Genomic DNA, 56,322 nt, shown 5'->3' on the forward strand with positions numbered 1-56,322 from the left:
GCGTGAGTTCGACGGCCAGTCCGTGCTGCTGAAATCCCCCGACTTCGTCGAGGGCGCAACCGCCTTCCAGCAACGGCGCACCGCCAATTTCACCGACCGCTGAAACCAGGTGCGCTCATCGGCGGCAACGCTTAAGCCGCCTTCGATGAGGTAATCCTCCCCGTCAGACCCGCTGACGAACGACGGAGGATCGATGCCCGAACAGGTGCGGTGCCTGGTTACCGGAGCGACCGGCTACATCGGCGGGCGCCTGGTGCCCCGGCTCCTCGACGAGGGCCATCGCGTCCGGGCCTTGGCGCGCAACCCCGACAAGCTGGCGCAGGTGCCGTGGCGACAACGGGCGGAGGTGGCGCGCGGGGACCTCGGCGACCTCGAGTCCCTGATCGCTGCGTTCGACGGCATAGACGTGGTGTACTACCTCGTCCATTCGATGGGCAGCTCGAAAGATTTCGTCGCCGAGGAAACGCGCGCCGTCGGCAACGTCGTGACGGCCGCGCGGCGCGCCGGGGTCCGGCGGGTGGTGTATCTGAGCGGGCTGCATCCCGAAGACAGCGATCTCTCACCGCATCTCGCGTCACGCAAGGCGGTCGGGGACGCGCTGATCGACTCCGGCATCGAGACCGTGGTGTTGCAGGCCGGGGTGGTCATCGGCTCTGGGTCGGCGTCGTTCGAAATGATCCGGCACCTCACCGACCGGTTACCCGTGATGACCACCCCGAAGTGGGTGCACAACAAGATCCAGCCGATCGCGGTCCGCGACGTGCTGTACTACCTGGCCGCGGCGGCAACGGCCCCAGTCCCGGAGTCGCGCGCCTGGGACATCGGCGGCTCCGACGTGCTGGAATACGGCGACATGATGCGGGTCTACGCCGAGGTCGCGGGGTTGGGCAAGCGCTACCTGTTCGTGCTGCCGTTCCTGACCCCGGCGATCGCCAGCCTCTGGGTGGGGACGGTGACCCCGATTCCGTCCGGGCTGGCGCGGCCGCTGGTCGAATCGCTGGAATGCGATGCGGTGATGCGCAATTCGGACATCGACGGCATCATCGCTCCACCGCCGGGCGGGCTGACCGGCTACCGTCGCGCCGTCGAGCTGGCGCTGCACCGCGCCAGCCGCGGCCTGCCCGACGCGTCCTGGTCGTCGCTGCGGTCCGAGCCGGCCGAGCCACTGCCTACGGACCCGGACTGGGCGGGCGAGATCATCTACACCGAGGTGCGCACCGCCGCCACCGCCGCGGAGCCCGGCGATGTCTGGACGGCGGTGGAGGACGTCGTGAACTCGCGGGCGGCCGACTGGAAAGTCGACGAGCGCACGCCGGGAAACCTGTTGCGGCTGCGCTCCACCAAGCGAGCCCCGGGACGCGAGTGGCTCGAGATTGCGGTCACCGGCCAAGACGGCAGCGGCGCCCGCTATACCCAGCGGTCTACCTTTCTGCCGAGGGGCATACCCGGGCAGGTGTACTGGTTCTTCGTTCGGCCCGTCCACTCGGCCGCGACGCGCGCTGTGGCCCGCGACGTCATCGCGTCCGCGGATAGTGAGGTCAGACGCCGAACATCGGGGGCAGCACGAGAACCATGATCAGCCCCCACACCAGATGAGTGAGCACCGGCGCCAGGACGCCGCCGGTGGCCCGGCGCTCGAACGCGCACACCATCCCCAGGATGATCGCGGCGAAACCGAGCATTAGGTTGCCGCTGGCCAGCGTCGCGCACGTATACAGGAAGGTCGAGATGACGATCGGATGGTGGCGGCCCAGGGCGGTGTAGAGCGCGCCGCGAAAGAACACTTCCTCGGCGATGCCGTTGATCAGCGTGATTCCCACGATCACCGGATACCACCCGTGGTGCGCGTAGAGCAGCACCCGGGTGATCAGCTCCGCCACGGGCGTGATCTGGCGGACGATCAGTCCTCCCACGATGAACGCGCCACCCACCAGGAGGCCGACCCCGGTGCCGGTGATGACCGGCCGCTGGTTGCGCCCTCGCCAACAGATGCCGCCCAGGTGCAGTGGGCCGGATACCAGCGCTCCGGCGGTCCACACCGCCGCCAGCACCAGCGTCAGCCAGTAAAAGCTCGCATCCCCCGGATGCCGCCGCAACGAGAACCCAAGCACGCCGGCGCCCACCGCCAATGTGATGGCCACCATGATCCGCCGACGCCGTACCACGCCGGGCGGCTCATTATGGGGCACAGCAACATTGGTGATTGCACGGCGTAGCTCGGTGACGACGCCGGTGTGAGATTGAGATTGACTCGTCGACTGGGTCATGCAGGGCGCACCTTCGGGGTTAGGGCGATCAGGATGTCAAGGCCGGTGCGCACGGCTCCGGCCACCGGACCGGGAACCCTGTTCACCAGCCCCAGGGTCGGCCGCACGACCGACGGGGTGACCCGACGGGCGAGCCGGCGGATGCGCAGCGCGTCGCCGCCGGCCCAGTCGGGATCGGTGTTGGCGAGGTGGTGCGGGTCGGCCAGGGCATTGACCGGACGCGGCCGGTGCGTGGAGTGGCCGGCCAGGGCCAGGGCGATGGACTCGTCGATGCCGAGCAGGCCGCCGGGCGGGTCGGGAACGCGATCGCGCAGCCCGCTGGCGGAAGCCACCATCGGGTGGTCTAGCGATTCGACCAAATCGCCCGCCAACCCCGGCGGCACCGGCAGAGCGACGCCCGTGATCAGCGACGCCAGCGTGGTGTCGATCCTGCCGACCGGCAGTCCGGTGTGCCAGCGGCCGGACACGCGTGCATACGCCCTGAGCAGGTCCCGGTAGGACGTGGTGTTCGGGCCGGCTATGTCGTACGCCCCGGCGGGCACCACGTCGCGATCGGCCGCGGCGACGAGGTAGTGCAGGACGTCGCGGATAGATATCGGGTCGATCGGGTTGTCCATCCAGCTCGGGATCGGGATCAGCGGAAAACGGTCGCCGACGTAGCGCATCATCTCGAACGACGTCGAGCCGGCGCCGATGATGATCGCCGCCCCCAGCCACACCAGCTCCGGACCGTCCGGGATGGTGAGCGCGTCGGCCACCTCGGCCCGGCTGGTCAAGTGCTCGGATAGGTCTTCGTCCGCGGGGACGAAGCCGCCCAGGTAGACGATGCGTTGCACCCCGGCGTCGCGAGCCGCCGCCGCGAAGTTCGCCGCCGCGGTCTTGTCGGCGTCGCGAAATCCCGGCTGCCCGATCGCATGCACCAGGTAATACGCCACGTCGACGGGACCGCATTGGGCGAACGCGGAGGCAAGTGTCTCGGGGTCGGCGGCGTCCAACCTCACCGGCGTGACGTCGTCGAACCAGCCGAATTGCTTGAGGCGCGACGGGTTTCGCGTCGCGGCCACGACCTGGTGCTGATCGTCCAGCAGCGCGGTGACCAGGCGTGATCCCACATAACCGGTGGCACCGGTGACCAGAGCCCGCATACCGGAGACCCTAGCGGCCCGGCAGCGCGGCCGGCGGATGAACCGGCGGCGCGGCGTCGCCGTCACCCCGACATGAAGGCAGGCGGAGATTTCGGCGGGTCGATGGGCGTTGCGGTGAAAAGTCCGTCCGTCGCCGGCCGTGCGATGCAGTTTCCATCCATCCGCTATACCCAAACTGAAGCCACCCGTGCGCTGACCGTCGCCGATCCGCCGACGATGGAGCTGGTGCTGCGGGGCCGGTATGGCTGGTAAAGACTGTAGCCATGTATTACCTGCTGGTGCTGGCGGTCGGACTCGAACGCGTCGCGGAACTGGTGGTCTCCACCCGCAACGCGCGCTGGTCGTTCACCCAGGGCGCCACAGAGTTTGGCCGATCCCACTATCCGGTCATGGTGATCGTTCACTCCGGGTTGCTGGTCGGCTGCCTCATCGAGCCGTGGGCGCTGCACCGGCCGTTCATCGCCTGGCTGGGCTGGCCGATGCTTGCGGTGGTGATGGCCAGCCAAGCGTTGCGCTGGTGGTGCATCGCAACGCTGGGCCGGCGGTGGAACACCCGGGTGATCGTTCTGCCGCGGGCCCCATTGGTGCGTCAGGGCCCCTACCGGTGGCTGCACCATCCGAACTACGTTGCAGTGGTGGCTGAGGGGTTTGCGTTGCCATTGGTGCATACGGCCTGGCTGACAGCCGCCGTCTTCACGCTGGCCAACGCCGCGCTGCTCAGGGTGCGGGTGCAGGTGGAGAACTCCGCGTTGGGTTACACGTGACCGACTACGACGCGGACCTGCTGATCGTCGGCGGTGGCCCCGGCGGCCTGGCCACGGCTTTACACGCTCGCCGGCACGGACTTTCGGTGATCGTGGCCGAGCCGCGGGACAGCCCCATCGACAAAGCGTGTGGCGAGGGGCTGATGCCCGGGGGCCTGGCCGAACTGACCTCGCTGGGTGTGGATCCCGTCGGCATGCCGTTTCACGGGATCGCCTACGTCAGCGAACGACGGCGGGCCCAGGCGCGCTTTCGGGGTGGGCCGGGCCGCGGCGTGCGTCGCACCACTCTGCATGCGGCGCTGGCCTCGCGCGCGAAAGAACAAGACACCGATTGGATCCGCACGCGGGTGACGAGTGTGGCGCAAGACGCCCACGGCGTCTCGGCCGCCGGTGTGCGCGCGAGATGGATGGTCGGAGCCGACGGCCTGCATTCACAGGTCCGGCGCGCCGCCGGGATCACGGTGACGGCGGGGACGCCGCGCCGCTACGGGGTGCGATGGCACTACCGGGTGCCGGCCTGGTCGAAATTCGTCGAGGTGTATTGGTCGCGCTGGGGTGAGGCCTACGTGACGCCGGTCGAACCCGACCTGGTGGGTGTGGCGATCCTGTCGCGCGGTCGGCCCGACCTGGCCTGGTTCCCGCGGCTGGCCCGCCGGCTGCGCGGCGCCGACTCGGGACACCCCCGCGGCTGCGGCCCCTTGCGACAGGTGGTTTCCCGCCGGGTCGCGGGGCGGGTCCTGCTGGTCGGGGACGCGGCCGGCTACGAGGACGCCCTTACCGGCGAGGGCATCAGCCTGGCGCTCAAGCAGGCCGCCGCGGCCGTCGACGCCATCGTCAACGAGACGCCGGCGTCCTACGAGCAGGCGTGGCACCGGATCACCCGCGATTACCGGCTGCTCACCCGCGCGCTGGTGCTGGCCAGCTCGCCGCGGGCCATGCGGCGCGCCGTCGTGCCGACGTGCACGCTGCTACCCGCGGCGTTCGGCCGCGGCGTCAACATCCTGGCGAGCTAGTCCTGATGGGGGCGACCCGCTTCGCCCGGCCGCGCCGCGCTCGCGATCGCCACTAGCGCGCCTTCCAGACCGGCTGGCGCTTCTCGGCGAACGCCCGCGGTCCCTCTTTGGCGTCCTCGGACTTCAGCAGGGTCTTCATCTCGCGCATGGTGCGCTCCCAGCCCGGTTCGTCGTCCACCACGACGCCGTCATCGACGCCATAGGCGACCCGCTTGCTGGCCTGCACCGACAGCGGCGCGTTCACCGTGATCCGCGCGGCCAGCTCCAGCGCGGCGTCCAGCACCGAGCCTTGCGCGACGACCTCGTTGATCAGGCCCCATTCGCAGGCGGCGGCCGCGCTGAGCGGCTCGCCGGTCAACAGCAGCCGCATCGCCACCTTGCGCGGCAACTGCTCGGCGATGCGAAATACGCCCCCGGCGGCAGCGATCAATCCCCGCTTGACCTCGGGCAGGCCGAACTGCGCGCGTTCGTCGGCCACCACCAGATCGCTGGCCAGCGCAAGCTCGGTGCCACCGCCGAAGGCGGTGCCGTTGACCGCGGCGATGGTGGGCTTGTCGATGAAGTGATGGACATATCCGGCGAAGCCCCACTCGGGATGATCCGGGTGATAGAGGTTCTCCCGCCGCGCGATCGCCTTGAGGTCGGCCCCGGCGCAGAACGACTTATCCCCCGCGCCGGTGACCACCACCGCCCGCACCTCGGCGTCGTGCTGCGCCTCTTCGAGCGCATCCCCGAGGCCGATGCTGACGGCAGCGTTCACCGCGTTGCGGGCTTCCGGCCGGTTGATGGTTATCACCATCACGTTGCCCCGGCGCTCGGCCAGGGCCCCCGGCGCCTCCGTCACAACAGTTCCACGATGGTGGCGTTGGCCTGGCCGCCACCCTCGCACATGGTCTGCAGACCGTACTGAATTCCCTTGTCCCGCATGTGGTACAGCAGGGTGGTCATGATCCGGGCACCGGATCCGCCCAGCGGGTGGCCCAACGCGATGGCACCGCCGTTGGGGTTGAGCTTCTTCTCGTCGGCGCCGATGTCCTTGAGCCAGGCCAGCGGAACCGGCGCGAACGCCTCATTGACCTCGTAGGCGCCGATGTCGCCGATGGACAGCCCGGAGCGCTTGAGCACCTTCTGGGTCGCCGGGATCGGCGCCGTCAGCATGATCACCGGGTCCGCGCCGGCCAGGGATGCGGTGTGCACCTTGGCAATCGGCTTGAGCCCCAGCTCCTTGGCCTTCTCGGCGGACATGAACAGGATCGCCGCCGAACCGTCGGAGATCTGCGACGAGTTGCCGGCGTGAATCACGCCGTCCTCCTTGAACGCCGGCTTCAGCGAGGCCATCTTCTCCATCGGCGTGCCTCGGCGGATGCCCTCGTCCTTGAGCACCACGTTGCCGTCCTGATCCTTGATGCCCACGATCTGGTCGTCGAAGGCGCCGGAATCCTGTGCGGCAGCAGCCTTTTCGTGAGAATCGAGGGAGAACTGGTCGAGCGCGGTGCGATCGAATCCCCACTGCTCGGCGATCATCTCCGCGCCGATGCCCTGGTTGGGGATCTGGCCTTCGAAGCGGTCCAGGAAGGCCTCGGGGTACGGGCGCCCGCCGTTGGCCAGCGATGCCCCCATCGGGGTCCGCGACATCGACTCGACACCACCGGCGACGACGACGTCGTAGTGCCCGGCGATGACGCCGGCGGCCGCGAAGTGGATGGACTGCTGGCTCGAGCCGCACTGGCGGTCCACGGTCACACCCGGGACGGTTTCGGGCCAGCCGGCCGTCAGCAGTGCGGTGCGGCCGATGTCGAGGGCCTGCTCACCGGCCTGCATGACGCAACCCCAGATGACGTCGTCGACCAGGCCCGGGTCGACGCCGGCCTTGTCGACCAGGCCGTTGAGCACCTGTGCGGACAGATCCGCCGCGTGTACCCCGGACAATCCGCCGTTGCGCTTGCCGATCGGGGAACGCACTGCCTCGACGATGACGGCTTCAGCCATGGTCTTGTCTCCTTTGACATGTGGACTTCGAAAGAGTGGAGTCTTGCGTCGATTGTCAACCAAGGGGTTGGGCGGGCGAAGCCCGGGGTGGTTTTGCGTCCAGCTGCAGGCATCGGAGCTGGGCTGCGAACCAGAATTTTGTTCTCATCGCCCGCGGCGCAGGGCAATAATGGTCGAGTGAAGCGGCTCAACGGTATGGACGCGATGCTGTTGTACAGCGAGACGCCGAACCTGCATACCCACACGCTGAAGGTGGCGATCGTCGACGCCGCCGACTTTGACGGCGACCTGAGCTTCGACCTATTTCGGCACACGCTACGCCGGCGACTGCACCGGCTGGATCCGTTGCGCTACAAGCTAATCGACATCCCATGGCGGTTGCATCATCCGATGTGGTTGCAGAATTGCGAAGTCGATATGGACTATCATGCGCGGCGCGTTCAGGTGCCCGCCCCGGGTGGGCGCCGGGAGCTCGACGAGGTGATCGGGCAGATCGCTAGCATTCCACTGGATCGCGACCGTCCGTTGTGGGAGTTCCACTTCGCCGAAGGCATGGCCGATCACAAAGTCGCAATCATCGGCAAGATTCACCATGCCCTGGCCGACGGCGTTGCCTCCGCCAATCTGCTGACCAGGATCATGGACCTGCCCGGCCCGGTGCAGGACGACCGCGACAATGACACAACCTGCGCTTCGCCCTCGACGGTGGAACTGCTGCGCGCCGCCGCGGAGGATCACGTCCGGCAGGCCAGCGCATTACCTGGAGTGATGGCCGAGGCGCTAGCCGGGGCGCGACGGCTGCGGCAGCGCACCAGGCAGCGCGGTAGGCAGCCAGACCTTGCCCGCATGTTGCACGCGCCACCGACGTTCATCAACCACAAGGTCTCTTCGGCAAGGACTTTCGCCACCACGACCCTGTCGCTGGCTCAGGTCAAAGAGACGGGTAAACATCTGCAGATAACCATCAACGACATGGTGATGGCAATCGCCGCGGGTGCCTTGCGCGAACTGCTCTTCCGCTATGACGGCAGCGCGGCCCAACCGCTGGTCGCTTCGGTCCCGGCCACGACGGATAGGTCGCCACAACGGATCAGCGGCAACGAGCTCGGTGGCATGGCAGTGTCGCTGCCGACGCACATCGGCGATCCGCTGGAGCGGGTGCGGCTGACGGCGATGAGCACCGCAATCGCCAAGGAGAACAACGAGCTGTTCGGCCCCGCGCTGTATGGCAGACTGATCAGCTACCTACCGGGCGCCGCGGCCCCTCTTGCGTTCAGATGGCTGGCCCGACGGAACACCGGAAACAGGCTGTTCAACATCCCGATCTCCAACGTCATGGGGCCGCGTGAACGCGGCAGGTTCGTCGGTGCCCCGGTCAGCGAGATCTATTCGGCCGGTCCGCTGATCACCGCCTGCGCCATCAATATCACCGTATGGAGCTATGTCGATCAGCTCAACATATCGGTGATCGCCGACGACCGCACCCTCGGCGACACCCATGAACTCACTGACGCCATGGTCAGCGCATTCTGCGAGATCCGGACTGCTGCAGGCTTTCCCGATGAGGTGGCCGTTGTGCAGAGCGCCATGCCACCCGCCGCTGTCAAGCCAATGGGCTAGCACGGTTCCGTCCGATTGGCCCTACCCCAGCACAGGGAAGCGCCGCTCGCGGGCCAGCCGGTCCAGGGTCTTCTGCATCGCCGCGCGGACCTGCGCGTCGACATCGGCGGCGGCAGGCTTGTCGCCGAATTGGGTGACGACATCGATCGGTTCTAAGACCTCGCTGACGATTTTCGTCGGCAGCGGCAGATTGGGCGGCATGATCATGCTCAGCCCGAACGGAAAACCCACCGTGATGGGCAGGATGTCGGATCGCCAGCGCGACAGGCCAAGGCGCTTCGCCAGCCATGTGCCGCGCGTGAGGAACAACTGGCTTTCCTGCCCGCCGATCGAGACCAGCGGCACGATCGGTACATGCGCGTCGCTCGCGGCCTTGACGTATCCGGTCCGGCCGTTGAAATCGATGACGTTCTCCGCCAGCGTCGGTCGGTAGGCGTCGTAAATTCCGCCCGGAAACACCAGCACCACACCACCGGCCCGCAGAGCCCGCGCGGTGTTTTTCGAGGTGGCGCGAATGAGGCCAAGGCGGGCCAGCCATCCTGACATCGGCCCCACGAACATCCCGTCGTGGCCGAGGGTGTACAGCGGACGCTCGTAGCCAAATCTGCGGTAAAACGCCGCGGCGAAGATCAGCACGTCGGGCGTGAGCATGCCGCCCGAGTGGTTGCCGACGATCAGGGCACCGCCATCGGGCGGCATCGATTCCAGCCCACGCACTTCGAAGCGAAACCAGCGCCGTGCCAGTGGTTCTGCCGCGGTGATCAGGCGCTCGGTAAAGCCGGGATCCCACTCACCGAAATCGTCGGCGGTCACGGAATCGGGGTGAATTCGAGGTGCAACTCGGACAGGCCCCGCATCTGCCAGGTCGGGTCATAGGTGTAACGACGGGCGTCCGACGGCCCGTGCGCGGCCTCCGTAATGGCGATGTCCGCCATCCGGTCGAGTATGCGGTTCAGCGAGATCCGCCCCTCGGCGCGGGCCAGCGGAGCGCCCGGGCACGAATGATTGCCACGACCGAAGGCCACATGCTCGCGGACATTCGGCCGGTCGATGCGAAACTCATCCGGCCGCTCGAACTTTCGCGCATCCCGATTGCTCGCACCGGGCAGCAGCATCACCGTGCTCCCCGCCGGGATATCGATGTCGCCGATCGAGGTCGTCCGGCGCGCCATCCGGAAGTGGCACTTGACCGGGCTTTCCATGCGCAGTGTCTCTTCGATGAAATTCGATATCCGGCTACGGTCTTCGCGGAGCAGCTTTTGCAAGTCCGGGTTTTCGGCGAGCGTGCGCATCCCGAAGCTGAGCAGTTTGGTGGTGGTTTCCTGGCCGGCCGCGAACAGAAACGTCGCCAGCCGGACCACGTCGATAACTTCCGGCGTCGAGCCGTCGGGATACTTCGCCTGGGCCAACTCGGTCAGCACGTCTTCGCGTGGCTGTCGACGGCGTTCGGTGATGTGGGTGGTGAACTTCGCGTCGAGGTATTCCAGCGGATTGTGCGCGCGGGTCACCGAGTCGTCCTCGACACCACCGGAGAACTTGCCCGAGAACACGTCCCGAAACTCTTTGTGGTCCTCGACCGGGACTCCCAGGAGGTCGGCGATCACCAACCCGGAGAATGGTCGCGCGTACTCGTCGAGGAATTCACAACGGCCGCGGGACACGAACTCATCGAGCTGCTGGTCGGCGAGTCGCCACATGAAGTCTTCATTTTCCTTGAGCCGCTTAGGTGTTAGCAAGCGGCTGAGCAGACCCCGCGTCCGGGCGTGCTCCGGTGGGTCTTGAGTCACGATGTGTTCGCTCATCGGGATCTGCGAGCGGTGCTGTTCGATCAAGTGGCCGATGTCGTCGCCTTCGGGCTCAAACGGCAATCCCGAAAACGGGCCGGCGACTGAGACGCACGACGAGAACGCCGGATCTTTGTACACCGCGAGCGCTTCGGAGTGCCCCGTCACCGCCATGACGCCCTGGTCGGGTCGCGCCAGCACCGGGCAACGCGCGCGCAGATGGTCGAAGTAGGGGTACGGGTCCGGAATCAGGGACAGGTCAGTGAAGAAATCGACCGATTCGAATTCGCTCAACAGGACTCCTAGGCATCCAGGTAACCACCCCACCAACGTCAACCCGGGCGACGCAACTTCACCTGCCAATCTAAAGCCGAACAAATATTAGGTCAAGCCGGCAGTCGAGATCAATGCGGTCTACCCGGACAATCGCTGGACAAGCCGCGGCAGGCCCGGCCCGTCGAGCATGGGCACGAGCGCAGTGCGGCCGGCGACGGCCATCATCAGGGCGGCCACCGGTCCGCAAATTTCTGCACCCCTCCCCCATACCCGGCCAATATCAGCGGCGCGCAGGCTGATTCCACGCAATCGCCCAAGGGGGACGAAACCGAACGGCCACCAGCCGGTCAAGAAGTCCATGGCCAATGCTGCTCGCAGCAGATCGGGCTGGAATGGCAGTCCAAGCGGGATTCGGATGTCACCGCTGTGCACCAAGACATCCGCCAGTGGGTCCAGCGGTCCGAACAGTGGCGGATCGATCCGGCGATCCGCGCATTGGCGCAAACTGGCTACGATCTCAGCGGCCGGCAATTCGGCACGGCGGCGGGCCAATTCGTCGATCGCGCGAGCCATGCTCCTCCGACGCAGCGCGAGCCGCAGGAAGGTGGGGGTGCCATCAGTGGCGGTGCTGACCGCATGAGCCGCCACCGTCTTGACATCCCAGCCCGCACACAGGCTCGGCGTCGCCAATTGTTCGGCGTCCAATCCGTCCAGCAGACTTGCGATGCCACGTCGCTCGTCGGCGACGGCGGCGAAGACGAATTCGCGGTCCACGCGCATAGGGCATTACCGCAACGAGATTGCCGCCACGGCCGCGCCTAAGCCCGACACCGCGACCCGACGGCAATCTCGTCGAAAGGTGATTTAGCCGGCAGGGTATGCGACCGACTTGATCTCGGTGTACTGATCGAAGCCCGCAATACCGTTCTGACGTCCCACGCCGCTTTCCTTGTAGCCACCGAACGGTGTGTCGGCGCCGTACGGGGCGCCACCGTTGACGCCCATGAAGCCGGCCTTGATCCGGCGCGTCACGGACAGCGCCCGCTCGAGCGAACCCGCAAAGACGTTGCCGGCCAACCCGTACACGCTGTCGTTGGCGATCCGGATCGCGTCTTCCTCGTCGTCGAACGGGATGACCGACAGCACCGGGCCGAAGATCTCCTCCTGCGCGATGGTCATCTTGTTGTCGACGTTGGTGAAAAGCGTTGGGCGGACGTAATATCCCTTGTCGAAACCGGTCGGGGCGTCGGGACCGCCGACCAGCGCGGTCGCACCTTCCTCGACGCCCTTTTTGATGTAGCCGGTCACCCGGTCGTACTGCCGTTGCGAGATCACCGGGCCGCACAGCGTTCCGGGATCCTGCGGGTCGCCACACGTGACGTTCTCGTAGATGTTCTTGAGGATCTCCACGCCCTCGTCGTAACGCGACCGCGGCAGCAGCAACCGGGTCGGGTTGGCGCAACCCTGCCCGGCATGCATGCACGGCGCGATGCCGACCATGCACGCCGTCCCGAAGTCGGCGTCCTCCAGCACGATGGTGGCCGACTTGCCGCCGAGTTCGAGGAACAGCCGCTTCATGGTGGCCGCGCCCTTTTCCATGATGCGCTTGCCGACCACCGTGGAGCCGGTGAACGAAATCAGGTCGACCTTGGGCGACAGCGTGAGCTCCTCGCCGACGAAGTGATCCGAGGCGGTGACGACGTTGACGACGCCGGCGGGAATGTCGGTCTTCTCGGCGATGAGCCGGCCGAGCCGGTTCGCGTTGAACGGCGTGTTGGGAGCCGGCTTGAGTACCACGGTGTTGCCGGTGCCCAGCGCCTGGCCGAGCTTGTTGAGGGTGACCTCGAACGGGAAGTTCCACGGCACGATCGCACCGACCACGCCGACCGGTTCGCGCCACACCTTGCGGGTGGTGAGCGTGCCGGTGAGGCTGATGACCTTGTCGCCGAGGTCGGTCTCCCAGGCGTACTCGTCGATCAGGCGGGCGGGATACTTCAGCCCGTCTTCCAGCGGCGCGTCGAGCTGGGGGCCGAAGGTGATGGCCCGGGGCGAGCCGACCTCGAGGATGAGCTCCTCGCGCAGCTCGTCGATCTCGGACTCGATCGCCTCGTGCAGTTGCAGCAGGCAGCGCTTGCGCAGCTCCTTGTTGGTCGACCAGTCGGTCTCGTCGAAGGCGCGCCGGGCCGCGTCGATGGCCCGGTGCATGTCCTCTTTCGAGGCGTCCGAAACCTCGCCGAGGGACTCCTCGGTGGCGGGGTTGATGTTGGTGAAGGTGCCGGCCTGGCCTTCGACGAGCTTGCCGTCGATCATCATCTTCGGCTCGAAGCGGACCTTTACAGCCTCAGTCATATCTGTCACTCTCTTCTGACTCGGTAGAGGGGCGTCCCGTACAGCGCTGGTTACCCTACGGGGAGCCTTACTGGAAACTAGCCGATTGGCAAGTGGAGTGTCTTCCCGGGCGGGTTATTCGGGGTCGAACAGCACCGGAACCGCCGTCGGCGACCGGAACACCTGGCCGCGGATATGAGGGTCGTCCGCGTCGGGGTCAAGCCGCAGGTTCGGCAGCCGGTCGAGCAAAAGGTTGATGGCGGTGCGCATCTCGAGCCGCGCCAGGTGCATGCCGAGGCAGACGTGCACGCCATGACCCCAGGCTAGGTTCGCCCGGGCCTCCCGGTGGATGTTGAAGGTATTCGGATCGGGATAGCGATCGTCCTGCCGGTTCGCCGAACCCAGCATGGGCATCACCGTCGCGCCGGCCGGAATCGCCACACCGCCGAGTTCCGTGTCGCGGGTGGCCACCCGAGTGATCGTCAACAACGGTGCTTCCCACCGCACGCCCTCCTCGATGGCCTGGGGCAGCAGCGATCGATCCACGCGGATCGCGTCCAGCTGCTCAGGATCCGACAGGAGCGCCAACAGCAGGCTGCCCAGCGCCCGGTAGGTCGTCTCGACGCCGGCGGGCAGCAGCAGCCGCAGGAACGAGAAGATCTCCTCGTCCGCGAGCTTCTCCCCGTCGATCTCCGCCGCACCGAGGGCACTGATCAGGTCGTCCTTCGGCTCGGCCCGGCGGGCCTCGAGTATCGGCGCGAAGTATTCGCACAGGGCTGCTGAGGCCGCCAGCCCGCGTTCGGGGTTCATCAGCCAGCTCAGCAGCGAAATCGACCACCGCTGGAACTGCGGATAATCCTTTTCCGGCAAGCCCAACAATCCGGCGATGATCTGGCTCGGGTAGTCGAAGGTGAATTCCTTGACCAGGTCTGCCTTCCCGTTGGGTGCGAACTTGTCGATCAGGCCGTTGGCCACGCGACCGACCAGCTCATCCTGCCAGCGCGCCAATGACTTCTGCGAGAACGCCTTTGAGACCAGCGAGCGCAGCCGCCCGTGGATCGGCTCGTCCATGCCGAGCATCACGCCCTCGCCCAGCACCGGGCCGAACGCCGCGATCACCGCCGAGGACGAAAACGTCTCGTTGTCGCGCAGCATCTGCTGGATGTCCTCGTGGCGGTACACGATGAACATCGGCAGCGATTCCTCGTGCGGCAACGCTCCCGACGTCTCGAGTCGCTGCACCGGCTCTTCGTTGCGTATCCGCGCCAATTCGGTGTACGGGTCACGCACGTCACCGGAAATCGCGTCGTCGAAGGCGCCGAAATCCTCTAGGTCGTCGAAAAGTTGTTCCATGATTGTCCCTTCAATCCCCTTGCGGTGCCGCATTCTTTTGCGACGAGAACCGCCCCGCCAGCGCGGCCAACCGCTGCAGTACCGGCTGCGGAAGAGCACGGGCGGCGAAGACCATCGCCTTTTGACTTGTCGTCAACGGCCACGCGCCGTCGCGCATCGAGCCCTGCTTGGGAATGCCCAGCACGATCCGCGACAGGTGGTGCATGCCCGACGCCGGCAGAATCCTGTTGGCCACCAACAGCATCGAAGCGTCTGGGCCGATGCCTCGGCGGCGAAATGCGCCTTGATCGTCGATCGCCTTGAGCAGGCCGTCGGTGAACCGCTCGGGTGGCCGCGCCAATTTCATCGCGAAGCGCCCGCGGCTGTTCATGGTGGTGTGCAGCCGGGCGTACGGGCCGCCGAAGTTGCGGTTGTCCGTGGTCCCGGCGTCGGTGATGATCTCGGTGTCATACGTGCCGGCCACCAGGACCGTGACACCGAGACCGAACGGCGCGATCTCACACGCCATCGACTCTCCCCACCGCTCCAGCGCCCCCTTGGCCGCCGAGTACGGCGCGGTGGCGGGCTGGCCCCGCACACCGGCCGCGCTGGACACCAGGACGATGCGCCCCTGGCCCGCCGCCCGCATCGACGGCAGCAGAGCCTGGGTGAGGGTGACGGGTCCCAGGACGCTGGTGGCAAGCATTCGCTGCCACAGCGCCATGTCGGTCTCCTCGACCATGCCGGCGGCCGAGATCCCCGCGTTGTGCACCAGTGCGTACGGGGCGCCCACTGTTTCTTCGATTGTCTTCGCCGCCAGGGCGATTGACGCGCCGTCCGTCAGGTCGAGCTGGACGCCGATCAACCGTTCGTCGTCGGGGGCGCCCAGGCCCCGATCCTGAATAGCCTTGCGCAGCAGCGGCATTCTCTGGTCGGGCGTCCGCATGGCCGCGACCACGCGCCACCCCTCCCGGTACATCCGCACGGCCGAGGCGAAGCCCAGTCCGCGGGACGCACCGGTGATGACGACCGTGCGGGGCTCAGCCATCCTTGCCCTGGGCGGCACAGGCGCCTTGACCGGCCGGCGGTGGTTGGACGTGCGGCCGGCCGTTGGGTTCCCCGCTCGCCCATGTCGACCAGATGCCGACCGAGTAGGGGCCCTGAGCGCCCGCCTTCTCGTAATAGCCTTGCGGATCATACACTTTCGCCTCTGGATATGGCCACGGGCAGGCCACCGAGGTGGCGGCATGGCTGACCTTGATGACCCAGAACCAGCCGCCGTAGGCGAAGTAGGACACGTTGATGATGACGAACATCACCAGGAACGTTCCCAGCACCGGGCGCGTCGGGAACAACTTCGCTTTCGCGGCAAGCTTTTCGGCCACCGACTTGCCGGTGTCATCGCGATAGCACAGGATCGCGGCCGGCACCATCACGAAGCACACCGAGAACGATTCCCAAATCAGCGGGAACTGGAAGGTGGTGCCGGTGAACACCGATCCCCACGGGATCACCTGCGAGTAGATGTACATGCCCCAGTGGACCAGAATGTTTTCCAGGAAAGCATCGAAAATGAAACCGATCACCAGCGTGATCAGACCCAGGCTGACCAACGGATGCCGCGACACGTAACTGGCGGGCCCATACTTCGCCTGCAGTCTGCGCAGGATCCAGACCGCCGGGAAGTAGGGACCGAAGTAGAACATCACGTAGCCGAAGACCACGAACGGTTCGACCGTCGGCGACAACGACACCAGCGGCCAGGATTCCGGCCAGTGCACGAGGTCGGGGTTGTAGACCGCGAATGGTGACCAGTTCATGATCGGGTCCTGCCACACGATCAGGGTGGTGCACAGGAACATCAACATCGCCGGGCTACCGGGATTGCGGCGCCAGCCCCTGATGAAGACGACCAACAGCACAATCAGCGCCACGACTGTGGCCCAGTCCAGGAAGGTGATGTAGTCCAGCCCGAACGTGAACTTCGCCGGGCGGGGCCGACCCTGCACGTTCGGGTTCGCGACGCGAGGATCAAGGGCCACACGGCAATTAGCGATGAAGAACAGCGCGAACGCCGCCAGGGCCGCACCGGCGATCCAACCACCCCAGCTACGCTTGGCTTTTCGCTGCGGGAGGGACGATTCCTGCTGCGCGGCAGGCGATGTGGTTTGCTCGGTGGACGGGTTCGTGCTCAAGAGTCAGCCTTCCTCTCCGAAGCGATCGACCAGATGCGAGTTCACGCCGTCGGCATCGAGGGTGCGTGCCACCAGGTAGCCGGCGCCCATCCAGGCGCGCCGCGTCCACTTGCCGAAGGACACCCGGGTGCCGGGAGCGCCAGAGGCGGCGGGCATCATCTTGACCCGCTCCAGAGCCTCCTTGACGCCGCGCGGGCTCAGCGGATGGGCATCGGTGAATGCGCGAACAAGCGTCGCAGCGACGTCGCGGTTCACCACGGTCACGCAGAACTCGGGGCGACTGCCGTTGTACTTCTTCGCGTAGGTGTCGAGGAAGTCCTGGCCGATCCGGTTCGCCTCGTCGTATTGGTCGACACCGGTCCATCCCATGAACGCGCTCCACATGATCGGGTTGACCCAGGCGTTCTGCCATGCGGTGGTGGTGAAGCGGGGCGGGTCCCAACCGAGAGACTCGAGCGCCGGGTTGATGAACACGATTCCGAATCCGAATCCCAAATGCACGATCGCCTCGGCCTTGGCCTCGTGAAGCGTCTGGACCGCGGCGTTGATGTCCTGCGCCGTCTGGGCGATCGAAACCTCCGCCACGATGCGAATCCCTTTGCGCCGACAGGCAGTTCGCAGGTTCTTCAGGTAGCTCTCGCCAATGAGGCTCTGCTCGACCAAAACTCCGATTTCGGTGAGTTCGCGTTTGGCGATGAGGTCGGCCAGGAAGATCGGCTCATCGGTCATCGATCCCTGGGGGAACGCGAAGGTCCACTCGCCCAGCCAGTCGTCGGTGCCGGTGACGCTGATGGCGGGCACCTTGAACCGCTCCTCGATCGCTTCGCGCAACGGCACGCAGTTATCGGTGATGTTCGGACCGAAGACCACCAGGCAGCCCTCGTCGACGAGCTCGCCATACGCATCGATGACCGCCTTGACCGAACCCTTGGGCAGACCCTCCACCTCGCGGTAGATCATCTGCACGGGACGGTCCATCAGTCCCTCGGTGACCGCCTGTTCGAAGATGAGGTCGAACGTCTGGGTGAAGGAGGCGAACAGCTCCTCGGGGAATCCCGGGGGGAGGGTGAAGTCCATCAGATAACCGACCTTGATCGGCTCTGCGCTGCTCTCGTAGGACATCCGACCTCCCAGTGGACTGGCTTTGCGCAACGCCGATCCCATAAAACCTAATATTTGTTCAGACCCTAGCGGGGGCGGTATGATGCGTCAATCATCCGGCGCCCGGCGCCAGGTAAATCTCGATCATTTCGCCCAGCGCCTTGCCCACCGCCACGTCGTCGGTCAGCGGGCCCGCGATCGCGGCGCGGGCGGCCTCACGCATGCTCAGACCCTCGGCGACCAGCCTGCCAGCGGCGATCAGCACCCGCGTCGACGCGACCTCGCGCAGTCCGCCGGTTTCCAGCCGGCGGATGGCCTGCCCGAAACGGACCAGTTCCGCCGCGGTGGACCCGTCCACGCCCGCCTCGTGCGCCACGATGCCTTCTTCGATATCGGCTGCGGGAAAATCGAATTCGATGGCGACCATCCGCTGCCGTGTCGAATCCTTCAGATCCTTCAGCACGCTCTGATAGCCGGGGTTGTAGGAAACGACCAGGCCGAATCCGGGCGCCGCGTCCAGCGTCACACCGAGCCGCTCGATCGGCAGCTGTCGTCGATAGTCGGAAAGCGGATGCAGCACCACGGTGGTGTCCTGCCGGGCTTCCACCACTTCGTCGAGGTAGCAGATCGCCCCTTCACGCACCGCATGGGTCAGCGGGCCGTCCACCCACACGGTCTCGTCACCGCGCAGCAGATACCGGCCAACCAGGTCCGCGGTGGTGAGGTCGTCATGACAGGCGACGGTGATCAGCGGACGGCCCAGGTCGTACGCCATCGCCTCGACGAATCGGGTCTTGCCGCACCCCGTCGGACCCTTCAGCAGAAGCGACAGACCCTGGCGGTAGGCCGCCTTGAAGACGGCCTCTTCGCTGCCGACCGCTTGGTAATAGGGCCGCACCATCTCTGCCTCGGGGGTTCCGCCGTTGACGTAAGCAAGTCCGGATTCGTTGGCCATAGCTTCCCTTCTGCTGGCTCCGGCGATTGGAGCCTAGCCGGAACAGATGTTTGTTTCAAGTGCCGTGACGAGCGGCATCGCGGCCTTCGTGCGCCAACTGCGTTCTGCGACTTGGCATCACCGACACCCTGCGGCGAACCTCCGCCGAGCGCAGCGCGGAGCGAAACAGCGGCCCGATGACACCGGCGAGCTGGTCGGGGCGCGCGATCGTCGCGTGCGCGGTGCTGCCGAACACCCGGCGCAGCGATTGCACGTCGGTGCCGGCGCCGATCGTCAGGCATACGCAGCCGGTCCCCCGGCGGCGGGCTTCGGTCAGCGCGCGGCGCGCATCCGCGGCACCGTAGGCCCGCTCGTATCCATGGTCGTAGGCCAGCCCGTCGGAGAGCACCACCAGCAGCCGCCGCGACGTACCGCCGCGCGCCTCCAGGGTCGCCGAACCGTGGCGGATCGCCGCGCCCAACCGTGAATACGCGCCGGGTTCCAGGCTGTTGAGCCGCCTGATGATCTGGGCGTTCAGCTGGTCGTCGAACCGCTTGACCGGCACCATGCTCACCGCGCGGCGACCCTGCGAGTAATAGGCGTATAGCGCGACGCGGTCACCCAGATCGTGCAACGCCACGGTCAGGTTGGCGACGGCCGCACGCTGTTGTTCGTGCACCGTGCGCCCGACCGTTCCGGGTTCGGCCGCCGAGCCCGACACGTCGAGCAGGAGCAGCACCGACAGGTCGCGCCGGCGCCGCAGGCTGTCGAGGTACACGGCCTCGTCGGGCACCGATCCGGCCCGCACTTCGACGCGGGCTTCCACCGCGGCATCGATGTCGATGTCATCGCCCTGCGCCTGCCGGTGGCGACGGTGCAGACCCATGCCGAGCCGCGACAGCGGCCGCCGCACCCCAATGGCGTCGTCGATGGCCTGGGTGGCCGACCCCTTGATCTGCGGCTCGACCTCACGCACCGTGCACCAGCCCGGCCGATAGCTCTTGCGCGCGACGTCCCATTCCGGGTACCGCACGCCGTCCTCGGCGGTTAGCCCGTCCTGGTCGGCGTCCGCGTCGTCGTCGCCGGAGGTCGAGGCGAGCGAGGCGACGGCGTAGGCACCGCGCTTGCCGGAGTTGATGCGGTGGGTCGGGTTGTCCGCGCCGGGCGGACCGCCGCCACTTCCGGTCTTGCGCGCCGACGACAGCATCTTCTTCAGCCATTTACCGATGAACCCACCCCCGCCGACCGGGCTGGTGAACAAGTCGGGATCGTCGGAGTCGTCCACCTCGCCGTCGTCGAGTTCCTCGAGTTCCGTTGCGCCGTCGCTCCGTGGCACGTGTCCGGCCCTCAGCTCGTCGTCTTGTTTCGCCACCCGGGCGCACGCGGCTACGACCTTTGCCGCGCGGATGACACCGAACTCCGATGCCGGCTCCTCGAGCACGATCCGCGAGGCCGCGATGGCGAGCGATGCTCGGGGCGAATCGCTGCGTCGCGCGATGTCAGGGTCGCCCAGCGACGCCAAAACACTTGGCAGCAAAGGCGCGTTCGCGATCAGTGCGCGGTGGCCTTCGATCGTCAGGTAGCGCTTGGCCAGCTTGCGGTGCCGAACCAAGGCGCCCACCACATCGGGCTGCAGGCTGCCGGCGGCGATCATCGATGCCTGCACGGCCACGGCCTCGAGTTGCGCGAGCGGGGCCGCGGCGGCGTCGACGAAAATAGTCTGGCCATCGGTCCAGGCCGGTTCGCCCCGAGACAGCCCGTCGACCGCGACGGCTTTGCCCGCCAGCGCGGAAGCGAGCATGCCCAGGACCTGTAGTCGGTCGGCACGGGCGCCGTCCCCCACGCTCAACCTCCAGATTGTTGACCAAATATCTGTTCCACCGTAAAGTCCGGCAGCACAGCAGTCAATGAATCAGGAGCACATGATGATTGACTTCACCGGCCAGGTGGCGGTGGTGACCGGGGCCGGTCGGGGGCTCGGTCGGCTGTATGCCCTGAACCTGGCCCGCCGCGGAGCCGCCGTGGTGATCAACGACCTCGGCGGCTCGATGCGCGGCGACGGTTCCGACGCAGGCGTCGCCGACGACGTGGTCGACGAGATCAAGAAGGCCGGAGGCACCGCGATCGCCTCGTACGACTCCGTGGACAACCCGGCAGGCGGTCAGGCGATCATCGATGCGGCGGTGACCAGTTTCGGGCGCCTCGACGCCGTCGTCAGCAACGCCGGCATTTTCGGCAGCGTGCCTTTCGAGGACCTCTCGCACGATGACTGGACACGGATGCTGCGTGTGCATCTCGACGGCGGCTTTCACCTATCCCAGCCCGCATACCGAGTGATGAAGGACAACGGCGGCGGCCGATTCGTGTTCATCTCGTCCTCCGCCGGAATCTTCGGCCAGCCTATGGTAGCCCACTATGCGGCGGCCAAGGCCGGATTGGTCGGGTTGACGAACGTCGTCGCCATCGAAGGCGAGGCGTACGGGATACTCGCCAATTCCGTTATGCCCACCGGCTTCTCGCGAATGGTGACCGAGACTGTCGGTGACGAGAAGTTCCTCGCGGAATCCGGCTTCATGCAAGCGATCCGGCCGGAGCTCGTCGCGCCGCTCGTGACGTTTCTGGCCAGCACCGCCTGCACATTCACCCACCGCAACTATTCCGCGGCCGCCGGCCGCTATGCGCGGGTGTTCGTCGGCCTCACCGAAGGCTGGCTCGCCGACGACGAGAGCCGGCCAACGGCCGAGGACATCGGGGCGCATCTCGAGCAGATGTCATCAACGGAGAAGTTCATCGTGCCCGCATCGATCGTCGACGCGGTGCTGGAAGTGTGTGAGCGACGGGGTGTCAGCCCGATGCCGGACAACGCGCAGGTCGCATTCCCCGAACCGCGAGTGAGCTGAGCGTCGCGCATGGCCGCCAACATCATTGACCAGATATCCGCTCAACCGTAAAGTCCGGCTTGGTCACACGGATTACGAGGCTGAAGACAGAGGAACGTGGACTTTTCATACCCGGCGGAAGTGGAGCATTTTCGCAGCGAGCTCCGTGACTGGCTCGAGGAGAACCTGACCGACGAGCTGGTCGCGGCCCGCCGGCCCACCGGCCGCGACGACGCCGCGTTCGAGATGCTGCGCGCATGGAACGCAACGATGGCCGACGCGGGCTGGGCCGCCGTGTCCTGGCCCCCTGAGTACGGGGGGCGCGGCGCCACGGTGCTCGAGCAGCTGGTCTACACCGAAGAGACCACCCGCGCTCGGGCGCCCATGCCGCTCAACGTGATTGGGCTGAACAACATCGCCCCCGCCATCATGCAGTACGGCACCGAGTCCCAGAAGCTCACCCTGCTCCCCCGCATGATGCGCGCCGAGGACATCTGGTGCCAGGGCATGTCGGAGCCCGAGGCCGGGTCAGATCTCGCGGCGCTGCGCACCCGTGCCGTGCGAGACGGTGACGACTTCGTCGTCACCGGCCAGAAGATCTGGACCTCGCTGGGGCATCGGGCCGACTGGTGTCAGCTCTACGTGCGCACCGATCCCGACGCGCCCAAGCACAAAGGGATCTCATGCCTGATCGTCGACATGACGCTGCCCGGCATCGAAGTACGCCCGCTGGTCACACTCAACGGCGAGGCCGATTTCGCCGAGGTGTTCTTTCACGACGTGCGGGTGCCGGCCAACGCGTTACTCGGTCCACTCAACGCGGGCTGGCAGGTGGCCACCACGACGCTCAGCCACGAGCGCGCCGGGGCCGCCAGGCTGTACGCGGAGATGCAGGCCCGACTCGAGGAGCTGATCAACGACCTCGCCGCCGCCGACAACGGCGCGCTGGACGATCCGGTGACGCTGCGGCGCCTCGGCGAAATCGCGGTCCGCATCAAGTATCTCGAGGTCCTGTGTCAGCGGTCGATTTCGGCGACACTGCACGGCGGCGATGCGTTCGGGTCCGCCAGCCTCGCCAAGACCTTGTGGGGCGAGATCGGCCAGGACCTCGCGGCACTGGCCTTCGACGCTCTCGGCAGCCGGGGCGCGGGCGCGCCGTGGGCGAACTACCGTCTGACGTCGCGGTCGCTGACCATCGCCGGCGGAACCACGCAGATCAACAAGAACATCACCGCGCAACGAGTGCTGGGGCTGCCGCGCAAATGAACCTCGAACTCACCGACGAGCAGCTGGCGCTGCGCGACACCACACGGCGCTTCCTCGCCGAGAAGGCGTCGATCGCACAACATGTCCGCCCACTGCTGGACGATCCGACCGGAACGGACGAGACGGTATGGCGCGGCCTCGCCGCGCTCGGAACCACCGGGCTGCTGGTGCCGGAAGAATACGGCGGCGCCGGCATGACGATGGTCGAGGCCGGCATCGTCGCCGAAGAGCTGGGCGCCGCGCTGCATCCTGGCCCGTGGCTATCGACCGCGGTGGCCGCCACGCGGGTGCTGACGCGGCTGGGCGACAACGACATCGCACCGAAGTTGCTGCGCGGCATCGCGGACGGCACCACGGTGGCCGCCGTCTGCTTGCCGGATTCATCGAACACGTCCGTTTCCGCCAGCCGGCAGGAGGATGCGATTGTGTTGCGGGGCGAAATCGCCGCGGTGCCCGACGCCGCGGCCGCCGACGTCCTGCTGGTGGCCGCCGAAGATGCCGACGGCACGGCGCTTTTCGTGGTACGGGCCGGCTCGTCCGGGCTTTCGGTGACGGCCGAGCACGGCATCGACCCCACCCGCAAGCACTTTCGGGTCATGTTCGACACCGCGCCCGCGCAACGACTGGCCGCGGCCTCGGCGGACGACCTGGCCGCGGTGATCGACGACGTGCTGATCGCCACTGCCGCCGACGCGCTCGGCGCCGCGCGCGCCATCATGGACCTCGCGGTCGAATACGCGAAAAGCAGAACACAATTCGGCCAGCCGATCGGCTCCTTTCAGGCCGTCCAGCATTTGTGTGTGGACATGTTCGAAACGGTCGAGCTGGCCCGCAGCGGTGTGATCCACGCGCTGTGGGCCAGCGACGCATTCCCGGAAGCCGATGGTCAATCGGGCGAAGAGCGCCATCTCGCCGCGCTGCGGGCCAAGGCGTTCGCCGGGCGGCTGGCCACCGTGGCCGACACCGCCATCCAGGTGTTCGGTGGGATCGGCTACACGTGGGAACACGATGCTCACCTATACCTCAAGCGCCTGCTGAGCTGGAGCGCGTTTCTCGGCGGGCCCGATGGCTACCTCACCGAACTCGGTGCGCGCCTTGCCAAGAGCGGCCGTCGGTGATGGAGGCCGAGTACCCGCTCACCTCGGCCCCGCCGGCACGCACATCGCTCGACCTCAACGCTGCAGTCGACCTCGACGACGTTCGCGACTACTGCGCATCGCCCCGCAAGCCGCGTACGGGTCGAACGCCGCTCCGCGTTCTAGAATGGGTCTTTCACGGCTCTGTGCAGCGCATATACCGCGCCCAGTCTGATAGCCTCTAACAAAGATTTGGTTCGCCAAGAGAGGACGAATGCGGATGTTCGCCGGCGCGCAGTCGTCCAGATTCGCACAGCGCTAACCATGGCGAAGGCCGAGTCACTGCGGGCCAGCAGCACACCTGATTCTCCGACGCGCCGCGCCGAGATCCTGGCCACGGCCGCGTCGTTGATCGCCTCGTCGGGATTGCGGACGTCGCTGCAGGAAATCGCCGATGCCGCAGGCATTCTTCCCGGCAGCCTGTATCACCATTTCGAGTCCAAAGAGGCCATCCTGGTCGAGTTGATCCGCCGCTACCAGGACGACCTGGAGCGCATCGGACGGACCGCCCAGGCGCGACTGGACGAACCCGACTCCCGCCCGGTCGCCGAACAGATCATCGAACTCGGGTCGGCGATCGCCGACTGCGCAGTCGAGCACCGCGCCGCTTTGCAGATGTCGTTCTACGAGGGGCCGAGCACGGACCCGGAACTGATCAAGCTGACACAGCAACGGCCCGTGGCGATCCAGGAGGCGATGCTGCAGACCCTGCGCGCCGCCCGGTGGAGCGGTTACATCCAACCCGACATCGACCTTCCCACATTGGCCGACCGGATCTGCCAAACCATGCTGCAGGTCGGCCTCGATGTCATGCGCCACAAGTCCGCCCCCGACCAGGTGGCCCGACTGCTGTGCCGAATCATCCTGGAAGGCTTGGCAACTCGACCGCCGACCGACTCGGCGCTGGACCGCTCCAAAGCGTTCACCGCCGCCAGCGACGTCATCGCGACATGGTCCGACGACAGCGACGCGGACCCGAGCGACAAGGCGGCAGTGGTGCGTGCGGTGGCACGAGCCGAATTCGGCCGCCGAGGATACGAGGTAACCACCGTCAGGGACATCGCCTCGGCGGCCGGTCTCGGCACCGGAACGGTGTATCGCGTGATCGGGTCAAAGGACGAACTTCTCGCATCGATCATGGAATCGTTCGGCAGGAAGGTCGAGGCGGGCTGGGTCAGCGTTTTGCGCTCGGATTCCACACCGATCGAAAAGCTGGACGCGTTGAGCTGGGTCAACGTCAATGCGCTCGACCGGTTTTCCGACGAGTTCAGGATCCAGCTGGCCTGGATGCGTCAATCGCCCCCGGACACACCCAACCCCGGCTGGCTCTATGCCACGCGGCTGCGGCAGATGAAAACGCTTCTCTCCGAGGGCATCCGGTCGGGCGAAATAGGCGTCGACGCGCCGTCCACAGCGATGTTGTCCCGCTGCGTCGTCGGCCTGCAGTGGATACCGGAGAACATCCTTCGAGACATCGGGACCCGTGCGGGTCTGGTGCACGCCCGCGACACCGTCCTGCGGGGCGTCGCCGTCCGCGTCAAGTAAACCTCGATCAACCCGACCCGGTATTGAACCAAATAACTGTTACCCATACAGTTGAGCAGTTAGAACCGCATTGGCGTTATCCGAGAAGGGGATTTCCATGACCATTGTCGATCGGTTGCGCTACGACGGCAAGCGCGCTCTCGTCGTCGGTGGCGCGACTGGCATGGGCGCCGCGGCGGCCAAGTCAGCGGCCGAGCTGGGCGCCGAAGTCATCGTGATGGACTACGCGCCGGTGAAATACGACGTCGCCAAGTCCATTCAGGTCGACCTGCGCGACACCGCGTCGATCGACGCCGCGATCGAACAGCTGGACGGTCCGGTCCACGCCGTGTTCTCCGCCGCCGGCATCGCCGACGGGACAACCGACCTGATGGCGATCAACTTCCTCGGCCACCGGCACCTCATCGAGCGCCTACTCGAGCGCAACCAGCTTCCGGCGGGCTCCGCCATCTGCTTCATCTCCTCGGTCGCCGGCATGGGCTGGGAGAACGACCTGGAATTGCTGACCGAGTTCTTGGCCACGCCTGACTTCGCGTCGGCCCAGGAGTGGGTCAAGGCGCACGAGGCCGAGGGCATCATTCACTACGGCTTCTCCAAGAAGGTCGTCAACGCCTACGTCGCGACCCAGGGCTACCCCCTGCTGAAGAAGGGCATCCGGATCAACGCGATCTGCCCCGGCCCCACCGACACCCCACTGGCCCAGTCCAACGCCGACCTGTGGCTGACCTTCGCCCAGGACTACCGCGACGAGACCGGCTCCAAGGTGCACACCCCGGAGCAGATGGGCGACGTGATGGCGTTCCTGAACAGCGCCGCGGCCTTCGGCATCAACGGCATCACGCTGTTGGTCGACTACGGGCACACGATGGCCTCGCTCACCAACGCCTACCCGCCCGGCAAGCCCATCATCGACATCATCATGGGCCGGGTAAAGCTTTAGTGACGATCGCGAGCGCGGTGTAGCCGGGCGCTGCGGGTCGCCACCATCAGGACGCGTGGCGCTACCGTCGAAGGCATGGCACGCATCATCGTCTTCGGCGGACACGGCAAGGTCGCACTGCAGCTGGCTCGCGACCTGACCCAGCGCGGCGACCAGGTGAGCTCGGTCTTCCGCAACCCCGATCAATCCGATGACGTCGCTGCCACCGGCGCCGAGCCGGTGGTGGCCGACATCGAGCGGCTCGACACGGACGCGTTAACCGACTTGGTGACCGGGCACGAGGCGGTCGTCTTCTCGGCCGGGGCGGGCGGTGGCAATGCGGAGCGGACCTATGCGGTCGACCGGGACGCCGCGATCCGGGTGATCGACGCCGCCGCACAGGCGGGGGTCAAGCGCTTCGTCATGGTGTCCTACTTTGGCGCGGGCCCGGATCATGGTGTGCCGCAGGATGATCCGTTCTTCGCCTACGCCGAGGCCAAGGCCGCGGCCGATGCCCACCTGCGCGACAGCGACCTGGACTGGACGGTGCTGGGGCCGGGCCGGCTCACCCTCGAGCCGGCGACCGGCAAGATCGCGGTCGGGCAGGCGAAAGGACAGGTGTCGCGCGCCGACGTCGCCCTCGTCGCGGCCGCCGCACTGGCCGACGGTTCGACCATCCGGCGGACCATCGAATTCAACAACGGCGACGTCCCGATCGCGGAGGCGTTGGCGAACTGACTAAGCTACCTCTCGCAGCTGGTCTGTTTACGCCGCAACCGCGGCGTGGGCATCGAGCGAGGCAAACGTTAGTAACGCTTCGTGAGAGGGAACCCGGTGAGAATCCGGGACTGTCCCGCAACGGTATGCAGGAACGACCGCCGTCACAAGCACTGGTCATCACGACTGGGAAGCGACGGCCACTAGGAGCACCACCCGGTGCACGCCTGCGAGTCCGGAGACCTGCCGGCTGTGCCGGGCGCGCCGCGTCCGGCGGCTCATCGCCTCGAGGAATGGGCGTCAGGCTGCAGCCGTTGCGGTTGGTACCCGGGTACGCACCGCTATCGGATCGGCTGCACGTCCGCCGGCGGTGACCACCACGCCGATTTAAGGACGAAAATCGTGACCCCTCAAGCATTCACCGCAACGGTTGTCGGCTCGCCGCGCATCGGTCCGAAGCGCGAACTCAAGCGCGCCACCGAGGGCTACTGGGCCGGGCGCACCACCCGAGCCGATCTGGAAAAGGTCGCCGCCACCCTGCGCCGCGATACCTGGAAGGGCCTGGCCGACGCCGGCCTGGACTCGGTCCCGGTGAACACCTTCTCCTACTACGATCAGGTGCTCGACACCGCGGTCATGCTGGGCGCGCTGCCGGAGCGCGCCGCGCGGGTTCCCGACGACCTGGACCGCTACTTCGCCGCCGCGCGCGGAAACAAAGACGTCGCACCCCTGGAGATGACCAAGTGGTTCGACACCAACTATCACTACATCGTTCCCGAGGTCGAGCCCGCGACGAAATTCGCGCTGAACCCGGACAAGGTGCTTTCGGAGTTGAAAGAGGCTCTTGAGCAAGGGATTCCGGCGCGCCCAGTGGTCATCGGCCCGATCACCTTCCTGCTGCTCAGCAAGGCCGTCAATGGTGGCGGGGCGCCGATCGAACGCCTGCAGGAACTGGTGCCGATCTACTGCGAGTTGCTGTCACTGTTGGCCGACAACGGCGCACAGTGGGTGCAGATCGACGAGCCGGCTCTGGTGACCGACATCTCCCCCGACGCCCCCGCGCTGGCCGAGGCCGTCTACAACGCGCTGGGCAAGGCGACCGACCGGCCCGCCATCTACGTCGCCACGTACTTCGGTGATCCGGGCGACTCGTTGGCCGCGCTGGCCCGCACGCCGGTCGAGGCGATCGGCGTCGACCTGGTCTACGGTGCCGACACCGCGATCGCGGCGGTGCCCGAGCTGGCCACCAAGACCGTGGTGGCCGGTGTCGTGGACGGGCGCAACATCTGGCGCACCGACCTCGAGTCGGCGCTGGACAAGCTGGCCACCCTGGTCGGATCGGCGGGCCACGTAGCGGTCTCGACGTCCTGCTCGACGCTGCACGTGCCGTACTCGCTGGAGCCCGAGACCGGCCTGGATGAGGCGCTGCGCAGCTGGCTGGCGTTCGGACGGGAAAAGGTCGTCGAAGTGGTGACGCTCGCCCGCGCACTGAACGAGGGCCGCGACGCCGTCGCCGACGAGATCGCGGCGTCCAACGCCGCGGTGGCGTCTCGCAAGAGCGACCCGCGCCTGCACAACGACCGCATCCGGGTCCGCATCGACTCGATCGTCGCGTCGGGCACGCACCGTGGTGACGCGGCTCAGCGTCGCGCCAGCCAGGAGGCGCGGCTGCAGCTGCCGCCGCTGCCGACCACCACTATCGGGTCGTTCCCGCAGACCGTCGAGATCCGCAAGGCGCGCGCCGCGCTGGTCGCCGGCGAGATCGACGAGGCCGAATACCAGAGGCGGATGAAACAAGAGATCGCCGACGTCATCGAGTTGCAGGAGAGCCTCGGGATTGACGTGCTGGTGCACGGCGAGCCGGAGCGCAATGACATGGTGCAGTATTTCGCCGAGCAGCTGGACGGATTCTTCGCCACCAAGAACGGCTGGGTGCAGTCCTACGGCAGCCGCTGCGTGCGCCCGCCGGTGCTCTTCGGCGACGTGATCCGCCAGCACCCGATGACGGTGGAGTGGGCGAAGTACGCGCAGTCGCTGACCGACAAGCCGGTCAAGGGCATGCTGACCGGACCGGTGACGATCCTGGCGTGGTCGTTCGTCCGGGACGATCAACCGCTGGCCGACACCGCCAACCAGGTGGCGCTGGCGATCCGCGACGAGACCGTCGATCTGCAGGATGCCGGCATCGCGGTCATCCAGGTCGACGAGCCCGCGTTGCGCGAGCTGCTACCGCTGCGTCGCGACGATCAGCAGGACTACTTGCGTTGGGCCGTAGGGTCTTTCCGCTTGGCCACGTCCGGCGTCGCGGATTCCACCCAGATCCACACCCACCTGTGCTATTCGGAATTCGGTGAGGTGATCGGAGCCATCGCCGATCTGGACGCCGACGTGACGTCCATCGAGGCGGCGCGTTCACACATGGAGGTGCTGGACGACCTGAACTCGATCGGCTTCTCGAACAGCGTGGGCCCGGGCGTCTACGACATCCACTCGCCGCGGGTGCCGAGCACGGGCGAGATGGCCGAGTCGCTGCGCGCCGCGCTGCGGGCGGTTCCCGCCGAGCGGCTGTGGGTCAACCCCGACTGCGGGTTGAAGACCCGCAACTCCGACGAGGTGAGCGCGTCGCTGAAGAACATGGTTGCCGCGGCACACGAGGTGCGCGCGGGCGCCTAAGACGCGAGCAGAGGCCGAGCGTCACGCCAGCGTGGCGCTCGGCCTTCGGCGTCATTCTGGCGTGACGCTCGGCGCGTCGTCGGACAGCACCTGCACCGGCACATCGTCGGCCCACGGTTGGCGGACGACCATGTCGGCGACCCGGACGAGGCCGCGCTCGAATTCGCCGGTCGCCGCGTCGACCAAGCGGTACGCCTGCGTCTGCTTGTGAATGGGTTGCGCGTCAAGCAGAACCACGCGGACCTCGCCCGGCTCGAAGTGGCAGCGCTCTTGCAGCGCGGTGATCAGTTGCTCGTTGTGCATGTGACCGTCGCCGAAGTTCCAGCCGATGGCGGTGCTGCAGATCCGCTCGCCGTCGGTGATGACGTAGTCGTCCTCGTTCTGGCCCGCCATGGCGCGGTGTGCCAGCGTGAACAGCGCCCGCCCGTGAGTGTTGAAGCCGCGGAACGCATATCCCATGTAGATCGGGATCTGCGCCGCCTCCGGGCTGCCGTAGTACCGCTCCAGCTGGGCCTGCGGCATGCTGGCGATCGCCACGATGCCCCTGCTGATCTTGTCGTTGGCCGATCCCTTGATGCACCACAGCGTGGTGTCCCAATTGCCCGCGTAATAACGCATGCCCGGGAGGAACGAAATTTTGCGCGGAAACATGTTGCCCAACACGACGATTCCCGCGATGACGACGAACAGGACCGCCACCACCACCGGGTGCCTCAGGTCACGCAGCCCGATGTGGGTGTGCGCGACGAACAACGACAACACCCCGAAGATCATGAAGACGTTCCACTCCAGCGGAACTCCCATCGGAATGGAGACCAGGATTCCCAGGTGGAAACAGACCATTGCGATAGCGGCGATCGTGACGGGCCAGCCGCCGTGGCAGAAGAACAGTGGCAGCGGCACCAACATCTCGATGACGGTGCTCAGGTGCGCCACCCACCGCGACAGCCGTCCGGGCCGCAGATCATCAGGGAAGCTTTCGAAGAATCGCCGTTTCAGCCCGCGGGGCCGCACCAATGGGTTGTTGGACATCATCGTGGAGATGACGAACGGAAAGTGTTTGTTGAGCTTGGATGTCGCGGCGCCCATCCAGATCACCAGGAACACGACCTTGGATCCAACGATCATGTCCGGGGCGGCGAAAAGGAACGTCACCGCCATGGTCGCGTAGACCTCACCGCGGGCAGCCAGGAAGATCACCTTGTCGCGCAGCCCGGCCATCGCCAGAAGCAGCAGGATCAACACGATCTTCCAGGCGGGCAGCAGCCCGATCGTGGTGCCCAGTTCGGGTATCGGGCCGGTGCCGTCGGCGAACAGCGCTGTTAGCGTCACCAACAGGAAGAGCCCATAGAGCGCGACATCGATCGGCTTGCGCTTGGTGCCCTTGGTGAGCGGGACCCGATCGGGCCACGGTGGCAGCCGGATGGTGCCGAAGCGCATCCAGTACAGGATCGAGCCCATCGGCGGGAAGAAGCGGTTGTTCAACGGCCCGAAGCCACAACCGAGCCCGATCACCTCGAAGAGCATGGTGTAGAGCACGACCTTCTCGAACACGATCGGCTCCGACCACCACGCCGCAACGCGCGTGAACCCGCCGAGGCCGTTGGTGGCGGATGCGAACAGCCACGCGCCGAGGATGTAGAGCAGGATTTTGGCGACATAGAACAGGTGCAGGACGACCGGCGTGCCGAAGCCCACCTCGGCCCAGTGCTTGGCCATCGGCCGGATCTTGTCGCTACGGGTGCCCTTGTTCCATTCGGCCATGTCGAGCTGCGGCAGCTCGGGCTTCAGAAATCCCATGGTTTCACAGACTAGAACGTGTTCTAGGGCTGCGTACCGCAACCTCGGGCAAGAAATCTTTGTCTGCGGGACTATCGCGCCGATAACCGTTGCCGGCGGGTCGTCGCGTAGCTTGCTGCTTGCGCCGCATTGCCCATGAGTCGCATTCGCGCAGATAAAGAAACCATTCCAAATAAGTTGCGAAGGAAAGAGAATCGGCGGCTCAGGGATTGCTGTCCCTACAGTTGGGAGCCATGAAGGCAGAAATCATCGGCTACGCATTCGTGGGCGAGGTCGCCTTCGCCGCCATGGCTGCCGGGGCCCTGGTGGCACTCGCGGCGCTGCTGAAGGTCATGCCGCCGAAGGCGGATGACAGTCGTGACGGTCCGGACGGGCAAAAAGAACCCGTGATGGCGGGTACGCGGACCGCAGCAGGAGAGCATCCGAATCAGGCCGAGGCCACGGAAGATTCATCGCTCGCGAAAATCGGCTCCTACATGTGAGTTGGTACCAACCTCGGCGAAACCGTTGGCGCGCGAGGACAACGCCGCCACTGACTAGCCGGCCAGCTTGGCAGGCGGACGGTAGAAGATCACCAGCTGGCCGATCGCCCCGGCCAAGCCGAGCACCAGCGAGATCGCGAGCCCGTGCCAACCGTCCATCCAGTTCTTCCCGAAGACCAGGTGGTCCAGGCTGAACTTGCCCGCGCCCAGCGTCGCCACGCCCACGGCGCTGACCGCCAGCACCAGGTTGTATTCCCAGCCCTCCTTGACGATGAAGAAGCCGTTCGCGCGGTGCACCGTCCAGGCCGCGACCAGCATCAGCGAGACGAAGCCCGCCGCCGGGATCGGGGTCAGGAACCCGGCGGCCAGGCCGAGACCGGCGGCCATTTCCGTGGTCGCCGCCACGGTGGCGTGAAACTTGCCGGGTTTCATGCCGATGCTCTCGAACCAGCGGGCGGTCCCCGGGATGCGGCCGCCGCCGAAGAACTTGTTGTAACCATGCGCGGCCAAAGTCACGCCCAACACCAGCCGCAGGATCAGTACTCCGACGTCATGGAACGTGTCATATGAAGTCATAACTGTAAACCTAGATCATGGGGCGGGTGGCAAGACAAGAGCCGCCGAGCAGCTACGTCGCTTAATCCGCGGGTCCGTGTGGGAACATAGCGGGCGTTCCGACGTCGGCCCTCAATAGCCACACCACCAAGGGGGTGCACCACGGCTGGCACCGCGCGAGGTGGCGGCGCCCACCGCAATGCGTCAAGCAGCCGTGGGTCTGCGCCTGTCGAGCACCCCGTGGTGTTGCTGGACGGCACATCGAGCCACCCGCGGGAGCTGCTGGGTAACAAGGGCCACGGCATCGAGGCGATGCGCCGGCACAACCTGCCGGTGCCGCCCGCGTTCTGCATCACCACCGCGGTGGGCCTGCACTACCTCGCCGATCCCGCGGCGACCATGGACGCCATCTGGGACGACGTGCTCGACCGGATGGGTTGGCTACAGGCCCAGACCTCGCGCACGTTCGGGCAGGGCCAGCGCCCCCTATTGGTCAGCGTGCGCTCCGGGGCCACCCAATCCATGCCGGGGATGATGGACACCATCCTGGACCTCGGCATCAACGACGCCGTCGAGCAGGCGCTCGCGGCGGGCGGTAGCCCGGCGTTCGCCCACGACACCCGCCGACGGTTCTTGACAATGTATCGGCGCATCGTGGGCGTCGGCGAACAAGAGCCGGTGCCCTCGGACCCGTACGCGCAGTTGCGCGCCGGCATCGAGGCGGTATTCGCCTCGTGGAATTCACCGCGCGCGGTCGCCTATCGCGCCCACTACGGAATTGACGATCAGCACGGTACCGCCGTGGTCGTGCAGGCGATGGTGTTCGGCAACCGCGGACCTAATTCGGGTGCGGGAGCGTTCTTTTCACGCAACCCGATCACCGGAGACAACGAGCCATTCGGCGAATGGCTGCCCGGCGGACAGGGCGACGACGTGGCGTCGGGCTCGGTCGACGTCGAACCGATCGTTGCGTTGCGCGACGCGCAGCCGGCCGTCTACGCCGAACTGGTCGATGCCGCTCGCACCTTGGAGCGGATGGACTCCGACATTCAGGAGATCGAGTTCACCGTCGAGGACGGCAAGCTGTGGTTGTTGCAGACGCGGGCGGCGGAGCGCTCGGCGCAGGCGGCGGTGCGCTCGGCGCTGCAGCTGCGACACGAGGGACTCATCGACGACGCGGAGACGTTGCGGCGGGTGACCCCGGCGCACGTCCAGACCCTGCTGCAGCCCGCGCTCCAACCCGAAATACGTTTGGCAGCACCCCTATTAGCGACGGGACTGCCGGCCTGCCCGGGGGTGGCCTCAGGCAAGGCATACACCGATGTCGACGAGGCGCTGGACGCCGTCGACCGCGGCGAGCGGGTGATCCTGGTGCGCGACCACACGCGCCCCGAAGACGTGTCCGGCATGCTGGCCGCGCAGGGCATCGTCACCGAGGTCGGTGGTGCCTCCAGCCATGCGGCGGTAGTCAGCCGCGAACTGGGCCGGGTGGCCGTGGTGGGCTGCGGCCACGGAGTCGCCGCAGCGCTGGCCGGCAAGGACATCACCGTCGACGGCGCCGAAGGCGAAGTGCGCGAAGGCAACCTGAGCCTGTCCGCGTGGTCCGAAGACGATACGCCGGAACTGCGCGAGCTGGCCGACATCGCACGACGGATCAGTCCGCTGCGTGCGCATTCCGCCGGTGAGCACGAGCGATTGGACGACAACTCCGAGACCGCGGTGCGTGCCATGCTGGACAGCGGGCGCACCGACGTGGTTTCGGCGACTCCGTTGATCGTGATGCTCACCGCGCTGCGTTTGGCATCGGTCACCAAGCAATGACGGAATTGGCGGTGCTGCAAGCGGTTCGGCTCAAGGGCCGGGTGAGTTCCACCGACCTGGCCGCGACGCTGAATGCTGAGCTTGGTGACATCGCCCCGACCGTCGAGCGGTTGACCGCGGCGGGACTGCTGACCGAAGGCGCGACCCTGCGGATCACCGGCAGCGGCAGCGACAGGCTCACGGCGCTGCTCGCCGAGGAGCGCGCGGACAGCGATGCGGCCGCGATCGCCGCCGCCTACGACGACTTCCGCGCCGTCAACGCCGATTTCAAACGCCTCGTCACGGATTGGCAGCTCAAGGGCGGGCCGGACGGCGATCCAAACACCCACGACGACGCCGACTACGACGCCGCGGTGTTGGCCCGCCTCGACGACGTGCACGCCCGCACGATGCCGATCATCGCGGCGGTCGCCATGCACCTGCCGCGGCTGAGCGCCTACGCGACGAAACTGACTGCGGCACTGGACAAAGTGCGGGCGGGCGAGACGGCCTGGCTGACGCGGCCGTTGATCGACTCCTACCACACGGTGTGGTTCGAGCTGCACGAAGAGCTGATCGTCGCCGTCGGTCTGACGCGCGAAGAAGCGGCCAGATCCGGCGACGCGCAATAGCTACAGCGCCGCGTCGAGCAGCGTCAGGTAGCCATCGATGTCGGGCAGGGCCGCCGCCGCCGCGTGCACGCTGATCGCGATCGTGTCCCCGATGCCGTGCACCCCGTGTGTGAGTCCCATCATCGGCGACAGCGCCGGGTATCCCGACGTCAGCACCACGCGGGCACCACCGAAGCTCAGATCGGCCGGCCCACGGTTGACGCTGGATACCACGGTGTTGCCGGACACCTGCGTCGCGCGCTCCTGGACATCGAATTGCCCGATGCCCCAACGCAGCAGCCCGGCCGGCACCGCCGCGAACGCGCGGTCGGCGGCCCGGGTGGCCGAGTGCTCGAAGCGGCGCCGTCCGTTGGCCAGGTCGGCCGCGATCCGCTCGGCGCGCGCGTCCGGTGCGAGCTTGGGGTACAGCCCGACCACGATGTTGCCGAAGTGGTTGTGCGCCTGCGGTGCACCGGGTTTGGCCATCGGCACCTCGGCCCCCAGCGAATCGGATTGCTCGCCAAGCAGAGTGGACAGGGCCTGCGATACCGCGCTGAGCAGGCCGACGGTGACGGTGGGACCGCGCAGCTGCGAACGGTGTCGCACCAACGTGCGTACCGCGCGGGCGCCGTCGGGACGCGCGTTCGTCGGCAGCAGCGGACGCGGCCCGGCCCCGGCGACCAGCAGGCCCGCGCGGATGTCGCGCTCCAGCCGGCGATGGGTCCGAGCCGCCTGAGCGGCCCGCCAGGGTAGGAAACCCGGGCGTGGGGTGGGCACCTCCGGCACGGGGTCGGGCCGGCCGAACAACCACGCCGCCAGTGCCGCCGAGCGGGCGCCGTCGGCCAGCGCGTGCGCGACCTGCAACACTGCCACGGTTCCCGGCCCGCCGGCGCCCGGAACGCCGCGGACGGGGGCGAAAACGTGTAGCCGCCAAGCCATCCGGCGAACGTCCAGTTGGTCGTCGGCGAGGCCGGCGACGGTCGCCAGGACGACGTCCCAGGTGTCCTCGGCGAGATCGTGGCGCACCACCTGTTCGGGTGTGACATTCGTCGGTATCCACTGCGGGTAGCGCAGGGGGCCCCGGTCCCGCACTCGCATCGTCAGCGCCGGTTCGGCGTTGGCCCGCCGGCAGAGGTGCGCGAGGGTGCCGGCGTAATCAACCGGCTCACCGTCGAACGCGTAGAGCAAGAACTCATCGCTAGGGATCTTGGCCGACATCCAGTAGAACTGCGCATCGACGGCCGCCATCCGCTGTCCCGATACGACCCGCCCCACGGTGTCAGCCGGTAGAGCCGATGAACCCGAGCACCAGGTCGGCCACCTTGTCGGGTTGTTCGAGCTGCAGGAAGTGACCGGCGTGTTCGACGACGCCGACCTCGCTGCCGGCTGGCAGTACCTTTTCCGCCCAGCGCGCGAAAGCCGGTGTCATGCAATGGTCTTCGCGACCATGCAGGTACAGGGACGGCAGCACGGGCGCCTGGGTGAATAACCGGTTCAACTCGGCGTACCTCGCCGGCGGCGGGGTGTTCCGAATAATGGCCCGGTACGGACCCAGCGCCGCCCGCCAGCTTTCCGGCGTGCCGATCGCGGCGTCGACGTGCCGCAGATCTTCGTCGGCGCGATAGCCCGGCGACCACCGCCGCCACAGCAGCGGCAGTACCCAGGACGCGGAACGCTCAGGCAGCCAAGGCAATTGGAAGTAGAAGATGTACCAAAAGCGCAGCAGCTGGCCCGGCAGGTGGCTGAGCAGCCGCACGCGATCGGTGAACCCGCCGCGCCGACGGAATGCCGCGGAAGGCGGCAACGACATGATCACCGCCTTGGCGAACGGGCTGTCGGACATTGCCGCCAAGCCCGTCGCGGCCATCGCGCCCCAGTCGTGGCCGATGATCACGTCGTTCTCGGTGCCGCCTGCGGCCGAGCGCACCCGCAGGGCGTCGTCCATCAGCGCGCCCACCTGATAGCTGCCGTCGACCGGGATCGACGACGGTGCGTATCCGCGCATGAAGGGCGCGACCACCCGCCATCCCGCCTCGGCTAGCCGGGGGGCGACCTTGCGCCAGCCGTACGGGGTGTCGGGGAAGCCGTGCAGGCACAACGCAATGGGGCCGTCTTTCGGCCCCCAGGTAAGGGCCTTGAGGTCCCCGGCGGGTCCGGTCACGTCGATCCAGCCTGGTTCAGTCATGTTCACTCCCTGCTCGACGCCTCCGCAGGGATCAACCTAACCTGTGCGGCCGGGGGACGCACCGACCGTCGTCGATGGGGGATCAAACCATCGCTGTACCAGCGTTTTTCACCGTTGCAGCGCGGCGGCTTGTTCCAGCTCGGCGATGATGATCTTGCGCATGCCATACATCGCGTTGGTAGCCGCCGCCGCCCGCGAGCGATCGGGATCGCTGATCAGTTCGTAGAGCCGGTCCGGCACGATTTGCCAGCTCACCCCGAAGCGGTCTTTGCACCAGCCGCATTGCGATTCCTCGCCGCCGTCGGTCAGCCGGTCCCAGTAGTAGTCGACCTCGTCCTGGTCCTTGCAATGGATCGTGAAGGACACCGCTTCGTTGAACTGGAAGTGCGGACCGCCGTTGATCCCGATGAAGCGTGCGCCGTCCAGCACGAAACTGCCGGACAGGACCGTGCCGGGTTCGCCCGGTCCGGCGTCGGTGGTCTGGTTGAAGCCCTCGATGTGGGAGTTGGGGAACACCGAGGTGTAGAACCTGGCAGCCTCCTCCAGGTTGTCGTCGAACCACAACGACGGGGTGATCGATGGCATGTCCGCGGCCTCCTTGATGGCTCGTTGGTTTCTGCCATTGATAGACCACTGCGCCGACGAAAACTCACCGCGTCGTCCACCCGCGGGACAGTGCTTAACCGGCCTATGTAACGTCAGATCGCATGAGTACCGTCAGCAGCAGTCCCGAGACGGTTGAGTTTGCCGGCGCGAACAAGATCACCCTGGTCGCCGACGAATGGAACCGCGGCTCCGACGGCGCCGGGCGACCCAGCATTCTGATGTTGCACGGGGGCGGCCAGAACCGGTTTTCCTGGAAAAACACCGGCCAGACGCTGGCCGACGAGGGGCTGCACGTGGTGGCGCTGGATTCGCGGGGACACGGAGACAGCGCACGCTCTCCCGACGCCGATTACGAGGTCGAGACGCTGACGGCCGACGTCATGCGGGTGCTGGACGCGATCGGCCGGCCGGTGACGATCATCGGGGCCAGCATGGGCGGGCTGACCGGCATCCTCGCCGCGCACCGGGCCGGCCCCGCGAGGGTGACCCGGCTGGTGCTCGTCGACGTGGTCCCCCGATTCGAGAAGGGCGGCAGCGCCCGCATCCGCGACTTCATGTTCAGCGGCCTCGACGGCTTCGACTCGCTGGAGCAGGCCGCCGACGCCGTCGCCGCCTACCTGCCCTACCGAAGCAAGCCGCGCAGCCCCGAGGGGCTGAAAAAGAACCTGCGCCTGCGCGACGGCCGCTGGTATTGGCACTGGGACCCCGCGTTCATGACCAAGCCCGGCGACGATCCAGAACTGCGCACCGAGAGCTTCGAACAGGCCGCCAAGAACCTCACGATCCCCGTCTTGCTGATCCGCGGCAAGCTGTCCGACGTGGTCAGCCCCGAGGGCGTCCGGCACTTCCTGGCCACCGTGCCGCGCGCGGAGTTCGTCGAGCTGTCCAACGCCGGGCACACCGCGGCCGGCGACGACAACGACGCGTTCAGCGACGCGGTGGTCGCATTCGTCAACCGCCGCTAGTTCGCCGGCTTCTCCGCGTGCCCGCCGAATTGCTTGCGCATCGCCGAGAGCGCCTTGTTGGCGAAGTCGTCCAGTGAACGCGAGGCGAAGCGGGACTGTAGCGCGGTGGTCAGCACCGGCGAGGGGACGCCCTCGTCGATTGCAGCGATGGCGGTCCACCGGCCCTCCCCGGAGTCGGAGACCCGCCCGGAGAACTCCTTGAGGTCGGGCGAGTCGTGCAGCGCGATCGCCGTCAGATCCAGCAACCAAGACCCGATGACGCTGCCGCGCCGCCACACCTCTGCGACCTCCGGAATGTCGAAGTCGTACTGATAGAACTCGGGGTGTTCCAGCGGCGCGGTTTCGGCGTCACCCTCCTGCACCTGCATGCCGATGTCGGCGTTGCGCAAAATGTTCAGCCCCTCCGCGAGCGAGGCCATCATGCCGTACTCGATGCCGTTGTGCACCATCTTGACGAAGTGCCCGGCGCCGGAGGGTCCGCAATGGAGATAGCCCTGTTCCGACCGGTCGACCTCGCCATCGCGACCGGGCGTGCGCGCCGCGGCGTCGACGCCCGGCGCGACGGTGGCGAAGATCGGCTCGGCCTGCAGGAAAGCCTCGTCGTCGCCGCCGATCATCAGGCAATAGCCGCGTTCGCGGCCCCACACGCCGCCGCTGGTGCCGCAGTCGAGTAAGTGAATGCCATTGTCCGACAGCGTTTTCGCATGGCGAATATCGTCGCGGTAGTAGGAGTTGCCGCCGTCGATGACGATGTCACCCGACTCCAGCGTCTTGGCCAGTTCCTCGATGACACCCGTCGTGATGGTGCCGGCCGGCACCATGACCCAGACGACCCCCGGCGCCGTGAGCTTTTCGGCGAGCTCCTTCAGCGAGCCCACCCCGGTGGTTTTCTCCTCCCCCGCCATCGCCTTGACCGCATCGGGGTTGTGGTCGTAGACAACGCATTCGTGTCCGCCCTTGGCGACGCGGCGGACGATGTTCGCGCCCATTCGGCCGAGGCCGATCATCCCAAGCTGCATCGTGGGTGTCTCCTTACTGTTCGGTGGGCTTGCTGCGCGGCAGCCAGGGCTCGTGCCAGCTGTGGTGACCCCGCACCAGCGCCTGTGCGGCCTCGGGTCCCCACGAGCCCTGGTCGTAATCGTGGATGCGGCCCGGCTTGTCCAGCACGGGCTGCACGATTCGCCACGTCTCTTCGATGGCATCTTCGCGAGCGAACAACTGGCGGTCTCCGTTGAACGCGGCGTAGAGCAACCGCTCATAGGGCCGGACCGGCTCGCCGAGATCCTCGGCGAACGATGAATCCAGGTGAACCTCGTGCCACGAATCGCCGGCCTGGGCGGAGAGTTGCAGCCGCATCCCCGGATCGGGGTCGATGCGCAGCACGATCTGGTTGCACTCGGGGGGCCGGCGGTTGGGCAGGAACGAAAATCCGGGGACGTGGTGCAGGAACATTCGGACCTCGGTCACCTTCTCCGGCAACGCCTTTCCGGCCCGCAGAAATATCGGCACCCCCGCCCAGCGCCAATTGTCGATCTCGGTTCGCAGCGCGATGTAGGTCTCGGTGGTGGAATCCTTCGCCACACCGGCGACGTCGGTGTAGCCGCGGTACTGCCCGCGCACGCAACGCTCCGGATCCAGCGCCGGCATCGCACGGAAGACCTCGGCCTTCTTGTCGTTCAGGTCGTCGGCGCCGGGCCGACCGGGGGCTCCATGGCGACCAGGGCAAGCACCTGCAACAGATGGTTTTGCACGACGTCGCGAAGTGTGCCCACCGCGTCGTAGAACTTGCCGCGGTCTTCGATGCCGAAGTCCTCAGCCATCGTGATATGGATCTCGGAGATGCTGTCGCGGTCCCACAGCTTGGCGAGCCCTTGATTGGCGAACCGCAGGTATTGCAGTTCTTCGACGGGTTGTTTGCCCAAAAAATGGTCCACACGCAGGATTTGGTCTTCATCGAGCACCGCACGCAGCCGCTCGTTGAGGTCGCGCGCCGAGTCCAGGTCGTGACCGAACGGCTTTTCCACCGCCACCCGCGCGCGCTCCAGCAGGTCGGCGTGCGCCAGATTCTCCACGATGGGCGCAAACAAGGCCGGCGGCATTTCGAGGTAGTAGAGCGGATGGGAGTCCGAAGGGATCTTTTTGGCGAGTTGTTTGTAGAGACCGGCGTCGGTGACGTCACCGTGCAGATAAGACAGCCGGTCCGCCAGCCGGTCGAAGACGGCTTCGTCGAACGCCTCGCCCGACGCCTTGATGGCGTCGCGCGCCCTATCCTGCAGCTGCTCGATCGTGATGTCGTCACTGGCGACGCCCACGATCGGATGGTTCAGCATCTCGCGGCGCTCGAGCCGATACAACGCCCGGAAGGTCATTTTGCGGGCCAGATCACCGGTGATTCCGAAGATCACCAGCAGGTCAGATGGGCTAGTGTCGTCCTCGGCCAAAACCGCTCCTCCCGAAAGTCACCTGATCCGGCTCCTTTGAGATCACTACCCGCGGCTGGCGGAGTCAACACTAGACACTGCCAATAGGGCCGACAACCTGACTACACCGCGGTCTTGAAAGGATGGCCGGCATGGCTGAGCCGCTGCACCTCACGGTCTACATCTTGGCCGGAATTGCAGCCATCGAAGGTGTCGCGCTGATCGTGCTGTGGCGGTTGCTGGTGCGTAGTCAGCACGAGCTCGACGAGATGCGACAGCGGGTCGATGCCCGCACTCAGCTGTTGTCGGGTGGTCGCGAGGCCGTCAAAAGGGTGTGGAACACCGCCAACCTGATGCGCAAGGAAGGTTTCGGCGCGGTGGTGCGCAGCAGCATCGAAGACCTGGCGGACTGGGCCGAAGTCGAGCGACCCGACCTCGCCCGTGTCACCCCGGACGGCCGGGTGGTGATCCTGTTCTCCGACATCGAGGAATCCACGGCGCTCAATGAGCGCATCGGTGACCGGGCATGGGTCAAACTGATCAGCTCGCACGACAAGCTGGTCTCGGACCTGGTGCAGCGAAGGCACGGTCACGTGGTCAAGAGTCAGGGCGACGGATTCATGATCGCGTTCGCTCGAGCCGAGGAAGCGGTGCGCTGCGGTATGGACCTGCAGCGCGCGTTACGCAGGGAAGCAAACCGCAAGCGGCACGAGGAGATTCGCGTTCGGATCGGCATCCATATGGGCCGTTCGGTGCGCCGCGGCGATGATCTGTTCGGCCGCAACGTCGCAATGGCCGCCCGCGTCGCCGCACAAGCGGTCGGTGGCCAGATTCTGGTGAGTCAGCCGGTGCGAGACGCGCTTTCCGATTCCGATGGCATCCGGTTCGACGGCGGGCGCAATGTGGAGCTGAAGGGATTTTCGGGCACCTACAGGTTGTTCGCCGTTGAGGCCCCGGCCGATTCAGATTCGGGCTAAGCGCCTTCCCCGTTGTATTCGGCCAGCCGCTGATGCAGGCGGTCCCGGACCTCATCGGCGGTGTATGCACGTCGTTTGCGTTGATCTCGAACCACCAGCACGCCCCCGGTCACGACGCCGGCCGCACCGGCCAGTCCCACCCACTTCCACACATTGCGCATAGCACCAGGCTATGCGCCGCCGAGTGGTCATGTCCCGGTTGTGATTGACTTGTGTGCCCGCAGCGTACGGTGACGCGTCGAGCGTCTTCTGTCGTCGGGCTCGTTATTGCGACGACATTGGCGAAAACTGTAGCGGCGAACGGGTTTACACGAAGATGCTCACCTTGAACCAGGCGCTCGACGAGACCAGGACCGGTGATCTGTGGCTGTTTCGCGGCGGTTCGGGCCCCGATCGCGCGATCCAGACGTTGACCAACAGCCCGGTGAACCACGTCGGCATGACGGTGGCGATCGACGACTTGCCGCCGTTGATCTGGCACGCCGAACTGGGTGACAAGCTCGTCGACCTGTGGACCGGAACGAATCATCGTGGCGTGCAACTCAACGATCTTGCGCAATCCGTGCTGCAGTGGTCGCAGCGCTACCACCAACGGTGTTGGCTACGACAGCTCACGCCACCGGCCAATCGCGAGCAAGAGAACAAGCTAATGCGCGTGATCGCCCGGATGGACGGCACCGCGTTCCCCACCACCATGCGCCTGACCGGCCGTTGGCTGCGTGGCCGGCTGCCGAACGCTTACGACTGGGTGCGGGGAATCCCGCTGGTGGACAAGAAGGTTCGAGAATCGACGGAGCGACGCAAAGAGCGTCAGCGGCTGGGCCTGGAAGTGGCGTACTGCGCGGAGACGGTGGCGATCACCTACGAGGAGATGGGCTTGCTCACCACGGAGAAGTACTCGAACTTCTTCGACCCGGGCTCGTTCTGGAGTGGCGACGACCTCCCGCTCACCCCGGGATACGCCCTGGGCGACGAAATCGAGATTACGGTCGACTAGTTGAGGGTTTAGTCGACCGCCAACTCGCCCATCTCCGACCAGCCCGTCGCATCGATGGTCTGGTTGATGATCTTGGGCGTGGACTTCAGCGCCTGCGGAAGCTCGTGGATGAAGCGCCTGAAGTGGTCGCTCTTGACATGGATGCCGCCCGCCTCGTCGTCGCGGAACGCCTCCACCAAGACGTACTCCGCCGGGTTGTCTAGGCTGCGTGACCACTCGAACCACAGATTGCCGTCCTCGGCGCGGGTCGCCGCTGTGAACGATGCGACGAGTTCTTGCCAACGGTCGGTCCACTCGGGTTTGGTTTCGAACTTGACGACGATGAAGATCATTGCGGCCCCGCCTCAATTCGCTGCTCCCAGTTGCGCCCGCCCGGTCTCCGCGGGCAGCGCCAGCCTATCCGGCCTGGGTGGGCACCGGGGCGGCGTTCCGACGGCCAACGCCGCACGCGTAATTCGCTTGGGTAATGGTTGAAGCAAAGTGTGCTCATGCGTCACAAACGACACATGAGCACACTCTTGCCGCACCACGGTGCCGGTCGCCAGTGGCGTAGCTCACAAATCAATCGCTTGCAGTGGTATTTCACTGCCCCATGAAACGCCGGTCGGGGTGCCTACAGCGCGAAATGCCCCCCATTGTGGCGAGAAATTCTGCGCTCTATTTGTTATTTATCCGCAATTCCAGCGTTTCCGGAATAAAGGAATTTCAGGCGCCCGGCGGCGGAGGATCCGCCGGCGCCGGAGCGTCGATCAAAACGGCCGGCGGGGGCGGCGGGGCATCCGGCGCCGGCGGCGGCGGTGCGTCCGGTGCTGGCGGCGGAGGCGCATCCGGCGGGGGAGGCGCGTCCGGCGCGGGCGGCAGCGGAGCATCCGGCGCGGGCGGCAGCGGAGCGTCCGGCGGGGGCGGTGCGTCCGGCGCCACCGGTAGGAACATGTGATGAGTGAATCCGGCCTGGTAGGCGCCCGCACCGCCGATGTGGACGCCACCACGTTCTCCGCTGGAGACGGACGTTCCATCCGGTAGCGTCACCGCGGTGTGGCCGCCGTTCCAGCCGATGACCACGGCGTTGGGAGCGGTTCCATATTGGAAGCCGCGAGCCAGCAATGCACCCTCTTCATTTCCGGTGTTGAACCGGCTCCCGAAAACGGGCCTGTCAGTCGCCGCATTCGCAATCCACGACGCAAGCCCCGAACAATCAGTACCGGCGGGCGAATCTCCACCGGAGATATAGGGCGTGCCGGAGACCTGACTGATCAACGACATCAATGTTGCAATTACGACCATGGGCAGCGAGGCTAGCAATGGCAATTGTCGTAAACCAAAATTTGTGGCGCAGGTCATTTGCTGTGCGATCAATGACGTGCGCCGCACATGCAGCAAACTTATAACGCGCCGGTATATTTTCCGCAGCTAAATACATGCGATTCAGGTGTCGGCTCTGCGGCCTCCCACGGGCGCTTCCCAGCGGATACCGCTCAAGCGGGGCCGCGCCCTCGCTCGCTTTGCGCCGTCTCACGGTCGACGTCAAGCCTGCTCGCGCTTTGCGCGGGCTCGCACCCGCTTTCCCGTTCGTCCACGCGCTGCAGTCGCTCGCGTTTCTTCTGCTCGCCTGAAATTCGCGTCGTCTCAGGTCGGCCTCGCACCGGCTGAGCGCCTCTCCCGCTGATCGAGCGCGCGGACCCAGGCATCCTCAGCGGCCACGAGATTCCCCGTAACGCTGGGTGGTCGGGCATTCGACCGGCCGCGGGTACCTGTCGCCGGCCGTTTCCCGGCGGTCGGCGATCTTGGTCAGAGCGGAGTCCAAACCCCGTTGTTCCAGATTCCCCAGTTCCCGGCGCCGGTCGGGTTCCACATCATTTGCGCCCCGGGCGCCCAGGCCGGCTGAGGTGGCTGCGGCGGAGCCCATGGCGGCGGAGGTCCCCATGGCCCCCACCCCGCCGGGGCGGACGGTCCGCCCGGGTGTTGCCAGTCGTGGCACTGATGCCAGTCCCAGTCCGAGACGTTGCCCCAGGCTGGGTTCCATGGATCACCCGGGCACCAATGACCGGCGGGCGGCGGGGCTGGGGCCGCCTGCGCGACGGTGCCGCCGGCAAGGCCCGAAGCGGACAGCGCCACCGCCCCGCCCACCATCACGGTCGTCGACCACCGCACCGCTCGCTTCAGAGTCGCCATCTCCTAAGAATTTCCCTCGACAGCGATCCCGGCAAGTAGTAATTCGGATCCGCAAGCGCCATGCTCACACTCCGAACTTGGCCCGTGCCTCCCGCGTCGCGGGAGTAAACAGGTTGACCAGGTTTCCATCCGGATCCCGGAACAACAACGCGCGGTTTCCCCAGGGCATCGTCGTCGGCGTCGTCACGACCTCGGCCACGTGCTCGCGGAGCCGCTCGTATTCGGAGTCTACGTCTTCGACGATGAACTCCACGATGGCGCTGCGGTTGGCCGCCGGCTCGGCGGACCCGGCCCCAAACAACGGAACGGTCTTGTCGCTGCCTATCGCCAGCGTGCCGACCGCCGTCGGAATCTCGGCGAACAGCTCGTTGCCCCAAATCGCGGAGACGCCGGTGACCATCTCGTAGAAACCCACGAGCCGCCTGACATCGGCCGTGATGATTCGGGTGGAAATGAACTTCATGCGGTCTCCCTCGCGCTTACCCGGTGCGTGTCTGAGCACCGAATGCTAAACGCGGCCTCCGACAACTTTCCCGCCCGCAAAGCCAGGCTGCAATCGGTGCGGCGATCATTCGGCCCGAACGGTTCTGCTCGGCAGTCATGCGACGCCAGCACCGTCTTCGCCAGGCCCGGCCGGCTTCTAGCGTCAACGCGAACCGCTGATAAAGCGTTAGGGACTTCGGAGCCCGCCAAGTCCCGATCTGCCTCCAGCGGCGCGCCCAGCTGCTATCCGACCGAGCCGGCGTTGCGCTTGTCGAAAAACTCCGTCCACGAGGCGACCTGAGGATTTTTCTTGAGCAGAGCCCGGCGCTGGCGCTCGGTCATGCCGCCCCATACGCCGAATTCGACCTTATTGTCGAGGGCCTCGGCCCCGCACTCTCTCATCACCGGGCAGCGACGGCAGATGACCGTAGCCTCACGTTGCTTGGCACCGCGCACAAAGAGTGCGTCCGGATCTGTTCCCCGACACAGCGCCCTCGAAACCCAAGCGCGGTCGTTCTCGGCCGCGGCGACCGGCGTGTTCTTTACGAGCGCAAGATTTGTGGGCCGCGCGGGCCGTATCTCTGCTGACAACGAGCTATTCCTTCGTCCAGGTCGGTCGCAGAATGCGTGACCGCCTCACACCTAATGCTGGGATGTGTGCCACATCGGCCCGTACGTGTGACTTGACCCATCCCTAAGTTATGCGAATCGGTATCGATTGCGCAACCAGATTTTGGCACGGCCGTACCTTTTCCAGGGCAGGCGAAGGTCGTCCGTAGACGTGCGAACGCAACTCCACCAGGTCGCCGCTCAATCAGCCCGAGGCTGCCGCGCTTGTTCGAGGGCATCCACGAGCGCTTTCGTGTCGGGCAAGATGACCTCTTCGACAACCTTTGCCCAAGCGACCCGACCAAAATAGGCACCGCGGGTGTCGTCCGCCAACGGCGTTTCGTCGAAACGCTGCTCTGATAACCGCTGCCAGCCCGCCGCCGCCTGCTTACGCACCAGCCAGCGATAGATCATCGTGCGAGCGTGCGTCGAAGGCGTGCCCGCTACGCGGCATCCGCGAGTGGTGTCCGGCCGAGTCGCCCTAATATTCTTCCGCCGACCGGACGCCCTCGTCGCCTACCCAGCCGTCACTTCAGCTAAAAAGCCGTGCCCCATCAGTGTCCGTGCTCTACGGTCGTCAGATGGGGGCCCGGGACGCGGTCATGGCGGGTATTGCCAAGCAGCTCGGCCATCCAAGTGGTCTGCGCGGGCGGCTGGTAGGTGCGGCGCTCAATCGGGGCAACCGGCGCTTCGTAAGCGCCGCCGCGCGAGCGCTGCAACCTGGTGAAGCATCGGCGGTGGCCGATGTCGGATTCGGTGGCGCAGTGGGGCTGAAATTTCTGCTTGACCGTGTCGGTCCGTCGGGCAGTGTTCATGGTGTCGAGGTGTCGGAGACGATGCTGCGCCAGGCCGCAGGACGCTACCGGCGCGACATCGCAACCGGGCGGCTGTCTTTGCATTCCGGGTCCATCACGCAATTGCCGTTTCCCGATGGGGCATTGGACGGCGCCATTACCGTCAACACCATTTACTTCGTCGCGGAGCTCGACCAAGCGTTCACGGAGCTTGCCAGGGTGATAAACAGCCGGGGTCGACTCGTCATCGGACTTGCCGACCCCGATGTGATGGCAAAACTGCCATTTACGGGACACGGCTTTCACCTTCGTCCGGTGCCGGACGTGATCGACACGCTACGCAGCACCGGTCTCACAGTGGAACACCGTCAGATCAGTGACAACGCCAACGCACCGCATCTGCTGATCGCCCACGCCGCCGCCTGAAACTTCGCGAACGATTGTGGGATTCGATCGAGGCCGACCTTCGACGTCGACCGAAAGGGACCGACCTTAGACGTTGAAACGGAACTCGACCACGTCGCCGTCGGCCATGACGTAGTCCTTGCCCTCCATGCGGACCTTGCCGGCCGCCTTGGCCGCCGCCATCGAACCCGCGGCGATCAGGTCGTCGTAGGAGACGATCTCGGCTTTGATGAAGCCCTTTTCGAAATCGGTGTGGATCACCCCGGCGGCCTTCGGCGCAGTGTCGCCCTGATGAATCACCCACGCGCGCGCCTCTTTTGGGCCCGCCGTCAGATAGGTCTGCAATTTTAGGGTGTGAAAACCGGCCCGTGCCAACGCATCTAGCCCGCGCTCGGTCTGGCCGATCGACTCCAGCAGCTCGGCGGCGGACTCGTCGTCTAGTTCCTGCAGTTCGGCCTCGATCTTCGCGTCCAGGAACACGGCGTCGGCAGGTGCGACCATCGCCGACAGCTCGGCCTTGCGGGCGTCGTCGGTCAGCACCGACTCGTCGGCGTTGAACACGTACAGAAACGGCTTGGTGGTCATCAGGTTCAGTTCGCGCAGCAGCGACGTGTCGGCACCGGCGGCGAAGAGCGTCTTGCCCGAGTTGAGCACGGCCTCCGCGGCGACGGCCGCCTCGTGCACCGGCTTGCGGTCCTTGTTGTTGCGGGCCTCCTTCTCCAGCCGCGGGACCGCCTTTTCGAGGGTTTGCAGGTCGGCGAGGATCAGCTCGGTCTCGATCACCTCGATGTCGGACCCCGGATCGACCTTGCCATCGACGTGCACGACGTCGTCGTCGGCGAAGACCCGCACCACCTGGCAGATCGCGTCGCACTCGCGGATGTTGGCCAGGAACTTGTTGCCCAGCCCGGCACCCTCGGACGCGCCCTTCACGATTCCGGCGATGTCGACGAACGTCACCGGCGCCGGCACGATCTTCTCCGAATCGAACATCTCCGCCAGCTTGTCCAGCCGAGGATCGGGCAGCGGGACGACGCCCTCGTTGGGCTCGATGGTCGCGAACGGATAGTTGGCCGCCACCACGTTGTTCCGGGTCAGCGCGTTGAACAAAGTCGACTTGCCGACGTTGGGCAAACCCACTATTCCCAGGCTCAGGCTCACGGGGAACCAAGTCTAGGGGTCTTCGCGGCGGCCGGCGCCGGGGACCATTGGTCTTTGCCGGCGTGCACTCCGGGAGTACACGCCCAGGATCGCTACGAGGTATTTACGGGCCTTTCGGCCCATTCCCGGTACGGTCTACATGTGTCAGCACAGCGGGCAAGTTCGACGGTGCAGGGTGCGCACCGTTCGATCCACCCAAATATCCCAGGCGTCCCCTGGTACGCAGCGCTGCTTATCGCCGTCACCGCGACTGCCATCGGCTACGGCATCGACGCTGGTCACAAGGAGCTGACCCACGTCTTCGCCGGCTTCTATATAGCCGGCTGCGTGGCGGCGGTTTTGGCGGTCCGCCAGGACGGCATCTTCACCACGATCATCCAACCGCCGCTGATCCTGTTCGCCGCGGTCCCGGGCGCCTATTGGCTGTTCCACGACGCCAAGGTCGGCCGGCTCAAGGACCTGTTGATCAACTGCGGCTACCCGCTGATCGAGCGCTTCCCGCTGATGCTGGGCACCGCCGGCGGCGTGCTGGCGATCGGGCTGGCCCGCTGGTATGTCGGAAACGCTTACAAGACACACACCACGGCGAATGCCTCCGAGGACGCTTCGCCGGCCGCGGGTGTCGACGTCAAGTCCTTTTTCAACGGCATCGTCGCCAAAGCGCAGTCGGTGCTGCAGTCCGATGACGACGAGGACGACGACGCCGACGTCACCGCCCGCCGCGGTCGCACGTCGGGCTCTTCGTCGAGGTCCCGCCGCACGACACGCACCACCCGCTCCGCCACGCGTTCGGCCCGGGCCCGCGCCCGGCATTCACGCGAGCCGCTGGGCGAGGCGTCCGAACCGCTCGAGCGGCCCGAGCGTCCCCGGCGCAGCACCCGGCGCAACGCCGCGTCGGCCCGCGATTACGACGCCACCGAGCCGCCCCGGCGGTCACGCCGCCGACCCCGGCCGGACGCCGATCCCGATTCGCGTGGCCAAACACCCCGGGAAGCCCGCCGCGAACCGCGCGCGCGCCGCGATCCCTACGAGCGGCCAACCCCGCGGAGCAGCCGATTCGACGGTTTCGAGTCCTACGGTGACAGGTATGACCCGCCGAGCGGCACGAACTACGGAAGTCGCTATGAGCGCCGCGAGCCGTACCAGCCGTCCTACGAACCGAGGCGCCGGCGACCCCCGTCCTCCGGCTCCAACGGGACCCATCACCCCATCTCGCAGGTGCGTTACCGCGGGGCGGGCTCGCAAGACCCGCCGCGCGAGCCGCACAGTGAGCGCCGAAGCCGCTCGCGGACACCCGGGCGATCGCCCGCCGAATCTTGGGAGTACGACGTCTGAGGCGCTGCGCTGATCAGCGAACGGACCGGATCTCGCGCGGCAGTGCGAACACCAGCGTCTCCTGCGCGGTCGTGACCGGCTGCACCACCTCGAAACCGCACTCGGCGAGTCGCGCCAGCACCCCCTCCACCAGGACCTCGGGCACCGACGCCCCCGAGGTGACGCCCACCGTGGTGACGCCCTCCAGCCACGCCGGGTCGATGTCGTCGGCCCAGTCGACGAGGTGCGCGGCGGCGGCCCCGCCACCCAGCGCCACCTCGACCAGCCGCACCGAATTCGACGAGTTGCGGGACCCGACGACGATCACCAGCTCACACTCCGGTGCCATCGCTTTAACCGCCACCTGCCGGTTCTGGGTCGCGTAGCAGATGTCGTCGCTGGGCGGATCCTGCAGCTTCGGGAACCGTTGCCGCAGCCGCTCGACGATCTCCATCGTCTCGTCGACCGACAGCGTCGTCTGGGACAGCCACACCGCCTTGTTCTCGTCGCGCACCGTCACGCTGTCGACGGCGGCGACCCCATCGACCAGCTGCACGTGGTCGGGCGCCTCACCGGCGGTACCGACGACCTCCTCGTGGCCCTCGTGGCCGATGAGCAGGATGTCGTAGTCATTGCGCGCGAACCGCCTGGCCTCGTTGTGCACCTTGGTCACCAGAGGGCAGGTCGCGTCGATGGTGTGCAGGTTCCGGTCGGCCGCCGCCGCGTGCACCGTAGGGGCGACACCGTGGGCGGAGAACACCACGATGGCGCCCTCGGGGACCTCGTCGGTCTCCTCGACGAACACGGCACCCGCCTTTTCCAAGGTGGTGACGACGTGGCGGTTGTGCACGATCTCATGACGCACGTAGACCGGCGGACCGTGCTTTTCCAATGCGCGTTCCACGGTCTCCACGGCCCTGTCCACGCCCGCGCAGTACCCGCGCGGTTCGGCCAGGAGCACTCGCTTACGGACTGGGTCGCTGGCTACCGATCGCACCGCGCCGGGAATCCCCATGTCGATAGTCGGCGGCATGTCGTCCAGGGTACTGACTGCCTACACAGGGTTGCCAGCTCGCGCCGGTGGGCTTGGAGTTAGCCGCCGCTTAGGGCAATCTTGGACCCATGGGCACTGCACCGTATGGAGTTCGGCTGCTGGTCGGCGCGGCAACGGTCGCTGTCGAGGAGACGATCAGGCTGCCGAAAACCATCCTGATGTACCCGATGACACTGGCCAGCCAGGCGGCGCACATCGTGATGCGCTTCCAGCAGAACCTCGCCGAGCTGGCGATCAAGGGCGACAGCACCCTCGAATCGATCTTCCCGCCCAAGGATGAGAAACCGGAATGGGCGACATTCGACGAGGACATGAGCGAGGCGATCGACAGTGCCTTCAGCCCGGTGCAAGACGGCGGCGAAGGCGAGCGCAGGGCCGAGGGCCGGTTCGCGCTGTATTCGGTGGCCGACGCGCACGAAGACGCCAGCGCCCTGACCAAGTCCGCCCGCCAATCGAAGAAGCCGGCCGCCAACGCCGCGGTTGCGCAACCCGAGGTGGTCACCGAGCTGGACTACTCGTCGCTGACGCTGGCCCAGCTGCGCGCCCGCCTGCAATCGCTGAGCGTGGACGACCTCGAAGCCCTGCTGGCCTACGAGCAGGCCACTAAGGGCCGTGCACCCTTTCAGACGCTGCTCGCCAACAGGATCACCCGCGCGAACGCGAAGTGACCCCGGCCGTTACCTCCGAACCGAACTCCGCCGAGAACCCGTTTCCGGTGCGCGCGGTGGCCATCCGGGTCGCTGGCTGGATCGACAAGCTCGGCACCGTCTGGGTCGAGGGCCAGCTTGCCCAGATCTCGATGCGGCAGGACTCCAAAACCGTATTCATGGTGCTGCGTGACCCGGCCGCCGACATGTCGCTGACCGTGACGTGCCCGCGCGACCTCGTGCTCGACGCGCCCGTGAAGCTGGCCGAAGGCACCCAGGTGGTGGTGCGTGGCAAGCCGTCTTTCTACACGGGCCGGGGCACATTCTCGTTGCGGCTCACCGAGATTCGCGCTGTCGGGGTGGGCGAGCTGCTGGCCCGCATCGATCGGCTGCGCCGGCTGCTGGACGCCGAGGGGCTTTTCGATCCTCGCCTCAAGCGACCAATCCCCTTCTTGCCCAACAAGATCGGACTGATCACCGGCCGTGCCAGCGCGGCCGAGCGCGACGTGACAACCGTCGCGGCCGCACGCTGGCCCGCGGTGCGCTTCGCGGTGCGCAACACCGCGGTCCAGGGCGCAGGCGCCGTCGCCCAGATCGTCGAGGCGCTGGGCGAACTCGACCGCGACGCCGAAGTCGACGTCATCGTGATCGCCCGCGGCGGGGGCAGCGTCGAGGACCTGCTGCCGTTCTCCGACGAGACGCTGTGTCGCGCCATCGCGGCTTGCCGCACCCCGGTGATCAGCGCGGTCGGCCACGAACCCGACAACCCGCTGTGCGATCTGGTCGCCGATTTACGCGCCGCCACTCCCACCGACGCGGCCAAGCAGGTGGTGCCCGATACCGCCGCCGAGCAGCGGCTGATCGACGACCTGCGCCGGCGCAGCGCGCAGGCCTTGCGCAACTGGGTGTCTCGCGAGCAACGGGCGCTGGCCCAGATACGCAGCCGCCCGGTGCTGGCCGAGCCGCTGGCGGCGTTGACGGCGCGCGCCGACGAGGTTCACCGCGCCCAATCGGCGATCCGCCGCGACATCATCCGGCTGACCGCCACCGAGACCGAACGTGTCGGCCACCTGAGCGCCCGGCTGGCAACGCTGGGGCCGGCGGCCACCCTGGCCCGCGGTTACGCCGTCGTGCAAGCCATCGGGGCGACGAACCGCGTGCTCCGCTCGGTCGACGACGCACCGGCCGGCACCCGGCTGCGCGTGCGGGTGGCCGACGGCGCCGTGGCCGCGGTGAGCGAGGGACGCAGCGATGGCGGGTAAAACCAGCGGCGGGAACGATCCCACCCCAAAGGGGGGCGAATCCATTACACCTATTAGTCAACTGGCTTATGAAGCGTGCCGCGACGAGCTGATCGAAGTCGTCCGGGTGCTTGAGCAGGGCGGCCTGGATCTGGATGAGTCGCTGAAACTGTGGGAAAGAGGAGAACAGCTGGCTAAACGCTGTGAGGAGCACTTAGCTGGCGCCCGCAAGAGAATCGAAGACGCGCTGGCGGGCGGCGAGGCCGAGGACGACTGAATCCGGGCCGCCGGACGGCTTAGGCAAAAATTTCTTCCCAAACTGGAACACGTTTCAGTTATGCTTTCGGCCATGGGTGATGCATCACTGACGGCCGAACTCGGCCGCGTCCTGGTCACCGGGGGCTCCGGATTCGTCGGCGCCAACCTGGTGTCCACCTTGCTCGACCGCGGACATCAGGTCCGCTCCTTCGACCGCGCGCCCTCGCCGCTGCCACCACATCCACAGCTCGAGGTGCTGCAGGGCGACATCACCGACACGGCGGTGTGCGCCCAAGCGGTCGACGGCATTGACACCGTCTTTCACACCGCGGCGATCATCGACCTGATGGGCGGCGCATCGGTGACCGACGAGTACCGGCAGCGCAGCTTCGGAGTCAATGTCGGCGGCACCGAGAACCTGGTCCGGGCCGGGCAGGCCGCCGGGGTGCAGCGCTTCGTCTACACCTCGTCCAACAGCGTCGTCATGGGCGGCCAGAACATCACCGGCGGCGACGAGACGCTGCCTTACACCAACCGGTTCAACGACCTCTACACCGAGACCAAAGTGATCGCCGAACGATTCGTCCTGGGCCAGAACGGCGTTGACGGCCTGTTGACGTGCGCGATTCGACCCAGTGGCATCTGGGGCCGCGGCGATCAAACGATGTTTCGCAAGCTGTTCGAAAGCGTGATCGCCGGCCACGTCAAGGTGCTGATCGGGCGCAAGTCGGCCCGGTTGGATAACTCGTACGTGCACAACCTGATTCACGGTTTCATCCTGGCGGCGCAACACCTGGCCCCCGGCGGCACCGCGCCCGGCCAGGCCTACTTCATCAACGATGCCGAGCCGATCAACATGTTCGAGTTCGCCAGGCCGGTGGTCGAGGCCTGCGGGGAGAAGTGGCCGCGGGTCCGGGTGAACGGCCCCATCGTGCGCGCGGCGATGACGGGTTGGCAGCGGCTGCATTTCCGGTTCGGAATACCGGCGCCGCTGCTCGAGCCGCTCGCCGTCGAGCGGCTGTATCTGGACAATTTCTTCTCGATCGCGAAAGCGTCCCGCGATCTCGGGTACCAACCCTTGTTCAATACCGAGCAGGCGCTGGCGGAATGCCTGTCGTACTACGTCGACATGTTCCACGAAATGAAGCGACAGGCCTTGGCGGGCAAGGCCTCCGCGGCACCGGCCGGCAGATAGCACTAGAACCGACCGCCTAGCGGAAGCTCACCATCTCGCTGCCCCAGGCCGCGCGGATGCTGGCGTCGACATCGCGCTCGATGGCGTCACGGCGATCGATGATCAGACAGGAACGCTCGTCCGTATACGGCGTCCATTCCGGCTCACCGGCGGGCCCCGCCGGCGTGGCGTGCGCGGCGAAGTTGATCCATCGGGTCCGCACCCTCTTGGACACCGCCTTCGCGGACTTGGTGCCGCCCAGCATCAGCGTGGGATCCTTGGGCGCACCGAGAGTGCCCCAGACGTAAGGCAATTCGGTGGCATGGGCGGCCCCGACCATCGTCAGCTTCAGCAATGGGGTGGCGTAATCGAACCGGTAGAGATACACCGGCGCCACGCGGGCGTGCCCCTCGGCGAGCCACACCGACGGCATCCGGAACCCGACGTCCGTCGCGATGCTCAAACTCCGTGCCCGACGCCGCAATCCCGTATACGTCGAGACTATCTCCTCTTCGGTGGGCAACTGCAGATCGGGTTGTTCGGCGGCGATCTGGTTGAACAACGACGTGATCGCCCTCGGAGTGATCGGCATGAGCGGCGACCTGAGCAACCGGAAAAGCATCGCCTCGTGCTTGTTGGTGCCGATGATCAGCGGGACCGGATTTGAGCGGCCCGCTTGCGCCAGCTTGACGGGGTAGTCGGTCAGGATGTCGCCGTCGACGATCGGGACGAACGCGAGCGTTCCCGGGTTGCGCGCCGGCACTTCGTCGAACACCCGTTGCGACGCGGTTAGGATCACGCTCAACGGGATCTCCACCAGCCGTTGGGATTCCGACGGGGTGAGCCCGAGCCGGTCGAGGATGGCCCGCGCCACCCGTCCCGCACGTTCGCGGTCGTACACCGAAGTGGCCGGCGAACTTTGCGCGATCGCCCGGGCGAACAGACCCTCGGCCGCAGGGCTGGCCAGCAGCGTGGTGACGATGCCGGCTCCGGCGGACTCGCCGAACAGCGTGACCCGCTGCGGATCGCCGCCGAAGCCAGCGATGTTGTCGCGCACCCACTCCAGCGCCGCCAGCACGTCGCGCAGCCCCACGTTCGAGTCGAAAGCCGGGCCTGCGCCCTCGAACGATGACATGTCGAGAAAGCCCAGCACGCCAAGCCGATAGTTGACGGTCACCACGACGACGTCGCCGTGGCTGACCAGTCTTCGTCCGTCGTAGAGCGTCTGGCTGCTCGACCCCAGGACGTAGGCGCCTCCGTGCACCCACACCATCACCGGTTTGGCGTCACCCGGCTTGGTGTCAGCAGACGTCCAAACGTTGAGCCGCAGGCAATCTTCGCCCTGCGGCGCGCCCAAATCCAATGGCAGGTTGGGAAATCTCGGTTGCGGGCAGGCCGGCCCGAATGCGGTGGCGTCGGCGACCTCGGTCCACCGCGCGGGCGGTTGGGGCGCCCGGAACCGCAGCTCGCCGACGGGAGCGGCCGCATACCGAACGCCCTTCCACGCCTTGACGCCCTGCTCTTCGGCGCCGCGGACCGGGCCGTAGTTGGTTTCGACCACCAGGTCGTCGATTGCCATGCGCGTGCAGGATCTCCTGAGAAACCTAGAAAAGGCGTTGGGTGAGGAACTCGACCACTCGCTTGCGGGCCTCGTAGGCGGGGTGGCCGTCGACTTCGCGGACCTCGTCGGTGAGCACCGAGTGCGCCATCTTGCCGAAGCCGTGCTGAT

Annotated in this window: 56 protein-coding genes, 1 pseudogene and 1 riboswitch (2 of these 58 running past the window's edge); of the genes and pseudogenes, 25 read left to right on the forward strand and 32 right to left on the reverse strand. The window is 66.6% G+C overall.

What is annotated here, in order from left to right; translation table 11 throughout:
- Nucleotides 1-103, forward strand: partial view of an enoyl-CoA hydratase gene (locus A5753_RS03805; RefSeq protein ID WP_067123587.1) — the 3' end only. 707 nt of this gene lie to the left of the window's left edge; only the last 103 of its 810 coding nucleotides appear in the window; its start codon lies beyond the left edge, outside the window; it ends in the stop codon at nucleotides 101-103.
- Between the two features lie 90 nt (nucleotides 104-193).
- On the forward strand, nucleotides 194-1,576 hold the full coding sequence (locus A5753_RS03810; protein ID WP_067123590.1) for a DUF2867 domain-containing protein: 1,383 nt from the start codon (nucleotides 194-196) through the stop codon (nucleotides 1,574-1,576).
- Here A5753_RS03810 and A5753_RS03815 read toward each other — a convergent pair.
- Together A5753_RS03815 and A5753_RS03820 are read right to left on the reverse strand one after the other, a co-directional pair.
- The gene (locus A5753_RS03815) at nucleotides 1,539-2,267 is read right to left on the reverse strand and encodes a CPBP family intramembrane glutamic endopeptidase (RefSeq protein ID WP_067123592.1); all 729 of its coding nucleotides are present in this window, start codon (nucleotides 2,265-2,267) and stop codon (nucleotides 1,539-1,541) included. The two genes, A5753_RS03810 and A5753_RS03815, sit on opposite strands and share 38 nt — an antisense overlap.
- Nucleotides 2,264-3,412, reverse strand: coding sequence for an NAD(P)H-binding protein (locus A5753_RS03820; protein WP_067123594.1), 1,149 nt, complete (start codon nucleotides 3,410-3,412; stop codon nucleotides 2,264-2,266). The genes A5753_RS03815 and A5753_RS03820 overlap by 4 nt, the downstream gene beginning before the upstream one ends.
- A 114-nt stretch (nucleotides 3,413-3,526) precedes the next feature.
- Between A5753_RS03820 and A5753_RS03825 the strand changes: the two genes are divergently transcribed.
- From A5753_RS03825 to A5753_RS03835, 3 genes are read left to right on the forward strand one after another with little or no spacing between them, the layout of a single operon-like run.
- Entirely contained in the window at nucleotides 3,527-3,664 is a 138-nt protein-coding gene (locus A5753_RS03825; RefSeq protein WP_156655930.1) for a hypothetical protein, read from the forward strand.
- Nucleotides 3,665-3,675: 11 nt separating this feature from the next.
- Nucleotides 3,676-4,176 (forward strand): isoprenylcysteine carboxyl methyltransferase family protein, encoded by a 501-nt coding sequence (locus A5753_RS03830; protein ID WP_067123598.1) that lies wholly within the window; start codon nucleotides 3,676-3,678, stop codon nucleotides 4,174-4,176.
- Entirely contained in the window at nucleotides 4,173-5,189 is a 1,017-nt protein-coding gene (locus tag A5753_RS03835; protein ID WP_067123600.1) for an NAD(P)/FAD-dependent oxidoreductase, read from the forward strand. Before A5753_RS03830 ends, A5753_RS03835 begins: the two co-directional genes overlap by 4 nt.
- A gap of 52 nt (nucleotides 5,190-5,241) precedes the next feature.
- Here the strand turns inward: A5753_RS03835 and A5753_RS03840 are convergent, their stop codons facing one another.
- Nucleotides 5,242-6,033, reverse strand: coding sequence for a crotonase/enoyl-CoA hydratase family protein (locus tag A5753_RS03840; protein ID WP_067123602.1), 792 nt, complete (start codon nucleotides 6,031-6,033; stop codon nucleotides 5,242-5,244).
- Nucleotides 6,030-7,178, reverse strand: a complete 1,149-nt coding sequence (locus tag A5753_RS03845) for a thiolase family protein (RefSeq protein ID WP_067123604.1) — start codon at nucleotides 7,176-7,178, stop codon at nucleotides 6,030-6,032. Before A5753_RS03845 ends, A5753_RS03840 begins: the two co-directional genes overlap by 4 nt.
- A gap of 177 nt (nucleotides 7,179-7,355) precedes the next feature.
- On the opposite strand from A5753_RS03845, the gene A5753_RS03850 reads away from it, so the two are divergent.
- Nucleotides 7,356-8,798 carry a wax ester/triacylglycerol synthase family O-acyltransferase gene (locus tag A5753_RS03850; protein ID WP_067123606.1) on the forward strand — a complete coding sequence of 481 codons (1,443 nt, stop codon included), beginning with the start codon at nucleotides 7,356-7,358 and terminating at the stop codon, nucleotides 8,796-8,798.
- Between the two features lie 21 nt (nucleotides 8,799-8,819).
- On the opposite strand, the gene A5753_RS03855 is transcribed toward A5753_RS03850, so the two are convergent.
- From A5753_RS03855 to A5753_RS03900, 10 genes are all read right to left on the reverse strand, one after another.
- On the reverse strand, nucleotides 8,820-9,611 hold the full coding sequence (locus A5753_RS03855) for a lysophospholipid acyltransferase family protein (RefSeq protein WP_082971160.1): 792 nt from the start codon (nucleotides 9,609-9,611) through the stop codon (nucleotides 8,820-8,822).
- Nucleotides 9,608-10,876 carry a cytochrome P450 gene (locus A5753_RS03860; protein WP_067123610.1) on the reverse strand — a complete coding sequence of 423 codons (1,269 nt, stop codon included), beginning with the start codon at nucleotides 10,874-10,876 and terminating at the stop codon, nucleotides 9,608-9,610. Before A5753_RS03860 ends, A5753_RS03855 begins: the two co-directional genes overlap by 4 nt.
- 120 nt (nucleotides 10,877-10,996) lie before the next feature.
- Nucleotides 10,997-11,632, reverse strand: a complete 636-nt coding sequence (locus tag A5753_RS03865) for a maleylpyruvate isomerase family mycothiol-dependent enzyme (protein WP_082971163.1) — start codon at nucleotides 11,630-11,632, stop codon at nucleotides 10,997-10,999.
- A gap of 90 nt (nucleotides 11,633-11,722) precedes the next feature.
- Entirely contained in the window at nucleotides 11,723-13,207 is a 1,485-nt protein-coding gene (locus tag A5753_RS03870; RefSeq protein ID WP_067123614.1) for an aldehyde dehydrogenase family protein, read from the reverse strand.
- Between the two features lie 114 nt (nucleotides 13,208-13,321).
- Nucleotides 13,322-14,539, reverse strand: coding sequence for a cytochrome P450 (locus A5753_RS03875; protein ID WP_067123616.1), 1,218 nt, complete (start codon nucleotides 14,537-14,539; stop codon nucleotides 13,322-13,324).
- 10 nt (nucleotides 14,540-14,549) lie between these two features.
- Nucleotides 14,550-15,566, reverse strand: coding sequence for an SDR family oxidoreductase (locus A5753_RS03880; protein WP_067123619.1), 1,017 nt, complete (start codon nucleotides 15,564-15,566; stop codon nucleotides 14,550-14,552).
- Nucleotides 15,559-16,713 carry a spirocyclase AveC family protein gene (locus A5753_RS03885; RefSeq protein WP_067123621.1) on the reverse strand — a complete coding sequence of 385 codons (1,155 nt, stop codon included), beginning with the start codon at nucleotides 16,711-16,713 and terminating at the stop codon, nucleotides 15,559-15,561. The genes A5753_RS03880 and A5753_RS03885 overlap by 8 nt, the downstream gene beginning before the upstream one ends.
- A 3-nt stretch (nucleotides 16,714-16,716) precedes the next feature.
- Nucleotides 16,717-17,835 carry an ABC transporter substrate-binding protein gene (locus tag A5753_RS03890; RefSeq protein WP_067123622.1) on the reverse strand — a complete coding sequence of 373 codons (1,119 nt, stop codon included), beginning with the start codon at nucleotides 17,833-17,835 and terminating at the stop codon, nucleotides 16,717-16,719.
- A 91-nt stretch (nucleotides 17,836-17,926) separates the two neighbouring features.
- Entirely contained in the window at nucleotides 17,927-18,769 is an 843-nt protein-coding gene (locus tag A5753_RS03895) for a CbbQ/NirQ/NorQ/GpvN family protein (protein WP_067123624.1), read from the reverse strand.
- A gap of 55 nt (nucleotides 18,770-18,824) precedes the next feature.
- Nucleotides 18,825-20,591: a nitric oxide reductase activation protein NorD gene (locus A5753_RS03900; RefSeq protein ID WP_067123626.1), complete on the reverse strand. Its 1,767-nt coding sequence runs from the start codon at nucleotides 20,589-20,591 to the stop codon at nucleotides 18,825-18,827.
- 82 nt (nucleotides 20,592-20,673) lie between these two features.
- Here A5753_RS03900 and A5753_RS03905 point away from each other — a divergent pair, with 82 nt between their 5' ends.
- The 7 genes from A5753_RS03905 (at nucleotide 20,674) to metE (ending at nucleotide 29,883) form a co-directional block, all read left to right on the forward strand.
- A complete protein-coding gene (locus tag A5753_RS03905; RefSeq protein ID WP_067123704.1) occupies nucleotides 20,674-21,648 on the forward strand; it encodes an SDR family NAD(P)-dependent oxidoreductase in 975 nt (324 codons plus the stop codon).
- 96 nt (nucleotides 21,649-21,744) lie between these two features.
- Nucleotides 21,745-22,893, forward strand: coding sequence for an acyl-CoA dehydrogenase family protein (locus tag A5753_RS03910; protein ID WP_067123628.1), 1,149 nt, complete (start codon nucleotides 21,745-21,747; stop codon nucleotides 22,891-22,893).
- A complete protein-coding gene (locus tag A5753_RS03915; protein ID WP_067123630.1) occupies nucleotides 22,890-24,011 on the forward strand; it encodes an acyl-CoA dehydrogenase family protein in 1,122 nt (373 codons plus the stop codon). Before A5753_RS03910 ends, A5753_RS03915 begins: the two co-directional genes overlap by 4 nt.
- Before the next feature lie 282 nt (nucleotides 24,012-24,293).
- Complete coding sequence (locus A5753_RS03925; RefSeq protein ID WP_067123634.1) at nucleotides 24,294-25,574, forward strand: TetR/AcrR family transcriptional regulator; 1,281 nt, start codon at nucleotides 24,294-24,296, stop codon at nucleotides 25,572-25,574.
- A gap of 97 nt (nucleotides 25,575-25,671) precedes the next feature.
- Entirely contained in the window at nucleotides 25,672-26,514 is an 843-nt protein-coding gene (locus A5753_RS03930) for an SDR family oxidoreductase (RefSeq protein ID WP_067123636.1), read from the forward strand.
- A gap of 75 nt (nucleotides 26,515-26,589) precedes the next feature.
- Nucleotides 26,590-27,231, forward strand: a complete 642-nt coding sequence (locus A5753_RS03935) for an SDR family oxidoreductase (protein ID WP_067123638.1) — start codon at nucleotides 26,590-26,592, stop codon at nucleotides 27,229-27,231.
- 52 nt (nucleotides 27,232-27,283) lie between these two features.
- Nucleotides 27,284-27,476: riboswitch (cobalamin riboswitch) on the forward strand.
- A gap of 136 nt (nucleotides 27,477-27,612) precedes the next feature.
- A complete protein-coding gene (gene metE, locus A5753_RS03940; protein ID WP_067123640.1) occupies nucleotides 27,613-29,883 on the forward strand; it encodes a 5-methyltetrahydropteroyltriglutamate--homocysteine S-methyltransferase in 2,271 nt (756 codons plus the stop codon).
- 51 nt (nucleotides 29,884-29,934) lie between these two features.
- Here metE and A5753_RS03945 read toward each other — a convergent pair whose 3' ends face one another.
- Nucleotides 29,935-31,683, reverse strand: coding sequence for a DUF3556 domain-containing protein (locus A5753_RS03945; RefSeq protein ID WP_067123642.1), 1,749 nt, complete (start codon nucleotides 31,681-31,683; stop codon nucleotides 29,935-29,937).
- 233 nt (nucleotides 31,684-31,916) lie between these two features.
- Here A5753_RS03945 and A5753_RS03950 point away from each other — a divergent pair, with 233 nt between their 5' ends.
- Nucleotides 31,917-32,165, forward strand: coding sequence for a hypothetical protein (locus A5753_RS03950; protein WP_067123644.1), 249 nt, complete (start codon nucleotides 31,917-31,919; stop codon nucleotides 32,163-32,165).
- A 54-nt stretch (nucleotides 32,166-32,219) separates the two neighbouring features.
- Here A5753_RS03950 and A5753_RS03955 read toward each other — a convergent pair whose 3' ends face one another.
- Nucleotides 32,220-32,741, reverse strand: a complete 522-nt coding sequence (locus A5753_RS03955) for a DoxX family protein (protein ID WP_067123646.1) — start codon at nucleotides 32,739-32,741, stop codon at nucleotides 32,220-32,222.
- Nucleotides 32,742-32,960: 219 nt separating this feature from the next.
- On the opposite strand from A5753_RS03955, the gene A5753_RS03960 reads away from it, so the two are divergent.
- Nucleotides 32,961-34,541 (forward strand): pyruvate, phosphate dikinase, encoded by a 1,581-nt coding sequence (locus A5753_RS03960; protein WP_067123648.1) that lies wholly within the window; start codon nucleotides 32,961-32,963, stop codon nucleotides 34,539-34,541.
- Nucleotides 34,538-35,152: a hypothetical protein gene (locus tag A5753_RS03965; protein WP_067123650.1), complete on the forward strand. Its 615-nt coding sequence runs from the start codon at nucleotides 34,538-34,540 to the stop codon at nucleotides 35,150-35,152. The genes A5753_RS03960 and A5753_RS03965 overlap by 4 nt, the downstream gene beginning before the upstream one ends.
- Here the strand turns inward: A5753_RS03965 and A5753_RS03970 are convergent, their stop codons facing one another.
- The 3 genes from A5753_RS03970 to A5753_RS03980 form a co-directional block, all read right to left on the reverse strand.
- Nucleotides 35,153-36,379, reverse strand: coding sequence for a WS/DGAT domain-containing protein (locus A5753_RS03970; protein ID WP_067123652.1), 1,227 nt, complete (start codon nucleotides 36,377-36,379; stop codon nucleotides 35,153-35,155). It lies immediately after the preceding gene.
- Between the two features lie 31 nt (nucleotides 36,380-36,410).
- On the reverse strand, nucleotides 36,411-37,316 hold the full coding sequence (locus tag A5753_RS03975) for an alpha/beta fold hydrolase (protein WP_067123654.1): 906 nt from the start codon (nucleotides 37,314-37,316) through the stop codon (nucleotides 36,411-36,413).
- A gap of 108 nt (nucleotides 37,317-37,424) precedes the next feature.
- Complete coding sequence (locus tag A5753_RS03980; protein WP_067123656.1) at nucleotides 37,425-37,901, reverse strand: VOC family protein; 477 nt, start codon at nucleotides 37,899-37,901, stop codon at nucleotides 37,425-37,427.
- Nucleotides 37,902-38,023: 122 nt separating this feature from the next.
- On the opposite strand from A5753_RS03980, the gene A5753_RS03985 reads away from it, so the two are divergent.
- Nucleotides 38,024-38,887 carry an alpha/beta fold hydrolase gene (locus A5753_RS03985; RefSeq protein ID WP_067123657.1) on the forward strand — a complete coding sequence of 288 codons (864 nt, stop codon included), beginning with the start codon at nucleotides 38,024-38,026 and terminating at the stop codon, nucleotides 38,885-38,887.
- Here A5753_RS03985 and gnd read toward each other — a convergent pair.
- Complete coding sequence (gene gnd / locus A5753_RS03990) at nucleotides 38,884-39,906, reverse strand: phosphogluconate dehydrogenase (NAD(+)-dependent, decarboxylating) (protein WP_067123659.1); 1,023 nt, start codon at nucleotides 39,904-39,906, stop codon at nucleotides 38,884-38,886. The two genes, A5753_RS03985 and gnd, sit on opposite strands and share 4 nt — an antisense overlap.
- Before the next feature lie 13 nt (nucleotides 39,907-39,919).
- A pseudogene (locus A5753_RS03995) lies at nucleotides 39,920-41,328 on the reverse strand (glucose-6-phosphate dehydrogenase).
- 122 nt (nucleotides 41,329-41,450) lie between these two features.
- On the opposite strand from A5753_RS03995, the gene A5753_RS04000 reads away from it, so the two are divergent.
- Entirely contained in the window at nucleotides 41,451-42,284 is an 834-nt protein-coding gene (locus tag A5753_RS04000) for an adenylate/guanylate cyclase domain-containing protein (protein ID WP_067123661.1), read from the forward strand.
- Here the strand turns inward: A5753_RS04000 and A5753_RS24510 are convergent.
- The gene (locus A5753_RS24510) at nucleotides 42,281-42,445 is read right to left on the reverse strand and encodes a hypothetical protein (RefSeq protein WP_197694576.1); all 165 of its coding nucleotides are present in this window, start codon (nucleotides 42,443-42,445) and stop codon (nucleotides 42,281-42,283) included. The two genes, A5753_RS04000 and A5753_RS24510, sit on opposite strands and share 4 nt — an antisense overlap.
- Before the next feature lie 155 nt (nucleotides 42,446-42,600).
- On the opposite strand from A5753_RS24510, the gene A5753_RS04005 reads away from it, so the two are divergent.
- Nucleotides 42,601-43,281 carry a guanylate cyclase gene (locus A5753_RS04005; RefSeq protein ID WP_067123663.1) on the forward strand — a complete coding sequence of 227 codons (681 nt, stop codon included), beginning with the start codon at nucleotides 42,601-42,603 and terminating at the stop codon, nucleotides 43,279-43,281.
- Between the two features lie 8 nt (nucleotides 43,282-43,289).
- Here A5753_RS04005 and A5753_RS04010 read toward each other — a convergent pair whose 3' ends face one another.
- The 6 genes from A5753_RS04010 to A5753_RS04035 all read right to left on the reverse strand — a co-directional run bounded on the left by A5753_RS04010 (nucleotide 43,290) and on the right by A5753_RS04035 (nucleotide 46,959).
- A complete protein-coding gene (locus tag A5753_RS04010) occupies nucleotides 43,290-43,613 on the reverse strand; it encodes a putative quinol monooxygenase (protein WP_067123665.1) in 324 nt (107 codons plus the stop codon).
- A 373-nt stretch (nucleotides 43,614-43,986) separates the two neighbouring features.
- Complete coding sequence (locus tag A5753_RS04015; protein WP_067123667.1) at nucleotides 43,987-44,565, reverse strand: glycoside hydrolase; 579 nt, start codon at nucleotides 44,563-44,565, stop codon at nucleotides 43,987-43,989.
- A 504-nt stretch (nucleotides 44,566-45,069) separates the two neighbouring features.
- Nucleotides 45,070-45,453 (reverse strand): hypothetical protein, encoded by a 384-nt coding sequence (locus tag A5753_RS23590; protein ID WP_082971161.1) that lies wholly within the window; start codon nucleotides 45,451-45,453, stop codon nucleotides 45,070-45,072.
- A gap of 64 nt (nucleotides 45,454-45,517) precedes the next feature.
- Nucleotides 45,518-45,916: a VOC family protein gene (locus A5753_RS04025; RefSeq protein ID WP_067123671.1), complete on the reverse strand. Its 399-nt coding sequence runs from the start codon at nucleotides 45,914-45,916 to the stop codon at nucleotides 45,518-45,520.
- 263 nt (nucleotides 45,917-46,179) lie between these two features.
- Complete coding sequence (locus tag A5753_RS23595; RefSeq protein WP_255361347.1) at nucleotides 46,180-46,515, reverse strand: WhiB family transcriptional regulator; 336 nt, start codon at nucleotides 46,513-46,515, stop codon at nucleotides 46,180-46,182.
- Between the two features lie 231 nt (nucleotides 46,516-46,746).
- Nucleotides 46,747-46,959 (reverse strand): hypothetical protein, encoded by a 213-nt coding sequence (locus tag A5753_RS04035; protein ID WP_067123675.1) that lies wholly within the window; start codon nucleotides 46,957-46,959, stop codon nucleotides 46,747-46,749.
- Between the two features lie 143 nt (nucleotides 46,960-47,102).
- On the opposite strand from A5753_RS04035, the gene A5753_RS04040 reads away from it, so the two are divergent.
- A complete protein-coding gene (locus A5753_RS04040; protein ID WP_067123677.1) occupies nucleotides 47,103-47,765 on the forward strand; it encodes a methyltransferase domain-containing protein in 663 nt (220 codons plus the stop codon).
- A 66-nt stretch (nucleotides 47,766-47,831) separates the two neighbouring features.
- On the opposite strand, the gene ychF is transcribed toward A5753_RS04040, so the two are convergent.
- Nucleotides 47,832-48,905, reverse strand: coding sequence for a redox-regulated ATPase YchF (ychF, locus tag A5753_RS04045; RefSeq protein ID WP_067123679.1), 1,074 nt, complete (start codon nucleotides 48,903-48,905; stop codon nucleotides 47,832-47,834).
- Nucleotides 48,906-49,046: 141 nt separating this feature from the next.
- Here ychF and A5753_RS04050 point away from each other — a divergent pair, with 141 nt between their 5' ends.
- Nucleotides 49,047-50,240, forward strand: coding sequence for a DUF6542 domain-containing protein (locus tag A5753_RS04050; protein ID WP_197694577.1), 1,194 nt, complete (start codon nucleotides 49,047-49,049; stop codon nucleotides 50,238-50,240).
- 13 nt (nucleotides 50,241-50,253) lie between these two features.
- Here the strand turns inward: A5753_RS04050 and A5753_RS04055 are convergent, their stop codons facing one another.
- Nucleotides 50,254-51,252: a 4-hydroxy-3-methylbut-2-enyl diphosphate reductase gene (locus A5753_RS04055; RefSeq protein ID WP_067123680.1), complete on the reverse strand. Its 999-nt coding sequence runs from the start codon at nucleotides 51,250-51,252 to the stop codon at nucleotides 50,254-50,256.
- An 89-nt stretch (nucleotides 51,253-51,341) separates the two neighbouring features.
- On the opposite strand from A5753_RS04055, the gene A5753_RS04060 reads away from it, so the two are divergent.
- From A5753_RS04060 to A5753_RS04075, 4 genes are read left to right on the forward strand one after another with little or no spacing between them, the layout of a single operon-like run.
- Complete coding sequence (locus A5753_RS04060; RefSeq protein ID WP_067123682.1) at nucleotides 51,342-51,941, forward strand: lipid droplet-associated protein; 600 nt, start codon at nucleotides 51,342-51,344, stop codon at nucleotides 51,939-51,941.
- Nucleotides 51,938-53,182 carry an exodeoxyribonuclease VII large subunit gene (gene xseA, locus A5753_RS04065; protein WP_067123684.1) on the forward strand — a complete coding sequence of 415 codons (1,245 nt, stop codon included), beginning with the start codon at nucleotides 51,938-51,940 and terminating at the stop codon, nucleotides 53,180-53,182. Before A5753_RS04060 ends, xseA begins: the two co-directional genes overlap by 4 nt.
- Nucleotides 53,172-53,438, forward strand: coding sequence for an exodeoxyribonuclease VII small subunit (locus A5753_RS04070; RefSeq protein WP_067123686.1), 267 nt, complete (start codon nucleotides 53,172-53,174; stop codon nucleotides 53,436-53,438). Before xseA ends, A5753_RS04070 begins: the two co-directional genes overlap by 11 nt.
- A 60-nt stretch (nucleotides 53,439-53,498) precedes the next feature.
- Nucleotides 53,499-54,614, forward strand: a complete 1,116-nt coding sequence (locus A5753_RS04075) for an NAD-dependent epimerase/dehydratase family protein (protein ID WP_067123689.1) — start codon at nucleotides 53,499-53,501, stop codon at nucleotides 54,612-54,614.
- 16 nt (nucleotides 54,615-54,630) lie between these two features.
- Here the strand turns inward: A5753_RS04075 and A5753_RS04080 are convergent, their stop codons facing one another.
- Nucleotides 54,631-56,172 carry a carboxylesterase/lipase family protein gene (locus A5753_RS04080; RefSeq protein ID WP_067123691.1) on the reverse strand — a complete coding sequence of 514 codons (1,542 nt, stop codon included), beginning with the start codon at nucleotides 56,170-56,172 and terminating at the stop codon, nucleotides 54,631-54,633.
- Between the two features lie 25 nt (nucleotides 56,173-56,197).
- Nucleotides 56,198-56,322, reverse strand: partial view of a dienelactone hydrolase family protein gene (locus tag A5753_RS04085; RefSeq protein ID WP_067123693.1) — the 3' end only. Its footprint extends 673 nt past the window's final position; the window shows 125 of its 798 coding nt (coding positions 674-798); its start codon lies off the right edge, out of view; it ends in the stop codon at nucleotides 56,198-56,200.

The sequence above is a fragment of the Mycobacterium sp. 852002-51971_SCH5477799-a genome (assembly GCF_001667145.1).
GTDB lineage: Bacteria > Actinomycetota > Actinomycetes > Mycobacteriales > Mycobacteriaceae > Mycobacterium.

Bases quoted from the DNA above. Each gene is read 5' to 3' on its own strand.
- A5753_RS03890 (WP_067123622.1), bottom strand. From the start codon at position 17,835: ATGTCCTACGAGAGCAGCGCAGAGCCGATCAAGGTCGGTTATCTGATG.
- A5753_RS03815 (WP_067123592.1), bottom strand. From the start codon at position 2,267: ATGACCCAGTCGACGAGTCAATCTCAATCTCACACCGGCGTCGTCACC.
- A5753_RS24510 (WP_197694576.1), bottom strand. From the start codon at position 42,445: ATGCGCAATGTGTGGAAGTGGGTGGGACTGGCCGGTGCGGCCGGCGTC.
- A5753_RS03950 (WP_067123644.1), top strand. From the start codon at position 31,917: ATGAAGGCAGAAATCATCGGCTACGCATTCGTGGGCGAGGTCGCCTTC.
- A5753_RS03985 (WP_067123657.1), top strand. From the start codon at position 38,024: ATGAGTACCGTCAGCAGCAGTCCCGAGACGGTTGAGTTTGCCGGCGCG.
- A5753_RS04075 (WP_067123689.1), top strand. From the start codon at position 53,499: ATGCTTTCGGCCATGGGTGATGCATCACTGACGGCCGAACTCGGCCGC.
- A5753_RS03895 (WP_067123624.1), bottom strand. From the start codon at position 18,769: ATGGCCAACGAATCCGGACTTGCTTACGTCAACGGCGGAACCCCCGAG.
- A5753_RS03945 (WP_067123642.1), bottom strand. From the start codon at position 31,683: ATGGGATTTCTGAAGCCCGAGCTGCCGCAGCTCGACATGGCCGAATGG.
- gnd (WP_067123659.1), bottom strand. From the start codon at position 39,906: ATGCAGCTTGGGATGATCGGCCTCGGCCGAATGGGCGCGAACATCGTC.
- A5753_RS04010 (WP_067123665.1), bottom strand. From the start codon at position 43,613: ATGATCTTCATCGTCGTCAAGTTCGAAACCAAACCCGAGTGGACCGAC.
- A5753_RS03925 (WP_067123634.1), top strand. From the start codon at position 24,294: ATGGCGAAGGCCGAGTCACTGCGGGCCAGCAGCACACCTGATTCTCCG.
- A5753_RS04055 (WP_067123680.1), bottom strand. From the start codon at position 51,252: ATGCCGCCGACTATCGACATGGGGATTCCCGGCGCGGTGCGATCGGTA.
- A5753_RS03820 (WP_067123594.1), bottom strand. From the start codon at position 3,412: ATGCGGGCTCTGGTCACCGGTGCCACCGGTTATGTGGGATCACGCCTG.
- A5753_RS03810 (WP_067123590.1), top strand. From the start codon at position 194: ATGCCCGAACAGGTGCGGTGCCTGGTTACCGGAGCGACCGGCTACATC.
- A5753_RS03930 (WP_067123636.1), top strand. From the start codon at position 25,672: ATGACCATTGTCGATCGGTTGCGCTACGACGGCAAGCGCGCTCTCGTC.
- A5753_RS03905 (WP_067123704.1), top strand. From the start codon at position 20,674: ATGATTGACTTCACCGGCCAGGTGGCGGTGGTGACCGGGGCCGGTCGG.
- A5753_RS03875 (WP_067123616.1), bottom strand. From the start codon at position 14,539: ATGGAACAACTTTTCGACGACCTAGAGGATTTCGGCGCCTTCGACGAC.
- A5753_RS03845 (WP_067123604.1), bottom strand. From the start codon at position 7,178: ATGGCTGAAGCCGTCATCGTCGAGGCAGTGCGTTCCCCGATCGGCAAG.
- A5753_RS03975 (WP_067123654.1), bottom strand. From the start codon at position 37,316: ATGACTGAACCAGGCTGGATCGACGTGACCGGACCCGCCGGGGACCTC.
- A5753_RS03915 (WP_067123630.1), top strand. From the start codon at position 22,890: ATGAACCTCGAACTCACCGACGAGCAGCTGGCGCTGCGCGACACCACA.
- A5753_RS03935 (WP_067123638.1), top strand. From the start codon at position 26,590: ATGGCACGCATCATCGTCTTCGGCGGACACGGCAAGGTCGCACTGCAG.
- A5753_RS04005 (WP_067123663.1), top strand. From the start codon at position 42,601: ATGCTCACCTTGAACCAGGCGCTCGACGAGACCAGGACCGGTGATCTG.
- A5753_RS03965 (WP_067123650.1), top strand. From the start codon at position 34,538: ATGACGGAATTGGCGGTGCTGCAAGCGGTTCGGCTCAAGGGCCGGGTG.
- A5753_RS03870 (WP_067123614.1), bottom strand. From the start codon at position 13,207: ATGACTGAGGCTGTAAAGGTCCGCTTCGAGCCGAAGATGATGATCGAC.
- A5753_RS04060 (WP_067123682.1), top strand. From the start codon at position 51,342: ATGGGCACTGCACCGTATGGAGTTCGGCTGCTGGTCGGCGCGGCAACG.
- A5753_RS04025 (WP_067123671.1), bottom strand. From the start codon at position 45,916: ATGAAGTTCATTTCCACCCGAATCATCACGGCCGATGTCAGGCGGCTC.
- A5753_RS04080 (WP_067123691.1), bottom strand. From the start codon at position 56,172: ATGGCAATCGACGACCTGGTGGTCGAAACCAACTACGGCCCGGTCCGC.
- A5753_RS03955 (WP_067123646.1), bottom strand. From the start codon at position 32,741: ATGACTTCATATGACACGTTCCATGACGTCGGAGTACTGATCCTGCGG.
- A5753_RS04000 (WP_067123661.1), top strand. From the start codon at position 41,451: ATGGCCGGCATGGCTGAGCCGCTGCACCTCACGGTCTACATCTTGGCC.
- A5753_RS03830 (WP_067123598.1), top strand. From the start codon at position 3,676: ATGTATTACCTGCTGGTGCTGGCGGTCGGACTCGAACGCGTCGCGGAA.
- A5753_RS03970 (WP_067123652.1), bottom strand. From the start codon at position 36,379: ATGGCGGCCGTCGATGCGCAGTTCTACTGGATGTCGGCCAAGATCCCT.
- A5753_RS04070 (WP_067123686.1), top strand. From the start codon at position 53,172: ATGGCGGGTAAAACCAGCGGCGGGAACGATCCCACCCCAAAGGGGGGC.
- A5753_RS04035 (WP_067123675.1), bottom strand. From the start codon at position 46,959: ATGATCTATCGCTGGCTGGTGCGTAAGCAGGCGGCGGCGGGCTGGCAG.
- A5753_RS23590 (WP_082971161.1), bottom strand. From the start codon at position 45,453: ATGGCGACTCTGAAGCGAGCGGTGCGGTGGTCGACGACCGTGATGGTG.
- A5753_RS03980 (WP_067123656.1), bottom strand. From the start codon at position 37,901: ATGCCATCGATCACCCCGTCGTTGTGGTTCGACGACAACCTGGAGGAG.
- A5753_RS03880 (WP_067123619.1), bottom strand. From the start codon at position 15,566: ATGGCTGAGCCCCGCACGGTCGTCATCACCGGTGCGTCCCGCGGACTG.
- A5753_RS04015 (WP_067123667.1), bottom strand. From the start codon at position 44,565: ATGGTCGTAATTGCAACATTGATGTCGTTGATCAGTCAGGTCTCCGGC.